Source organism: Proteus sp. TSJ240517, from assembly GCF_047921575.1.
Lineage (GTDB): Bacteria > Pseudomonadota > Gammaproteobacteria > Enterobacterales > Enterobacteriaceae > Proteus.
The window spans coordinates 1-57,671 of record NZ_JBLRMH010000011.1; the positions used below are offsets into that span (position 1 = coordinate 1).

General features: G+C 38.7%; 64 protein-coding genes (1 of these 64 running past the window's edge). 19 read left to right on the forward strand and 45 right to left on the reverse strand.

The genetic code is table 11. From position 1 onward, the window contains the following. Positions 1–89: 89 nt before the first annotated feature. The 4 genes from ACNARN_RS16420 to ACNARN_RS16435 all read right to left on the reverse strand — a co-directional run bounded on the left by ACNARN_RS16420 (position 90) and on the right by ACNARN_RS16435 (position 1,457). The gene (locus ACNARN_RS16420; protein ID WP_265576272.1) at positions 90–248 is read right to left on the reverse strand and encodes a hypothetical protein; all 159 of its coding nucleotides are present in this window, start codon (positions 246–248) and stop codon (positions 90–92) included. Then, positions 230–700 (reverse strand): lysozyme, encoded by a 471-nt coding sequence (locus ACNARN_RS16425; protein WP_416304710.1) that lies wholly within the window; start codon positions 698–700, stop codon positions 230–232. Before ACNARN_RS16425 ends, ACNARN_RS16420 begins: the two co-directional genes overlap by 19 nt. Beyond that, complete coding sequence (locus ACNARN_RS16430) at positions 700–969, reverse strand: bacteriophage protein (protein WP_046334538.1); 270 nt, start codon at positions 967–969, stop codon at positions 700–702. Before ACNARN_RS16430 ends, ACNARN_RS16425 begins: the two co-directional genes overlap by 1 nt. Positions 970–1,034: 65 nt before the next feature. Continuing rightward, positions 1,035–1,457, reverse strand: a complete 423-nt coding sequence (locus tag ACNARN_RS16435) for a hypothetical protein (RefSeq protein ID WP_416304711.1) — start codon at positions 1,455–1,457, stop codon at positions 1,035–1,037. 670 nt (positions 1,458–2,127) lie between these two features. Between ACNARN_RS16435 and ACNARN_RS16440 the strand changes: the two genes are divergently transcribed. After that, the gene (locus tag ACNARN_RS16440) at positions 2,128–2,544 is read left to right on the forward strand and encodes a hypothetical protein (protein ID WP_109023980.1); all 417 of its coding nucleotides are present in this window, start codon (positions 2,128–2,130) and stop codon (positions 2,542–2,544) included. 256 nt (positions 2,545–2,800) lie between these two features. Beyond that, positions 2,801–3,292 (forward strand): GNAT family N-acetyltransferase, encoded by a 492-nt coding sequence (locus ACNARN_RS16445; protein WP_196726983.1) that lies wholly within the window; start codon positions 2,801–2,803, stop codon positions 3,290–3,292. 205 nt (positions 3,293–3,497) lie between these two features. Here ACNARN_RS16445 and ACNARN_RS16450 read toward each other — a convergent pair whose 3' ends face one another. The 11 genes from ACNARN_RS16450 to ACNARN_RS16500 form a co-directional block, all read right to left on the reverse strand. Then, a complete protein-coding gene (locus tag ACNARN_RS16450) occupies positions 3,498–4,139 on the reverse strand; it encodes a hypothetical protein (protein ID WP_109023979.1) in 642 nt (213 codons plus the stop codon). A 347-nt stretch (positions 4,140–4,486) separates the two neighbouring features. Further along, the gene (locus ACNARN_RS16455; RefSeq protein ID WP_023582443.1) at positions 4,487–4,945 is read right to left on the reverse strand and encodes an Hsp20 family protein; all 459 of its coding nucleotides are present in this window, start codon (positions 4,943–4,945) and stop codon (positions 4,487–4,489) included. Positions 4,946–5,128: 183 nt separating this feature from the next. After that, the gene (locus tag ACNARN_RS16460; RefSeq protein WP_416304712.1) at positions 5,129–5,293 is read right to left on the reverse strand and encodes a cold-shock protein; all 165 of its coding nucleotides are present in this window, start codon (positions 5,291–5,293) and stop codon (positions 5,129–5,131) included. Further along, on the reverse strand, positions 5,277–5,489 hold the full coding sequence (cspA, locus tag ACNARN_RS16465; RefSeq protein ID WP_004244726.1) for an RNA chaperone/antiterminator CspA: 213 nt from the start codon (positions 5,487–5,489) through the stop codon (positions 5,277–5,279). The genes ACNARN_RS16460 and cspA overlap by 17 nt, the downstream gene beginning before the upstream one ends. Before the next feature lie 339 nt (positions 5,490–5,828). After that, entirely contained in the window at positions 5,829–6,227 is a 399-nt protein-coding gene (locus ACNARN_RS16470; protein ID WP_049219743.1) for an antiterminator Q family protein, read from the reverse strand. Between the two features lie 27 nt (positions 6,228–6,254). Further along, positions 6,255–7,280: a DUF968 domain-containing protein gene (locus ACNARN_RS16475; protein ID WP_109023977.1), complete on the reverse strand. Its 1,026-nt coding sequence runs from the start codon at positions 7,278–7,280 to the stop codon at positions 6,255–6,257. Further along, positions 7,277–8,083, reverse strand: a complete 807-nt coding sequence (locus ACNARN_RS16480) for a KilA-N domain-containing protein (RefSeq protein ID WP_036937661.1) — start codon at positions 8,081–8,083, stop codon at positions 7,277–7,279. The genes ACNARN_RS16475 and ACNARN_RS16480 overlap by 4 nt, the downstream gene beginning before the upstream one ends. Before the next feature lie 21 nt (positions 8,084–8,104). Then, on the reverse strand, positions 8,105–9,169 hold the full coding sequence (locus tag ACNARN_RS16485) for a helix-turn-helix domain-containing protein (RefSeq protein WP_250250720.1): 1,065 nt from the start codon (positions 9,167–9,169) through the stop codon (positions 8,105–8,107). A gap of 8 nt (positions 9,170–9,177) precedes the next feature. Continuing rightward, the gene (locus ACNARN_RS16490; RefSeq protein WP_017628377.1) at positions 9,178–9,357 is read right to left on the reverse strand and encodes a DUF4222 domain-containing protein; all 180 of its coding nucleotides are present in this window, start codon (positions 9,355–9,357) and stop codon (positions 9,178–9,180) included. A 261-nt stretch (positions 9,358–9,618) separates the two neighbouring features. Then, positions 9,619–10,095: a YmfL family putative regulatory protein gene (locus tag ACNARN_RS16495; protein ID WP_036908083.1), complete on the reverse strand. Its 477-nt coding sequence runs from the start codon at positions 10,093–10,095 to the stop codon at positions 9,619–9,621. Positions 10,096–10,132: 37 nt separating this feature from the next. Then, complete coding sequence (locus ACNARN_RS16500; protein WP_006537203.1) at positions 10,133–10,339, reverse strand: Cro/CI family transcriptional regulator; 207 nt, start codon at positions 10,337–10,339, stop codon at positions 10,133–10,135. A 100-nt stretch (positions 10,340–10,439) separates the two neighbouring features. Between ACNARN_RS16500 and ACNARN_RS16505 the strand changes: the two genes are divergently transcribed. The 4 genes from ACNARN_RS16505 to ACNARN_RS16520 all read left to right on the forward strand — a co-directional run bounded on the left by ACNARN_RS16505 (position 10,440) and on the right by ACNARN_RS16520 (position 13,326). Then, complete coding sequence (locus tag ACNARN_RS16505; RefSeq protein WP_017628378.1) at positions 10,440–11,072, forward strand: LexA family protein; 633 nt, start codon at positions 10,440–10,442, stop codon at positions 11,070–11,072. Between the two features lie 284 nt (positions 11,073–11,356). Beyond that, on the forward strand, positions 11,357–11,881 hold the full coding sequence (locus ACNARN_RS16510; RefSeq protein WP_036908086.1) for a hypothetical protein: 525 nt from the start codon (positions 11,357–11,359) through the stop codon (positions 11,879–11,881). 85 nt (positions 11,882–11,966) lie between these two features. Beyond that, on the forward strand, positions 11,967–12,218 hold the full coding sequence (locus ACNARN_RS16515) for an excisionase (protein WP_017628380.1): 252 nt from the start codon (positions 11,967–11,969) through the stop codon (positions 12,216–12,218). Then, complete coding sequence (locus tag ACNARN_RS16520; protein WP_252447155.1) at positions 12,193–13,326, forward strand: site-specific integrase; 1,134 nt, start codon at positions 12,193–12,195, stop codon at positions 13,324–13,326. The genes ACNARN_RS16515 and ACNARN_RS16520 overlap by 26 nt, the downstream gene beginning before the upstream one ends. Positions 13,327–13,435: 109 nt before the next feature. Here the strand turns inward: ACNARN_RS16520 and icd are convergent, their stop codons facing one another. Continuing rightward, on the reverse strand, positions 13,436–14,689 hold the full coding sequence (gene icd / locus ACNARN_RS16525) for an NADP-dependent isocitrate dehydrogenase (RefSeq protein ID WP_023582546.1): 1,254 nt from the start codon (positions 14,687–14,689) through the stop codon (positions 13,436–13,438). A gap of 138 nt (positions 14,690–14,827) precedes the next feature. Here icd and rluE point away from each other — a divergent pair, with 138 nt between their 5' ends. The 8 genes from rluE to ACNARN_RS16565 all read left to right on the forward strand — a co-directional run bounded on the left by rluE (position 14,828) and on the right by ACNARN_RS16565 (position 22,803). Then, the gene (rluE, locus tag ACNARN_RS16530; protein ID WP_196533145.1) at positions 14,828–15,457 is read left to right on the forward strand and encodes a 23S rRNA pseudouridine(2457) synthase RluE; all 630 of its coding nucleotides are present in this window, start codon (positions 14,828–14,830) and stop codon (positions 15,455–15,457) included. Beyond that, entirely contained in the window at positions 15,450–15,899 is a 450-nt protein-coding gene (locus ACNARN_RS16535) for an NUDIX hydrolase (protein ID WP_349443366.1), read from the forward strand. Before rluE ends, ACNARN_RS16535 begins: the two co-directional genes overlap by 8 nt. 108 nt (positions 15,900–16,007) lie before the next feature. Further along, positions 16,008–17,111, forward strand: coding sequence for a tRNA 2-thiouridine(34) synthase MnmA (gene mnmA, locus ACNARN_RS16540; RefSeq protein WP_349443365.1), 1,104 nt, complete (start codon positions 16,008–16,010; stop codon positions 17,109–17,111). 2 nt (positions 17,112–17,113) lie between these two features. Beyond that, positions 17,114–17,743: a high frequency lysogenization protein HflD gene (gene hflD, locus ACNARN_RS16545; protein WP_198620636.1), complete on the forward strand. Its 630-nt coding sequence runs from the start codon at positions 17,114–17,116 to the stop codon at positions 17,741–17,743. A 31-nt stretch (positions 17,744–17,774) separates the two neighbouring features. Then, positions 17,775–19,145, forward strand: a complete 1,371-nt coding sequence (gene purB / locus ACNARN_RS16550; protein WP_109372904.1) for an adenylosuccinate lyase — start codon at positions 17,775–17,777, stop codon at positions 19,143–19,145. 213 nt (positions 19,146–19,358) lie between these two features. Next, a complete protein-coding gene (gene phoP / locus ACNARN_RS16555) occupies positions 19,359–20,033 on the forward strand; it encodes a two-component system response regulator PhoP (RefSeq protein ID WP_416304713.1) in 675 nt (224 codons plus the stop codon). Position 20,034: 1 nt separating this feature from the next. Then, positions 20,035–21,498 (forward strand): two-component system sensor histidine kinase PhoQ, encoded by a 1,464-nt coding sequence (phoQ, locus tag ACNARN_RS16560; RefSeq protein ID WP_198620638.1) that lies wholly within the window; start codon positions 20,035–20,037, stop codon positions 21,496–21,498. Positions 21,499–21,681: 183 nt separating this feature from the next. After that, positions 21,682–22,803 (forward strand): cupin domain-containing protein, encoded by a 1,122-nt coding sequence (locus tag ACNARN_RS16565; protein WP_198620639.1) that lies wholly within the window; start codon positions 21,682–21,684, stop codon positions 22,801–22,803. An 87-nt stretch (positions 22,804–22,890) separates the two neighbouring features. Here the strand turns inward: ACNARN_RS16565 and ACNARN_RS16570 are convergent, their stop codons facing one another. Next, positions 22,891–23,169: a hypothetical protein gene (locus ACNARN_RS16570; RefSeq protein WP_198620640.1), complete on the reverse strand. Its 279-nt coding sequence runs from the start codon at positions 23,167–23,169 to the stop codon at positions 22,891–22,893. Positions 23,170–23,430: 261 nt separating this feature from the next. Between ACNARN_RS16570 and ACNARN_RS16575 the strand changes: the two genes are divergently transcribed. Beyond that, entirely contained in the window at positions 23,431–24,153 is a 723-nt protein-coding gene (locus ACNARN_RS16575) for a vWA domain-containing protein (RefSeq protein WP_269812697.1), read from the forward strand. Positions 24,154–24,236: 83 nt separating this feature from the next. Here the strand turns inward: ACNARN_RS16575 and pepT are convergent, their stop codons facing one another. The 5 genes from pepT to lolC all read right to left on the reverse strand — a co-directional run bounded on the left by pepT (position 24,237) and on the right by lolC (position 29,677). Next, complete coding sequence (gene pepT, locus ACNARN_RS16580) at positions 24,237–25,481, reverse strand: peptidase T (protein ID WP_109372899.1); 1,245 nt, start codon at positions 25,479–25,481, stop codon at positions 24,237–24,239. Between the two features lie 52 nt (positions 25,482–25,533). Continuing rightward, positions 25,534–26,391 carry a Sir2 family NAD+-dependent deacetylase gene (gene cobB / locus ACNARN_RS16585; RefSeq protein ID WP_196736451.1) on the reverse strand — a complete coding sequence of 286 codons (858 nt, stop codon included), beginning with the start codon at positions 26,389–26,391 and terminating at the stop codon, positions 25,534–25,536. Between the two features lie 85 nt (positions 26,392–26,476). Beyond that, the gene (gene lolE, locus ACNARN_RS16590; RefSeq protein ID WP_198626535.1) at positions 26,477–27,724 is read right to left on the reverse strand and encodes a lipoprotein-releasing ABC transporter permease subunit LolE; all 1,248 of its coding nucleotides are present in this window, start codon (positions 27,722–27,724) and stop codon (positions 26,477–26,479) included. Further along, positions 27,724–28,452 (reverse strand): lipoprotein-releasing ABC transporter ATP-binding protein LolD, encoded by a 729-nt coding sequence (gene lolD, locus ACNARN_RS16595; protein ID WP_416304767.1) that lies wholly within the window; start codon positions 28,450–28,452, stop codon positions 27,724–27,726. The genes lolE and lolD overlap by 1 nt, the downstream gene beginning before the upstream one ends. A gap of 22 nt (positions 28,453–28,474) precedes the next feature. Then, on the reverse strand, positions 28,475–29,677 hold the full coding sequence (gene lolC, locus ACNARN_RS16600) for a lipoprotein-releasing ABC transporter permease subunit LolC (RefSeq protein WP_198626534.1): 1,203 nt from the start codon (positions 29,675–29,677) through the stop codon (positions 28,475–28,477). Positions 29,678–29,871: 194 nt separating this feature from the next. Between lolC and mfd the strand changes: the two genes are divergently transcribed. After that, complete coding sequence (gene mfd, locus ACNARN_RS16605) at positions 29,872–33,315, forward strand: transcription-repair coupling factor (protein ID WP_198632308.1); 3,444 nt, start codon at positions 29,872–29,874, stop codon at positions 33,313–33,315. Positions 33,316–33,401: 86 nt separating this feature from the next. Here the strand turns inward: mfd and umoD are convergent, their stop codons facing one another. From umoD to yceD, 21 genes are all read right to left on the reverse strand, one after another. After that, a complete protein-coding gene (umoD, locus tag ACNARN_RS16610) occupies positions 33,402–33,902 on the reverse strand; it encodes a flagellar biogenesis regulator UmoD (RefSeq protein ID WP_109372894.1) in 501 nt (166 codons plus the stop codon). A gap of 849 nt (positions 33,903–34,751) precedes the next feature. Then, positions 34,752–36,059 (reverse strand): NAD(P)/FAD-dependent oxidoreductase, encoded by a 1,308-nt coding sequence (locus ACNARN_RS16615; RefSeq protein WP_416304714.1) that lies wholly within the window; start codon positions 36,057–36,059, stop codon positions 34,752–34,754. A gap of 451 nt (positions 36,060–36,510) precedes the next feature. Next, entirely contained in the window at positions 36,511–37,050 is a 540-nt protein-coding gene (gene ycfP / locus ACNARN_RS16620; RefSeq protein WP_109372892.1) for an alpha/beta hydrolase YcfP, read from the reverse strand. Then, complete coding sequence (gene nagZ, locus ACNARN_RS16625; protein ID WP_416304715.1) at positions 37,047–38,066, reverse strand: beta-N-acetylhexosaminidase; 1,020 nt, start codon at positions 38,064–38,066, stop codon at positions 37,047–37,049. Before nagZ ends, ycfP begins: the two co-directional genes overlap by 4 nt. A 38-nt stretch (positions 38,067–38,104) precedes the next feature. After that, positions 38,105–38,989, reverse strand: coding sequence for a phosphotransferase (locus tag ACNARN_RS16630; protein ID WP_198620644.1), 885 nt, complete (start codon positions 38,987–38,989; stop codon positions 38,105–38,107). After that, positions 38,982–39,563: a penicillin-binding protein activator LpoB gene (locus ACNARN_RS16635; protein ID WP_109372889.1), complete on the reverse strand. Its 582-nt coding sequence runs from the start codon at positions 39,561–39,563 to the stop codon at positions 38,982–38,984. Before ACNARN_RS16635 ends, ACNARN_RS16630 begins: the two co-directional genes overlap by 8 nt. A 17-nt stretch (positions 39,564–39,580) precedes the next feature. Further along, positions 39,581–39,982, reverse strand: a complete 402-nt coding sequence (locus tag ACNARN_RS16640; RefSeq protein WP_109372888.1) for a YcfL family protein — start codon at positions 39,980–39,982, stop codon at positions 39,581–39,583. 39 nt (positions 39,983–40,021) lie between these two features. Continuing rightward, positions 40,022–40,372 carry a purine nucleoside phosphoramidase gene (hinT, locus tag ACNARN_RS16645; protein ID WP_036913377.1) on the reverse strand — a complete coding sequence of 117 codons (351 nt, stop codon included), beginning with the start codon at positions 40,370–40,372 and terminating at the stop codon, positions 40,022–40,024. Positions 40,373–40,414: 42 nt separating this feature from the next. Beyond that, positions 40,415–41,200 (reverse strand): metal-dependent hydrolase, encoded by a 786-nt coding sequence (locus ACNARN_RS16650; protein ID WP_196533132.1) that lies wholly within the window; start codon positions 41,198–41,200, stop codon positions 40,415–40,417. A gap of 200 nt (positions 41,201–41,400) precedes the next feature. After that, the gene (holB, locus tag ACNARN_RS16655; RefSeq protein WP_198629773.1) at positions 41,401–42,384 is read right to left on the reverse strand and encodes a DNA polymerase III subunit delta'; all 984 of its coding nucleotides are present in this window, start codon (positions 42,382–42,384) and stop codon (positions 41,401–41,403) included. Beyond that, entirely contained in the window at positions 42,381–43,028 is a 648-nt protein-coding gene (gene tmk, locus ACNARN_RS16660; protein WP_349443360.1) for a dTMP kinase, read from the reverse strand. The genes holB and tmk overlap by 4 nt, the downstream gene beginning before the upstream one ends. 2 nt (positions 43,029–43,030) lie before the next feature. Next, on the reverse strand, positions 43,031–44,053 hold the full coding sequence (gene mltG, locus ACNARN_RS16665) for an endolytic transglycosylase MltG (RefSeq protein WP_198620646.1): 1,023 nt from the start codon (positions 44,051–44,053) through the stop codon (positions 43,031–43,033). A 17-nt stretch (positions 44,054–44,070) separates the two neighbouring features. Continuing rightward, positions 44,071–44,898: an aminodeoxychorismate lyase gene (gene pabC, locus ACNARN_RS16670; RefSeq protein WP_416304716.1), complete on the reverse strand. Its 828-nt coding sequence runs from the start codon at positions 44,896–44,898 to the stop codon at positions 44,071–44,073. 133 nt (positions 44,899–45,031) lie between these two features. Further along, positions 45,032–46,273 (reverse strand): beta-ketoacyl-ACP synthase II, encoded by a 1,242-nt coding sequence (fabF, locus tag ACNARN_RS16675; RefSeq protein WP_099076186.1) that lies wholly within the window; start codon positions 46,271–46,273, stop codon positions 45,032–45,034. A gap of 74 nt (positions 46,274–46,347) precedes the next feature. After that, positions 46,348–46,584 (reverse strand): acyl carrier protein, encoded by a 237-nt coding sequence (acpP, locus tag ACNARN_RS16680; protein ID WP_004247087.1) that lies wholly within the window; start codon positions 46,582–46,584, stop codon positions 46,348–46,350. Positions 46,585–46,741: 157 nt separating this feature from the next. After that, complete coding sequence (gene fabG / locus ACNARN_RS16685; protein ID WP_196533127.1) at positions 46,742–47,476, reverse strand: 3-oxoacyl-ACP reductase FabG; 735 nt, start codon at positions 47,474–47,476, stop codon at positions 46,742–46,744. A gap of 8 nt (positions 47,477–47,484) precedes the next feature. Beyond that, complete coding sequence (fabD, locus tag ACNARN_RS16690; RefSeq protein WP_151434798.1) at positions 47,485–48,417, reverse strand: ACP S-malonyltransferase; 933 nt, start codon at positions 48,415–48,417, stop codon at positions 47,485–47,487. Between the two features lie 19 nt (positions 48,418–48,436). Continuing rightward, entirely contained in the window at positions 48,437–49,390 is a 954-nt protein-coding gene (locus ACNARN_RS16695) for a beta-ketoacyl-ACP synthase III (protein ID WP_198620648.1), read from the reverse strand. A 4-nt stretch (positions 49,391–49,394) separates the two neighbouring features. Then, complete coding sequence (gene plsX / locus ACNARN_RS16700) at positions 49,395–50,432, reverse strand: phosphate acyltransferase PlsX (RefSeq protein ID WP_088493193.1); 1,038 nt, start codon at positions 50,430–50,432, stop codon at positions 49,395–49,397. Positions 50,433–50,456: 24 nt separating this feature from the next. Further along, on the reverse strand, positions 50,457–50,627 hold the full coding sequence (rpmF, locus tag ACNARN_RS16705; RefSeq protein ID WP_006537252.1) for a 50S ribosomal protein L32: 171 nt from the start codon (positions 50,625–50,627) through the stop codon (positions 50,457–50,459). Between the two features lie 5 nt (positions 50,628–50,632). Then, positions 50,633–51,166: a 23S rRNA accumulation protein YceD gene (gene yceD / locus ACNARN_RS16710; RefSeq protein WP_023582576.1), complete on the reverse strand. Its 534-nt coding sequence runs from the start codon at positions 51,164–51,166 to the stop codon at positions 50,633–50,635. Positions 51,167–51,307: 141 nt separating this feature from the next. Here yceD and ACNARN_RS16715 point away from each other — a divergent pair, with 141 nt between their 5' ends. Continuing rightward, a complete protein-coding gene (locus ACNARN_RS16715) occupies positions 51,308–51,907 on the forward strand; it encodes a Maf family protein (RefSeq protein ID WP_196533125.1) in 600 nt (199 codons plus the stop codon). Between the two features lie 46 nt (positions 51,908–51,953). After that, positions 51,954–52,355, forward strand: coding sequence for a hypothetical protein (locus tag ACNARN_RS16720; RefSeq protein ID WP_198620649.1), 402 nt, complete (start codon positions 51,954–51,956; stop codon positions 52,353–52,355). Between the two features lie 104 nt (positions 52,356–52,459). Here ACNARN_RS16720 and rluC read toward each other — a convergent pair whose 3' ends face one another. Continuing rightward, positions 52,460–53,413, reverse strand: coding sequence for a 23S rRNA pseudouridine(955/2504/2580) synthase RluC (rluC, locus tag ACNARN_RS16725; protein ID WP_099076193.1), 954 nt, complete (start codon positions 53,411–53,413; stop codon positions 52,460–52,462). Between the two features lie 531 nt (positions 53,414–53,944). On the opposite strand from rluC, the gene rne reads away from it, so the two are divergent. After that, positions 53,945–57,403, forward strand: a complete 3,459-nt coding sequence (gene rne / locus ACNARN_RS16730) for a ribonuclease E (protein ID WP_416304717.1) — start codon at positions 53,945–53,947, stop codon at positions 57,401–57,403. Positions 57,404–57,581: 178 nt separating this feature from the next. Here the strand turns inward: rne and tmaR are convergent, their stop codons facing one another. After that, positions 57,582–57,671: the 3' end of a PTS system regulator TmaR gene (gene tmaR, locus ACNARN_RS16735; RefSeq protein ID WP_036937771.1), read on the reverse strand. Its footprint extends 249 nt past the window's final position; only the last 90 of its 339 coding nucleotides appear in the window; the start codon falls outside the window, past its right edge; it ends in the stop codon at positions 57,582–57,584.

Here is a 57,671-nt window from a genome sequence, read left to right on the forward strand (position 1 = left end):
TCTGTTAGCTTGCCAATTAATCACCCAATAGCCACCCACAATAATGCCTACCATCGCGATGACGGCATAGAGTTTCCCGTATTTCATGATTAGTACCGATGATGTGAGAGTGCAATCTGACAACGTTTTTCTAAACTAACTTGGTCTTTAGTACATGAGTTATCAATCAAGAGATAAATACCACCAGCGACTGTAATGAGTAATGCAAGAATAAAGCCGATAATGATGATTAAAGGTTTCCATAACATAGTGCTGACTCCGCTTCTCGACGACTGACAAGCCCTCGCCAAACCTTTCCACCTGCATATACCCAACGTTTCATTTCTTCACAGGCACCCGCTCTATCACCCGCATTTAATTTCTTGAGTAATGTTGAGCTAGCAAATGCGGTTGTACCCACATTAAAAGCAAAGGAATATAAAGCGGCTTTGGTGTAGTCATCTAGTGGTACTTTGATTAATGCATCGACTTGCTGTTGTGTCTTAATAAAATCGCTTTGTAATAACGCATCACATTCTTGTTGTGTGTATCTCTTACCTTGAATAATGTCTTTACCTGTATGCCCATAACAAACCGTTAGAACGCCTGCCACATCACGATAAGGCTCATAACGCACACCTTCAAAATGGGCAATGACAACTAACGCGATTGCTGTGGCTCCCGCTGTTGTTAGCGCAGCTATTTTCTGTTTGAGAGACATTAAATATCCTTTGGCGCTTTCACCATTAATTCAGCAAGCCTTTTTAACGTTTCGGTCGGGTTTTGTGGATCAACATGACGAACAAGCTCTTCAAATAATTGAGTACGTTTTCGTTGTTCTCGACGAGTCATAAAATAAGTAGCTAAACCGAGAACCATGCTAAACGCCATCCCGATAACAAATCCCCATTCATATAATGAGAGACTGGCAAAAAATGCCGTTAGGCCTGCGGTTCCGTAAGTAACATTGGTTAATTTTTCCATACGCATAGTCACCCCCAGAGGAGTGTCCGTTGATGATTAGTGTGAGAGAGTTAAAAGTGAAACGATAAAAATTAGGCGGGTATTGATACTTTAAGTGCCTTTAATAAAGCTTCAGGCAACTGCTCTTCCAGTGACGCATTAGAAACAATCACAAGACCATACATAGATACCCATGTATTCGTTTGTTGTAAATGTCCTTGAATAAATTGCTTCGCTTTCTCTAACAAATAAACACAACTCTCTTGTGTGTTTTTGCGCCAATAAGATTCAATCGCCACCAGCAATGGGTCACCTGCATCATTAATCTTTTGTGTGCCGATTCGATATTGCTTTTTACCTGCGGGAGACGTTGTGCAAATTAGTTGTGTGAGTTGTTGAGTTTCACCATCAGCCGTATGGATATTCGCCGTTAAAATGACGGAGGTATTCTTTTCACTGCCTGTTTCTGAGGCATAGTGAAGACTAAACTGTAATTCGCTTATCTCTTTTGACATAACATTTACCGATTTATTTAGTTAATAAGGTGCCGACTCACAGCTCTTGTGTGAACGGTATAAATGGGTGTTGATTCTGTGGTCGGCGTAGATGAAAAGGCTACAAAGTAACCTTATTTAATTTAGGGTTGAATACATTAATGATAATAATTATCATTACATATGTATCAAATTGACAGGTTTGGTACGAATTAGTACGACATGACTTACATTGCTTCTTGCGTTTATTTTATATGCCGATATGACTCCTAGCGTATCGGCATTTTTTATACCGTATTAGGTAGTCCTTTTATACTTACAATTTAGATGTATATGAGCATATTCGATCTAATACTGCTATAATTTAAAGCTAAATAGAATCGAACAGTTCTCTCAGTTCCAATAGTGGAGATAGGTAGAGATCATTAGGTATCAAAGTTACCGATTTTAGTCGGAGTGAGCTCCCCCACGACAATACATTCACAGGCATTAGGTGGACTGGATGTTGTATTCACTTTTCTAATTAATATTTATACCATTATCTCGTCATGACGTCGCAACTTCCCTCAATGTTATAGGTGGTAACTTCAAAAAGATGTTAATTTGATAGGTTACACCTTATTCAACATTGAACGAATTAATTCTGAACGGATGGTTGTGTATAATGCATAATTCAATTATAGAGAATAATATGAAACCTGCTTTTATTGTTTTTATAGTGACTACACTTTTGGCTGGTTGTGCCAGTATCTCTACTCCTGTAGTAACTGAAAAAAGGAACGATAATTTCTCGAAATATTCAGATCTTCAATTATGTAAAACGAAAAAGCATTATGAAATGGACGAATTGAATGTTAATCCATCATCCCATCCAGAATACAATGAAAATCTGAGGCGCTATAAAGCTATTTCAAATGAAATTGATAATAGAAATACACAAAGAATCGTAAATTACTGCTATAAATTAATTAACAAAGACCTATTGGATAATTTAACTCCAGAACAAAAGGAAAAATTAGAACTAACCCCACGACAGAAAAGAGCAAGAGCATTAGCCACTTGCCAAGCATTAGGTGGCACTAACTGCAATCCTAATTATGAATATTAGTTGTATCAGCTAGGACTCGACCTGACACAACTACAGAACATAGCTAAACCTAATCTGAAAGGTAGCTCTGTGCCAAAAGCAGATATTACAGACTTCATAACAACTGCTAATGAATCATGGGATACAATTAGCCCTTTAAAACTTATAAAAATAAAATCGTTTACTCATTGTTGCTTTTCTATATTTTAAATTGATATAAAAAAACTTAGTATTTGTGTTTAAAATCAATCAATTATATCTAAAAAGAGTTATGAAAATGAAAATAATAGCCAAGAGCCCTAAAAATTGCGATATAAAGGAATTAAAAACCTTTGAAAAATTAGTAATCGAGGGAGGTGAAGTAGCTCCTGAAGGGCTAAGTAAAAGGATATTGGATTCTGAGTGTCTGTTCTTTATCTACGCCAAGGAACAATGCATTGGTATTGGTGCAATCAAACGTCCAGTAGCAGGATATAAATTAAAATCTTTTGAAAAAGCTGGTGTTTCTGAGCAAGAAAAATACGATTATGAGTTAGGATGGATCTACATCAAAGAAAAAATGAGAGGACAACAATTAGGGAATAAATTAATGGAATCAATATGTTGTTACATTTCTGAGAATTTATCAGACAAAAAATGTTTTGCCACAGTCCGTCAAGATAACAATAGTATGCAGTATTTATTCGTAAAGTATAATTTTTCGAAATCAGGTCATTCATACAAAAGTAGAAGGGGTAATTATTTATTGGAGCTATATATAAAGGCATAATCAGCTCAAATATTCCTATTTATCTACTGACATACATCTTTAACGAAATAAAATTGAGTGGGAAGCTAAGTATTCTAAATTCTACTTTTCGCCCATCTCTGTCTATGTTTTTTGGACGGCTAGGGACAGAAGCGGACTTAATAAAAAAATATAATGAGAATACCTTGTTTCCCGTTATTACACATAATGTTTGTTAGGTAAGTAATTAATCTGATTTTAATTTTCCGGCTTTTATGAATATTTTACAGAGTTCTGTTGGGATTATTACACCACCATCGAAGCCGCCATTATTTTGTCCAAGTCCCGCATTAACAAATGCAAGCAAAAGAGATTGTTCCATTCTTGCAGATTCATAAATATCACACATCGAAAATGCAGCCAATGCAGGAATATCAAACGCAGGAATACGTTCCAAAGCGACAAGCACACGACGAAATTCAGAAAAATTAATCTCCGCACTGGCGAATGCCTTAAAAAACTTTGCTGCCAACTCTGGCTTATTTTCACTCTCCATTCGGTCTATTATTTCAATTATTCTTGCGCCAGCCTTCCCGCTAAATTTATCGTCTTCATTCAACTTATCGACCATTGCTACTCGATCTGATATTGAAAGATCAGAAAATTGTGTCAAGAAGCGAATAAGTTTTTCAGTGAATATATAGTCTCTCGCAGAACCTACAGCACTAAATATCCCAACAGCAGTATTAATAAAAGGAATCTCTTTCAAAACATCTGAGTCAATTAACATATCCAGTCCGCACTCAGCGTACTCCTTGCTGAGATCGATGATTGATGTTGATTTGATAGCATTTATCAATGCGGAACCGCGTTTGGAATCTTTTTCCATGCCCCCTCCGATGAGAATCAAGACTGTCATTTTGGAAACCTAACGTGGTCAACGTTTAGGTATCGAACATGCGATAGACTATATTTTACCTTATTAAGCATCGACTTTAAATCAACAAAGGGGTTATACAAAGTACTATCCGAATGAACGCGACACGTGACCACGTTTTTGAGCCGTTCTGAACCCTGTTAATTCATATACCTCGACACCAGATAGGAGGATATGTCAGCTCCTCTCTCAAACCATATCGTAATCTCTAACTGTGTTCTATCTACCCTAGCCTGACAAAAATAATTAAGGCTACACATAATGTGTAGCCTTAATCTTATTCACGTTATCTAACTCAATTATTTTTTATCTTTATTTTCTATCGCTATTGTTTGCCGTTTTTCTTCTTCAGGTAATTCATACTCAATAGCAATGGTCAGAAGTCCACTTGATAAATCAGCTTTTTCTATTTTAACATTTTTACCGAGGTCAAACTGCAATGTAAATTGCCCTTGAGATATGCCTCGGTGGATCCATTTATCATTGTCTTCTTCTGATTTTTCTTCTTTTTTCCCTTCAATCAATAAACGACTACCTTTCAATGAAACCGATAAGTCATTTTCTTGATATCCAGGCACACTCACTGTCAGTTCATAGTGGTTATCATCAATCTGTTTCAGGTTATAAGTCTGTACAGGTGATGCTATTGGCTTACTGCCTGTTAACTGACTAAACAGGCGATCTATTTGATCAAAACGGTTTGAAAGTAAGTTATCAGATAATGTTGGGAATAATGAAAAAGGTTTAATGTTAGGCATATAACTCCTCCTTCAGTATTTAGTGAATTATGGGCGGTATCTTATTTACCCAAAATATAAATATGAACGAGCAAGTGTTTTTCAAGCCCTAAAACCTAAATTTTTTATCTTTAGCCAATATGAGATTGTAGATAGCAAAAAACCCCGCCGAAGCGAGGTTTTATATATTCAACTATTTAATGCTTAACTCATTTGAGCCGTCATCACACTTTTGCAAAAGATACATTTTGCGCCGTGCGGATTGTTCACTGTGACATCAAATTGTGATGTTCTATATTGTGAACCGCTACAACTTGGGCATTTAAAATAGAGGCGAATAGTAATAGCGCCTTTAGAGAGCCACCACATTGCCTGCTGCTGGGCCTTTCATACCATTTTCCATGGTGAATGAAACTTGTTGGCCTTCCGCTAATGTTTTGAAGCTATCACTTTGGATTGCAGAGAAATGTACGAAGACATCTTTGCTGCCATCAGCTGGAGTAATAAAACCAAAACCTTTACCTTCATCGAACCATTTTACTGTACCAGTCATTGTATTAGACATAGAATTTCCTTTAATTTATTTAATTTGCCATAAGGCATATGCGGTTTGTTTTGTATTTTTACTTATGGGTATTAATTAGAAGGAATTCACAATGAAGAGGTATCGAGGATAACGCTAAACGGGAACAACTTTAAACTTACTAACATAAATAGGTCTGTACTTCCAAACCAGTGACGCTATTAAGCCATAGAAAAATGCAGATAGCAAACTTTATTTTTTAGCAGTAAATCAGCTTAAGTAGACCTATAAAAAACACAACCCCGCTACACTCACGAGGTTTTTAATAGATAATCATGTAACATTGAAATCATTATTAATACAATATATTGTGTTTTGTAATTACGCAAGACTATAAATGTGGTGTTTTCTAATTATTTTATCCATGTCTAATTTTACGTTATCAACCGATAGACATCCCTCAATAAAGCCTTCCGCAGTCTGCAATCGCTTAGCCACTTCGTTATGAGAAATACCGAGTTTTGAAGCCATTGAACGCAAAGGATAATTCTTCACATAGTACATAATAACCAACTGAAACAAGTAACTATTATTTACCTTTAAATGTAATACCGCTTTATTGATTTTTAAGCCATCATCATCTGAACATTGCTCTCGGCTTCGTCTTGAGCTTGGAATTAATCCTTTAAAACCTGCGGCAATTGATGAGTAATCGATACTATTTCCCTCATTAGCTGACCACGCTCCCCAACGCGATAAAACTTCCTGCATATCTCTCATACTTAGACTCCCCGTGCCGTACACACGTTAAACCAATGCCCCCATTCCTAATGAACGGCTTAAAAAAGAAAATAACAATTCGATTTGGTTACCATAAGTGGCTTCCCACAACTTGGGATCACGATGTAACTCATCATGATGTTGCCGACATAATGGAATAGTGAATAAGTCATGAGCTTTCGTTCCCATGCCTCCCATACCATGGCCGATGATATGATGTGGATCATCAGCTTGTTGTCCGCAAACACAACAAGGCTGTGTTTTTACCCATTGAAGCCATTGGGTATTCTCCCAACGGCGCATTTTAGGTTTAAGAAGAAATGAGGCTGGAGGTTCCGGATCGACAGTCACATTAATAACGGGTTTTATGGCATCTAAACGCGCATTCATTACTGATAGTGCTGTCACTTCATTTGGAACAATATCAGCTTCAGGAAAACCGCCATGCACCCTACGCTCTTTAGGTTTATCAGACCAATTTAGAATACGACGCAATATGGCATCAGGTAATTCATCAACCAGTTTATGCATCACGGCAAAAGCAAAAAAATCAGGTATCGTCAGCGAATGGTTATCATCTAATCTCAAACGACTGCGAATAGTGTCTATCATCCAAGCAATACGATTTTTATACGCTAATTCAGCAACCCACCCCGCCGATGAATTACGAATATGATTATCATGGTACCAACAAGTCCGTATCACACCGTCTTTATGCCATGTGGTTGTTAATTCATGATGATGATAACTGTCATGCTCATCGTTGATCTGGCAGCAATGGATATTTCTGCCTATCCACATATTCATCGATGCCAGCTCGCCCATAGCTTGGATCACTTTTTCATTATTCAAAAAGCCAATAATGTCCTTGTTATTCAATAATGGTTGTTCATTCCCTGTTAATGCACCAGAAGGCCATTTATCTAAACTCTTTGGTACATCACTAATAATCACACGAGAATGTTGTTTAAGTTGCTCAAGCAACTCCGCTTCAGGCTTCAATAAAACGACACCAAGATCAGGCTGAATATAAGGGGTTAATAATAATTTCATGCACTCACCCGCTTATTCAGCATCACCATACGGATCAATTCATCCGTTTTACTTTCAAAAAAATGGGGTTGGGTTTCACGAGGATTATTAGGGCTGGTCATGTTCTTCCCAAACTGACAACCTCGAGCAGTCACAGACCAGAACTCTTTCACTTTGTTTGCTGTTTTCGTACTTGGGCGAGATAAACGTTCAACAATGCCGAGATCGGCCAACCGTTTATAAGCTTGTTGCGCTGAAATAGGTAATTGATGTTTTCTAATCAGTGTTGATAAAGCTACTGTTGGACGACTTGAACCATCCATTGATCCGCTTGGCGCATCAATCGCATACACAGGGGCTAATTCGGGTAAGCCTGCCATGGCTTGTAATTTTTGATACGCCCCTAATTTTGAAGAGTTTGAGAAATTCAGGCTTTTAGCCATCGATTCAAGCAATATGACTCCAGCTTGAACTTTATCGGCTAACTTTTCGCCGTGTTGCTGTGTTATCAATGCATCAAAAGTACGGATCACTTTTAAATGAAATGATGGGCTTATCCACATTGCATAGGCATACACTAATTCTTTGCAAACATATGTTCCTTGGTTAAGCCCACCAACAATAGTCACAATGGGAACCGCTCCTGTGATCTCAGGAGCGGTTGAAATTTCATCAACCAACTCTTTAGTTTGAGTCAAAGCACTCCAATTCGACGGTTGATGCCGTTTTTCACCACCTGAGACTCGATGAAGATCATTTAAACAATAACGCCCTGCGGTATCTCGACGAATTTGAACACCATCAATAACAATTAGTCCATTCATGTTATTTTTCTCCACTCTCGTTTATAGCAAAACTTCCTGAGCAACTTGTTCTGCGACTTGTTGCCAAATACCTCGCCACGCAGCTAAACCTGCAACCTCATTCATTCGGCCTAGACCATTTTTCTTAGCCTGAATAGCGGCTAATTCTTGGATTTTATTTTTAGGTTTCCAACCTGTACCCCAGATAAGCCGGAATGTTTCATCACGCTCTACGGAATCGATGGTGATTTTTTTCTTACCCGCCAAACGTAAGGTTAAATCATCCCATTGAGCCCTGAGTGTACGAGGACACTGAACATTCTTTTTCCAAAAATTATCTTGCGTAATTCGTTTATAGAACTGACAAATTTCTTTGTGAGTATGCCCATCAATCGTTGTCATTAAGCGAATATCATTAGCCCAATCAGTGAAATTGGGCTCTTTAGGCGTTTTTAATCCCATCTCTTGAAACACTTCGCATTTACGACTGAATAGCCATTTAGCGCACTTCAAATCGTCAGCGGAGCCCCATTTTTGAAAATTGGCGCTGTAAATCACAGCTTCAGGACAACGTGTTAAAAAATCCATTTTCGGCTGGTCGCTGAATGCGCCAGAATTCTGCGACGAAGAATGATTTATTGATGGATCATATTTTGAAGTTACTGATGGATCGCCCTCAGGAGCTGGCGGGTCAAAATCCCTATTTTTGCTCAATTTTGAGGGAACAGAATTTGATGCAACAAATTTTGATGGGTCAACTCCTGATGCATCAGGTTTTGACACGTCAGATTTTGTTGGTTGAGAAAGCGCTTTCTTTGCTGATTGGTATAGTTTCTCTACATTCAGCTGGTAAATATTGCTTGCGTTACGATTGCCTTTTCTGCGCTTTTCGCTGGTTAACCACCCTTCTTTTTCTAACTGTTTTATTGCCGTGCGCACCGTGCTTTCACCCGCACCAATTTGACGAGCAATCGTCACAACAGAAGGCCAACAAATACCTTCATCATTAGAAAAATCAGCTAATCTTGCCATGATAGCGACTGATGTGAGTTTTAAACCTGCATGGGCGCAACCATCCCAAACATAACTAGATAATTTAACACTCATAGGAGGCCTCACTTAACTCGGGTATATCTCTCTTTAAATCTTTGAACCGGCTCGCATTGTTCGTATTCACAACCATCAATCATAAAAATAACGCGCTGTTTTTCTCGATCATAACGAATGACATGAACAAGGAGCCCTCGAGGGTTTCTGTAATAGCGATCAAGACGATTGGGATCTTCATTTCGCATTGCATTTTCCTCCACTCAAGAAATAGAAATCAGCCCATGACTTTTTCAGTGTCCTCTTATCTACCAAATCGATATTTTTTCGGTAGTTGTGTGATCGATTGTCACTCGGTATGCTTTCTACATAGCGAAATGTTCCCTCTTTAGTTAAGGGTAAACAGCGAAATTGCTTTTTAGGTATTAGATACGCTAATCTACTCATGCTTATTTCTCTTCACATCATTGAAATTGGCAACCGAAGCCAGAGGCCGTATACCTTTGGCTTCACCCTTTCTTAGTCGCTTCCTGTTTTTCACCGTATAACACTTTCAGTGAATCCAAGAAACCAATTGCATACGCAAAAACTTTCCCTGCTTTTCGATAAATACGCCCTATTTCTTCATCCGTTAAAACGCCATCAACAAGGCTTTCTTGAATTAAAACGGCGAGTGATCCTTGCATAGCCGCCAATGTCATTCGCATATCAAATAGCTCTACTTGATCTATCTTTTCTGCTTCTATTTTTGGTAATGCACTCATGCCATGGCGATCTAGATGATATTCCACCAGCAACTTAGTGCCCGAAATGTCTTCCATGGCTTCTTGTTCATCGATATCAAAGAAACGACAGCCATTTTTTTCGTATAACTTGTTATTAAACGTCTCGAGTGACATACCTAGAGCCCCTGCCATAGCAGAACGTCCACCCGGCAGTGCTTTGCACATTTCTTTGATAACTTCTTTAATTGAATGTTTGCTCATATCTACCTACTCTATCTTTTATTGGTAGTTAATTGCCTTATGCTGTTTTGGTATTTTTTCTATAAAGTTCAGGGTTATATTTAAGTTTTCCCTCAGTTAGTAAGTCAGCTTCAATTGCTCGATTTTTAGGTATTAATTGACCTGGTCTTTTCTTCCATTGATAAAAGGCTTCTGGCGTAATTTTAAAAAAACTAGCGACTTTGCTAGCATCACCAAAGTAAACTTCAACTTCATTAGTTGTCATAAGCACCTCCAATATAAGTTTTATTAGATATTAAAATATAAGTTTTCTTTTATCAATAAAAACTAAGATAACTTAGTTAAAAACTAACCTCGGAATGAAAATGGATACTGTTGGAAGCAGAATAAAAAAGCTTCGTAAGACAACCAAGACGACACAAAATGAACTAGGGAAATACTGTGGCGTATCGGGTGTTGCGGTTGGCTATTGGGAAAAAGATCTTAATTTGCCAAATGGTGATGCTCTAATAAAGCTTGCTCAATTTTTTAATACAACTGAGTCTTACATCCTTTACGGCATATCATCGAAGGAAAATATTTCTGTGATTACAACAATGAGAAAACTTCCCGTTTTGTCATATGTACAAGCAGGTAAATTCACTGAATACCTAGCAACAGAGATTTATGATGAAACGTTGGAATATCTAGAAACTTCTTTAAAGGTATCACCTTCAAGCTTTGCCCTTACAGTAAGAGGTGATTCGATGACTAATCCTTCGGGTATGCCTTCTATTCCAGAAGGTGCGAAAGTTATTGTTGATCCAGCAGCAGAGGCAATTAGTGGCAAAATTGTAGTCGCTCGCCTTACAGGAAGTGACGAGGTAACAATAAAAAAATTAATTATTGATGGCCCTAATAAATACCTATCTCCACTCAATCCCCGCTATCCAAACATCCCGATCAATGGCAATTGTGAAATTGTTGGTGTTGTAAAGGGTGTTCAGTACGAATTGTAATCTCACCATCACACAAATCTAAATTTACTTAGATTTGTGTTGACATAAAATATAAGTTTTATTAGATTTAATTCTAACAAAACTTAGTATTAGATGAAGAGTCTTTCCCACTTCATAGAAAACAGCAGAAACCGCCACAACTTGAGGTAAGCAATAATCAAGTTCAATAATTGAAACATAAAAAATAAGTTTTTATTTAAATTTACCATTAATCAACATCAGGGAAATTTAATCTCGATTAATTCGAAAGGGATCTTTATTACTTAAATTATGTGGAGAGAATAATGTCTTATATTGCAACTGCAACGAATAAGCACTTCTATTACCTCGATGTACGGATCGAGGATATAGATATTCAAGACATTGCGACGGGTTTAGCTAATGAATGTCGCTTTAATGGACAGATTGATAATTTCTACTCTGTTGCTCAGCACTCGGTATATGTCAGCTATTTAGTTGCTCCTGAATATGCTTTAGAAGCCTTACTTCATGATGCCAGTGAGGCCTATGTAAAAGATCTGCCATCACCGCTTAAAAAGCTATTACCTGAATATAAGGAAATAGAAAAAAGCATTGATGCTGTTATTCGTCAAAAATATAACTTGCCACCCGTTATATCGGACGCTGTTCATTTAGCCGACTTAATGATGTTAGCAACTGAAAAACGAGATTTAGAAATTGATGTGGGTAGTAATTGGCTAATGCTTGAAGGTATTCCTACAAGTGATTTTATTGTTAATCCATTAACCCCACTACAAGCCAAAGTTTTATTTTTACGTAGATTCAATGAATTAAGTAAAAGGAGCTAAATAAACAGTTCTAAAAAGTTTAAATAAATACCACCAGCATTATTAACGTCTATTTAAACTGTATACGGCAGTATGGAGAGAAAATATGTCAAGAATGGTGACTCTTGAAGCGTGGGCAAGATTGGAATTTGGAGATGCCTCTCCTTGCATGACGGTATTACAAAAATACGCAAAGAATAACCTTATTGCACCACCTGCAATGAAAGTGGGCCGCAAGTGGATGGTTGATAGAGAAGCTCGTTATGTGGGCTATCTGTCTCTCCCTCAAATTCCTACTAAATCAACGGAACGACTTAAGAGGATAATTACAGATGGCTGCCCGACCACGAATCCATAATATTATTATCCCTAATCTATATCGAAAGCTAGATAAACGTAACGGCAAGATTTATTGGCAATATAAACATCCCATCACCGGTAAATTTCATAGCTTAGGCACCGACGAGCAAGAAGCGAGAGAAACTGCCATTCAAGCCAATACAATTATTGCTGAACAACATACTCGACAGTTATTAAGTATTAATGAACGGTTATCAAAAATTAAGACAAACAAGTCTGAAATATCTGTCGATATATGGATGGATAAATATTTAGATATTCAAAAAGAAAGATTAGATATCGGTGAATTAAAAATTAATTCTTATCGACAAAAAATGAAACCTATTAATTTATTCCGTCAGTATTGTGGTACGAAAATATTAAAAGAGATAACCGCATTAGATATCGCTGAAATAATAGATTCCGTCAAAGTATTAGGACATTCAAGAATGGCTCAGGTCGTTCGCATGGTGCTTATTGATGTATTTAAAGAAGCTCAACATGCTGGCTATGTTCCTCCTGGTTACAATCCTGCGAAAGCAACTAAACAACCACGGAACAGAGTGAAAAGAGAACGCATGACATTGGAAGAATGGCGGACTATTTACCAGCAAGCTAAAAATCACCCTCCTTACTTGCAATGTGGCATGTTGTTGGCTTTAACCACAGGTCAGCGGATCGGTGATATCTGTAAAATGAAATTCTCTGATATTTGGGATGACATGTTACATATACAGCAAGAGAAAACAGGCAGTAAGTTGGCCATCCCTCTCTCGCTAAAATGTGAGGCTATCAATCTCTCCTTAAGGGAGGTTGTTGCTCAATGTCGTGACGCGGTTGTGAGTAAATATCTCGTGCATTATCGACATACCACCGCACAAGCAAAACGAGGCGAACAAGTCACACCAAATACGTTAACCACAACGTTTAAAAAAGCGCGAGATAAATGTGGGTTAACTTGGGAAAAAGGTACGGCACCAACTTTCCATGAGCAGCGATCTTTATCTGAACGACTTTATCGTGAACAAGGAATTAATACACAAAAATTATTGGGTCATAAAACACAAAATATGACTGATAAATACCACGATGATAGAGGCAAAGAATGGCAAATTATTGCTGTTTAATTGAACAGTTTTGGGGAAGAGTTTTGGGGATATTTTGGGGAAGAATTTTATAGTACAAAAAATAAACGGGAACTAATAAGCTCCCGTTAACTATTTATCAAATCAACAATTACATATGTTTGATAATCGCGTCACCAAACTCGCTACATTTCAGCAGTTTAGCACCTTCTAACTGACGTTCGAAATCATAAGTTACGGTCTTAGCGGCAATCGCACCTTCCATACCTTTAATGATTAAGTCAGCGGCTTCTGTCCAACCCATGTGGCGTAGCATCATTTCTGCGGAAAGAATGATCGAACCTGGGTTAACTTTGTCTTGGCCTGCATATTTTGGTGCTGTGCCGTGTGTTGCTTCAAACAATGCACACTCATCACCAATATTTGCACCTGGTGCGATACCAATACCACCTACTTGAGCTGCTAATGCATCAGAAATATAGTCGCCATTTAGGTTCATACATGCGATAACATCATACTCTGCTGGGCGTAACAGAATTTGTTGTAAAAATGCGTCAGCGATAACGTCTTTAACGATAATCTCTTTACCTGATTTTGGATTCTTGATTTTGACCCAAGGACCGCCATCTAATAATTCACCACCGAACTCCTCGCGAGCTAACTCATAACCCCAGTCTTTAAAGGCACCTTCGGTAAATTTCATAATATTACCTTTGTGTACCAATGTGACTGAATCGCGATCATTATCAATAGCATATTCAATTGCGGCACGAACTAAACGCTTAGTACCTTCTTCTGAACAAGGCTTAATACCAATACCGCAATCTTGTGGGAAGCGGATTTTAGTAACACCCATTTCAGTTTGCAGGAATTTAATCACTTTATCTGCTTCTGCTGAGCCCGCTTTCCACTCAATACCAGCATAAATATCTTCTGAGTTTTCACGGAAGATAACCATATCGGTTAGTTCTGGCTGTTTAACAGGGCTTGGAGTGCCTTTGTAATAACGTACTGGGCGTAGGCAAATATAGAGGTCAAGTTGTTGGCGTAATGCAACATTTAATGAACGGATACCACCGCCAACTGGCGTAGTAAGAGGACCTTTAATAGAAACTCGATATTCACGGATAAGATCTAAGGTTTCTTCTGGTAACCAAACATCTTTACCATATACCTGCGTTGATTTTTCACCGGTGTAAACTTCCATCCACTCAATCTTACGTTCTTTGCCGTAAGCTTTCTCAACTGCTGCATCAACAACTTTTAACATTGCTGGCGTAACATCGATACCGATACCATCCCCTTCGATATAAGGGATAACCGGATTATTTGGAACAACAAGCTTACCTTTAGCATCTAGTGTAATTTTAGCGCCATTAGCCGGAACAACTACTTTGCTTTCCATTTACCTCTCCTTTCATGTAAGCGCACGCTTTGTTAATTTTTTGTAAGAGACCTGTCAATACTACTTGATTATTCAGCTAACGCCAATCGCTTCTCTTTTAAGGTATAATCAATCTCCCATTTTTTACAAAAATTAACTATGGCAAATCAACTTAAAAATAGCGCTAAATCGAGAAAACATCACACGCCACTCGCACAAAGAAAGCCAGTGCGCCCAAGAGGTGAGCGTAAAGTCGTTATCTTCAACAAGCCCTTCGATGTTCTTGTGCAATTTACAGACGAAAATGGCAGAAAAACACTAAAAGATTTTATTCCTATTCGTGATATTTATGCGGCAGGACGTTTAGATAGAGATAGTGAAGGACTTTTAGTCTTAACAAATGATGGGAAGCTACAAGCACAATTAACACAACCGGGTAAAAAAACAGGAAAAATCTACTATGCTCAGGTTGAAGGCATTCCAAGTGCTGCCTCATTACAACAATTTAGAAATGGATTAGAGCTTAAAGATGGCAAAACATTACCTGCACAAGTCGAAATAGTTGAACAACCCGAATGGCTATGGGAGAGAAATCCGCCTATTAGAGAACGTCAAACTATCCCGACAACTTGGTTAAAAATAACGTTATTTGAAGGTAAAAACCGTCAAGTGAGACGAATGACGGCGCATATCGGTTATCCAACATTGCGTTTGATCCGCTTTAGTATGGGAAATATTACATTGGATAATTTATTACCCGGTGAATGGAAGGAGATTGATTTTGTTTAAACCTAATGTGACTGTCGCATGTATCGTTCATGCAAAAAATAAGTTTCTCGTTGTTGAAGAAATGGTCAATGGAAAAGCGACGTGGAATCAACCCGCTGGACACCTTGAAGCCAATGAAACACTTATTCAGGCGGTTCAACGTGAATTATGGGAAGAAACAGGGTTAACACTTCCTGTTCAACATTTTCTAAAATTACACCAATGGATTGCGCCTGATAAAACACCTTTTCTACGTTTTCTTTTTCTTATTGAAGCGCAAGAGCAATATGAAACTCATCCTCATGATAGTGATATTGATTGTTGTCACTGGGTCAGTGCCGATGAAATTATTCATAGCCAACAATTACGTTCACCTTTAGTCAGAGAAAGCCTGCTATGTTATCAACAAGGTGAACGTTATCCCCTATCTCTATTAAGCAGTTTTGGTGTTCCTTTTAATTAAATAATATTAAAGAAAAAACAAAGCATCAAAAACAGAGTAAGACATGATGCACCTGTGTCAGTGATATGGTAAAGTATGGCGCTTATTTTTCCGCAGTGAGATCCAGTCATGTCAGATAACAGCCAAAAAAAAGTCATCGTAGGAATGTCCGGTGGCGTAGATTCATCCGTCTCAGCCTATCTTCTTAAGGAACAGGGATATCAGGTCGTTGGTCTGTTTATGAAGAACTGGGAAGAAGACGACGATACAGAATATTGCTCAGCATCTACCGATCTTGCCGATGCGCAAGCTGTGTGCGATAAACTTGGCATTGAGCTTTATACCATCAATTTTGCTGCTGAATATTGGGATAATGTTTTCGAACATTTTTTATCTGAATATAAAGCAGGTCGTACCCCTAACCCCGATATTCTTTGCAATAAAGAAATAAAATTTAAAGCATTTTTAGAATATGCAGCGGAAGATTTGGGTGCTGACTATATCGCAACAGGTCACTATGTTCGTCGTCGTGATGTTGATGGCAAAAGCCAATTGCTTCGCGGTGTTGATAACAACAAAGACCAAAGCTACTTTTTATATACGTTAAGTCACGAGCAAATTGCACAAAGCCTTTTCCCTGTGGGTGAAATGGAAAAACCTGAAGTGAGAAAAATTGCTGAAAAACTTGATTTAGCGACAGCAAAGAAAAAAGACTCAACTGGTATTTGTTTTATTGGTGAACGTAAATTTACCGATTTCTTATCGCGTTATTTACCTGCTAAACCTGGTCCTATCATCACGGTTGATGGAGAAACCATTGGTGAACACCAAGGGTTGATGTATCACACATTAGGTCAACGTAAAGGGTTAGGTATTGGTGGAACGAAAGACGGTGGCGATGCCCCTTGGTATGTTGTTGATAAAGATGTTGAAAACAATATTCTTATCGTTGCTCAAGGTCATGAACACCCAAGATTGATGTCTGTAGGTTTGATTGCTCAACAATTACATTGGGTATCAAGGGAACCTATTACTGAGGCTTTCCGCTGTACTGTTAAAACACGATATCGCCAACCTGATATTGCGTGTACAGTAACACCATTAGGTGAAGACAAAATTGAAGTCCGCTTTGATTATCCTGTTGCAGCAGTTACCCCGGGACAATCAGCCGTCTTTTATCAAGACGAAGTCTGTTTAGGTGGCGGTATTATTGAAACCCGTATTCAGGAGTAGACGTGGCTAAAGATTTTCGTGATATAACACTTGCATTGGCAGGCATCTGCCAAGCAAGTCGTCTTGTTCAACAAGTTGCTTACCAAGGCAATGCGAACGAGAATGATGTTGAAGTGATGGTTAACAGTGTTTTTAACCTCAATCCGACTTCAACACTTGATGTTTATGGTAATCAAATCAGTCACCTAAAATTAGGCTTTCAAACATTGAAAGCCATTCATCAAGCGGTAAGAAGAGAAAAGTTAACGCTTGAGTTAATGACTTACCAACAAGGTTTAATCAACCTAGAGCGTATTATCAGCAGAAATGATAATTACAGCTCACATTTATCGCAAAAAATTTCTCAATTAGAGCGTCAAAAAAGTTATTTTGAACCCATGTCCGAAGGTGTATTTAATGCCCTTGCTGGCGTTTATGTTGATGCAGTTAGCCCTGTTGGCCCTCGCATTCAGGTTCATGGCTCGATTGATCTATTAAATACCCCTATTATTCAAGCTAAAGTTAGAGCGTTATTACTGACTGGCATTCGAAGTGCTGTGCTCTGGCGTCAAGTCGGTGGTCGTCGTTTTGATTTTTTACTGCATCAAAAGGCTATCCTACGACAAGCTGATGATTTTCTCGCTCAATGTTAATACTTTAAATTCAACCTGGGAGTTGCCAACAATGGAATTATCTTCGCTGACAGCGATTTCACCGATTGACGGTCGTTACGGAAGTAAAACCTCGTCGTTACGTTCTATTTTTAGTGAATTCGGTCTTCTGAAATTCCGTGTACAGGTAGAAGTTCGCTGGCTACAAAAGCTGGCATCTTGCGCCGACATTAAAGAAGTTCCAGCCTTTGAAAAAAACGCAAACGATTACCTTGATGCGATTGTTGCTAACTTCAATGAAGAAGATGCAGCACGTATTAAAACTATCGAACGTACCACTAACCATGATGTAAAAGCCGTAGAATATTTCTTAAAAGAAAAAGTGGCGACTATCCCTGCTTTACATCAGGTTTCTGAATTTATTCACTTCGCTTGTACTTCTGAAGACATTAATAACCTGTCTCATGCCATTATGCTGGAAACAGCACGCCAAGAGATCTTACTGCCTGCATGGCGTGAAATTATTGATACCATTAGCAAAATGGCTCAAGAATACCGTGATTTGCCATTACTTTCTCGCACACATGGTCAACCAGCAACACCATCTACAATTGGCAAAGAGTTTGCTAACGTTGCCTACCGTATGGAGCGCCAATATCGTCAACTAACACAAGTTGAGATCTTAGGTAAAATCAATGGTGCAGTAGGTAACTACAATGCACACTTAGCTGCATATCCTGAAGTAAACTGGCATCAATTTAGTGAAGAATTTGTAACTTCATTGGGTATTACATGGAACCCATACACAACTCAAATTGAACCACACGATTATATTGCGGAGCTTTTTGATTGCATTAGTCGCTTCAACACTATCTTGATCGATTTCGACCGCGATATTTGGGGTTACGTAGCACTGAACCACTTCAAGCAAAAAACAATTGCAGGTGAAATTGGTTCATCAACCATGCCTCATAAAGTGAATCCAATTGACTTTGAAAACTCTGAAGGCAACTTAGGGTTAGCAAATGCAGTAATGGGACACCTTTCTAGCAAGCTACCCGTTTCACGTTGGCAACGTGACTTAACAGACTCAACGGTACTGCGTAATTTAGGTGTTGGGATGGGTTATGCGCTGATTGCTTATCAATCAACCATGAAAGGTCTTAATAAACTTGAAGTGAATGAAAACCACCTTCGTGAAGAATTAGACTGTAACTGGGAAGTATTAGCCGAGCCAATTCAGACTGTAATGCGTCGTTATGGCATTGAAAAACCTTACGAAAAGCTAAAAGAGCTTACTCGCGGCAAACGAATCACTGAACAAGATATGGCAGTTTTCATTGATGGTTTAGAACTACCAGAAGATGAAAAAACGCGCTTAAAAGCAATGAAACCTGAAAGCTATATTGGTTTTGCCACTCAACTTGTTGATAAATTAAACTAATTTATCTTTCTAAAAAGGCAGATAATCTCTGCCTTTTTTTATATCAAAAAATTAGAAAACTCTCTGTAACTTAAACACTTTACCCGCTACGGTATTTTTTAAGTGATAGATTGACTATGATAACAATATATTTTTTATCTTATAGGATGACATTCATTTCCTATATTTATTTTACAACAGTGAATTTTTGCTGATTGTACTCAAGGTGGAATAATGCGGATCTTAATTATTGAAGATAATATTTTACTTCGCCATCACTTATCTGTGCAATTTCGTGACGCAGGACATCAGGTTAATGCCGCAGAAGATGCCAAAGAAGCAGATAATTTTATTGCAGAAGGTACACCTGATGTTGCCATTGTGGACTTAGGATTGCCAGATGAAGATGGCATTAGCCTTATTCGCAGATGGCGAGAGAATAATATTACCCTGCCAATAATGGTATTAACTGCGCGCGAAAGTTGGCAAGAAAAAGTTTCAGCGTTAAATGCGGGCGCTGATGATTATGTGACAAAACCCTTTCATTTTGAGGAAATTGTCGCACGTATTCAGGCATTAATGCGAAGAAACATGGGAATTGCGTCACAAACACTCGTCATTGAACCTTTTGAGTTGGATTTGTCACGTAAAGAGTTCATGATTTCAGGAGAACAAATTAAGTTAACTGCATTTGAATATACGATTTTAGAAACATTAATGCGCAATCAAAACAAAGTCGTTAGCAAAGATGCATTAATGCGCCAGCTATATCCTGATGCTGAACTCAAAGAAAGCCATACTATTGATGTACTTATGGGACGACTACGTAAAAAAATCTTAGAAAAATATCCTGATGATGTGGTGGTTACCGTACGTGGACAAGGCTATCGTTTCGATATGAAACCTTAATATGCAAAAAAAACAGCGCTCCCCATTCTCATTACGAACACGCTTTTTACTTGCTACCAGTGCCATTATTTTGGCACTCACACTCTCATATGGGTTAGTGGCAATTGTTGGTTCGATTGTGAGTATAGATAAAACCACATTTATGCTAATGCGTAGCCAAAGCAATCTTTATTACAGCTTAGCGCAGTGGAATAAGGGAAAGCTGAACATTGAATTTCCAACTAATCTCAATAACAACAATACCTCGCTGGTGATCATTTTTGATGATAAAGGCGGTGTATTGTGGATGCCTCCCGATCTCCCCAAAGCCATTCCCGATAGCATTAAACATAAATGGCGTCATGAAGAAGGCTTATTTGAGATCTCAGTTGATATCAAAACAACACGGTTAATGTTAAAGCAGTTACCGCAATATCGTGTTTATCTCAAACGTCTTGAGGAATACTCTAGTAATGAGTTTTTGACTCACTCAGTTGTGATTAATCATTATCCTGCGGCTGACAATATGCCTTATATGGCGATCGCGGTTATCGATCCTATTCCTCAGCGTATGCAAAAAGTCAGTCAAGTTTGGGATTGGTTCTTATATATCATTCTTGCAAATCTATTTTTGGTTATACCCTTAATTTGGTTAGCTGCACATTGGAGTTTAAGACCGATAAAACAAGTTATTGAACAAATTAGTGCATTAGAAAAAGGGACTCGCAATGATTTGGATGAAAACCCGCCAACCGAGCTAAAAGGCTTAGTCCGAAATTTAAATGTGTTATTGCGTAATGAACGCAGTCGTTATAGTAAATATCGCACAAGTTTATCTGATCTTACCCACAGCCTAAAAACACCACTTGCCGTGTTGCAATCAACATTACGCTCTTTACGTTCGGGCAAACAGATGACGATAGAGCAAGCTGAACCTATCATGCTCGATCAAATAGAACGAATTTCGCAACAAGTCGGTTATTATCTGCACCGAGCATCCATCCATGGTGATCACGATATTACCACGCGAAAACTTCATTCACTGTCAGGACTGCTAGATAATCTTTGTAGTGCATTGAGTAAAGTTTATCAGTCAAAAGGGGTTGATTTAACACTCAATGTTTCACCTGAAATCATGTGGTTAGGTGAGAAAAATGATTTTATGGAAGTGATGGGTAATATTCTTGATAACGCCTGTAAATACTGCTTAGAATTTGTTGAAATCAATGTTAGCAATAATGAAAGTAGTGTAATGATTATTGTTGATGATGACGGCCCAGGCGTCAGCCCTGAAAAAAGAGAGGCCATTTTCCAACGAGGAACAAGAGCAGATACTCTGCGTCCTGGGCAAGGCTTAGGATTATCTATCGCGGTAGATATTATTGAACAATACAGTGGTGAAATTACTATTACCGATAGCCCGTTAGGAGGCGCTCGTATCACTGTGACATTTGCTGAGCAACAACTCACTACAGAACGCGAATAACCCTTATTTATAAAAAAACCTCTCTTTTTAAAGTTATCGCCAAATATACGGCGTTATGTATGATATCTGTTCAGTTGTTATCGAGTTACTCGCTATTACTCACATTGCTCAAAGGAATGTTTAGCAGGAAGTTAGAATTCATTATACTATGGCTTCAGGCTTCCCGAATTCAGGATATACACAATGGACTATAAACTTAATTTAGATTGGCAATCATTCCTCGAAAGCCATTGGCAAAAACGCCCTTTATTAATTAAAAACGGCTTCTCTCGTTTTGTTGATCCTTTATCTCCTGACGAACTTGCTGGTCTTGCAATGGAAGATGAAGTAGATAGCCGTCTTGTTAGCTGTCAAGACGGACAATGGGGAGTCAAACACGGGCCTTTCGAGCACTTTGAAGGACTTGGTGATAAAGATTGGTCTTTACTTGTACAAGCCGTCGATCACTGGCATTTTCCTAGTGCGGCATTAATGAAGCCATTTCGTGTGTTACCCGATTGGCGCATTGATGATTTAATGATCTCTTATTCTGTTCCTGGTGGTGGTGTAGGTCCACATCTTGATCAATATGATGTCTTTATTATTCAGGGACAAGGTCGTCGTCGTTGGCGTGTGGGTGAAAAAATCCCAATGAAACAACACTGCCCTCACCCTGATCTGCTTCAAGTTGATCCTTTTGACGCAATTATTGATGAAGAATTAGAACCGGGTGATATTCTTTATATCCCACCTGGATTCCCACATGAAGGATATGCGATTGAAGAATCGCTAAACTACTCTGTTGGTTTCAGATCACCTAATGCTCGTGAACTTTTCAGTGGTTTCGCTGACTATGTGTTAGCAAATGATTTAGGCAGCTATCGTTATAGCGATCCTGATCTAACTCCGCGTGAAAACCCAGCATTAGTGCAACATCAAGAGTTAAATAAACTTCATGACATGATGGAAGATCTACTTGCTCAACCAGAAGTATTCCGTCATTGGTTTGGTGAGTTTATTTCTCAATCTCGTCATGAGCTTGATCTTGCAGTGCCAGAACCTTTATACGAAAACGCAGAAATTCATGATTTGCTGCAACAAGGTGAACAACTTCACCGCTTAAATGGTCTTCGTGCGCTACGTGTTGGTGATAGCTGTTTTGTTAATGGCGAGTTGATAGATACTGATTATATCGAAGCTGCTGATGCGCTTTGTCAATATGATTATATTGATAAACAACACTTAGGTGATGCATTAACCGATCCCAAATTTGTACGTTTATTAACACACTTGGTAAACCAAGGTTATTGGTATTTTGAAGATTAATTATCAATGATAATTTATAAAGCCCTGACATATTATTGCAGGGCTTTTTTATTACTAGAAATATTAAAATAAGTCTTATTTTAAAATCTAACGAATTAAATAAATTATCGACTCTTTTAAAAGTACTCTTGTATTACGAAAGAAAAAAGGAATCACAACAAAAAATGTACTTTGTAAGAAAAAAAGTAATAATGTATGTTTGCTATTTGTCACATAAAGAGAAAATGAGATTAAATAAGTGATTAGAAAATAACTAAAAATAATAATAAATGATTGTTGCTCAGATTTTTTAATCACTTTCTTTTTATGAGAGCTTAGTTGCTCTTCTATTACAGGTTTTAATAATTTTCCTGTTATGGTTTCCATTCAATATCCTTATATTATATTTATTTCTCTTTAATTATAAGGGAAATTCAGGAAACTCAATTTATCAAAGAGTTATTAATATTAAGCCTATATTAAAAGCTTAATAATAAACAATATGTTAGCCCATTATTATAAAATCACTCTATTTTTAATTAAGTAAATTTTTTCATTAATATCTCGTTTATTTTTCAGCCGTTTCTCCTATTTTATTTGATCAATTGCCCCTAAGATAAAATTAGATTTTTACTTCTTTTTTCGACAATGGAGTCGTCTATGAAAAAATTTATTGTTTTAATCGCTGCTTTTATTTTACCGACCGTGGTATTTGCAAAAACAGTAGAAACAGCAAATATGAAGGCACCACCAGCACAAACGGATATCATTTTTGTGTTAGATAAAAGTGGCTCAATGCAAGGGTATGAAAAAGATACTATTGGTGGATTTAATACTATTTTAGCAGAAAATAAAAATCGCCCTGAAAAAGTCTATATCACCACTATTTTATTTGATAGTCAGGCTAAAAAGTTACATAACCGTATTGATATTAATAAGATAGAGAATTTAACGACTAACGATTATTTTGCATCGGGTAATACCGCACTGTTAGATGCTGTGGGAAATGCGATCACTGAAGGAAATAAACCAAATTCACCCTATAAGAATGTCATGATGGTGATCATCACCGATGGCGAAGAAAATAGTAGCCGTGAATATTCGCTAGAAAAAGTAAAATCATTAATTAATTCAGCAGAAAAAGAGAAAGGTTGGGAATTTATCTTTTTAGGTGCCAACATTGATGCAATAAGTGCGGCTGAAAGTATTGGCATTAAATCATCCAACTCAACTCAATATATCCAAGATGCTAAAGGCTATGAAAATGCCTATGAGTCTGTTAATAAAGCCGTTCAATCTAAAATTGAAGGAAAAGAGTTAAATCAAGATTGGAAATCTTCTGTTGAACAAGATTACGAAAAGCGTAAATAAACAAACTTAATATATTCTTTTTACTAAAAAAATAATAGCCGATATTTCGGCTATTATTTTTCATTTCGAAGCTCAATAAACGATTAGCTAACTACTTTAGCCTTTTCTCTTTCAGCCGTTATTTCAGCAATGCGCATAATGACACTCACCGCCGCTTCCATGCCTTCTAAAGAGATAAATTCATGCTTACCATGGAAATTATAACCGCCTGTGAAAATATTAGGGCAAGGTAATCCACGGTAAGAAAGTTGAGCACCGTCTGTACCACCACGAATAGGCTTGATATTTGGCTCAATATCACAATCAATCATGGCTTGTTTGGCTATTTCAATGATGTGAGGGAATTGAACAACTTTATCATGCATATTGTAATAGCTATCATCAATCGTTAGCTCAATATAACAATCAGGATGCAGGCCTTTACCCACTCTCTCTGCAATCGCAATCATATTCTGTTTGCGTTTTTCAAATAAGTTACGATTAAAATCACGGATAATATAATGCATTTCCGCTCTTTCTACCGAGCCTTTGATACTTTGCAGATGGTAAAAACCTTCATAACCATCGGTATTTTCTGGTGTTTCGTCAACAGGTAATTCTTGATGAATACGTGTTGCTAATCCTAATGCATTAACCATCACCCCTTTTGCACTGCCTGGGTGAACATTGTTACCTACAATTTTGATATTCACGGATGCGGCATTGAAGTTTTCATATTCCAGTTCGCCAACACCACCACCATCAACGGTATAAGCCCAGCTTGCACCGAATGCTTTTAAGTCTACATAATGCGCGCCACGCCCGATTTCTTCATCAGGAGTGAAAGCAATGCGAATATCCCCATGAGGTCGATTCGTTTCTTTTAAGCGCACCATCGCAGTAATAATTTCAGCAATACCTGCTTTGTCGTCCGCACCCAGTAATGTTTTGCCATCAGTAGTAATTAATGTCTTACCAATCATTGAATGTAAGATTGGGAACATAACTGGCGATAACACTTCATCACCAATACCTAAAGCAATATCACCACCACGATAATCTTCAAGCACTTGTGGTTTTACATGTTTTCCTGAAAAGTCAGGAGATGTATCAAGATGCGAAATAAAGCCAATAACTGGCACTGGCCAAGATACATTGGATGGTAAACTTGCCATTACACATCCCTTGTCACTGAGCATTACATCGGAAAAGCCCAGCTTTTTTAATTCTTGAGCCAATGCCTTGGCAAGTTTTAATTGTCCATCACTGCTTGGTGACATTTTTGAAGATGGTTTTGATTGTGTATCAAAATTAATATATTCAAAAAAACGTTCTAATAATTTATCCATTTTGCCCCCTAAGATCTCTCTAAGAACAATAATAGGGAACTCTATAAAATAATTATTGCGTCAAATCAGCTTTAGGATCATTAATTAATTCAAACAATTTATGAACATATTCATCAACTACCTGACTTGCAGGGCCATAATGTTTCTCTTCAAACTGACTTTCAACCAAACTGGGTTCAAGATTTAACTCAACAGTATGAGCGCCTGTTAATCGAGCTTCATGGACAAAACCAGCTGCTGGGTAAACATTTCCAGATGTACCGATAGAGATAAAAATATCAGCCTCAGCCAAAGCGTGATAAATCTCTTCCATACCAATTGGCATTTCACCAAACCAGACAATATGTGGGCGTAGTGGCGATGGGAATTGGCAGCAATGACAACGATCGGTTGTTTCTAAGTCCCCTTTCCACTCAAATACTTGACGAGATTGAGGGCAACGCACTTTTAGCAATTCACCATGCATATGCAAAATATGTTTACTACCTGCTTTTTCATGCAGATTATCAATATTTTGCGTAACGAGTAAAAAATTGTCTTTACCTAAACGTTGCTCTAGTTTCGCTAATGCATAATGCGCTTCATTAGGTTGAATAGAAGGTTGTTGCAATTGGCGGCGACGTTCATTGTAAAACTGCTGAACCAATTGGGGATTGCGTTGATAACCTTCAGGTGTTGCAACATCTTCAACGCGATGTTCTTCCCACAATCCATCTTCTGATCGGAATGTTTTAATTCCTGATTCAGCAGAAATGCCAGCCCCTGTTAATACGACAACTTTGGGTAAATTCATTTCATGTTCCGTTTTATGGGTGAGATGAAAATAACGACAACGTGAATGCTGCCTACGTAAATTTTTGATCTTACGAAACTTCCTAAGCCGACGATGACGAAGTTTAAGTTTCATCATTACAATCCTTGGTTTTCAAATTTAAATATCGCGTTTCTTATCTTCACTAGTTTAAGCGTTTTTTCTTCTTTGTATGTCAATAAACTTATTGTCCACTTAAAATTCTTGCAGGATCTAGTTTAGTGGCTCGGCGTGCAGGATACCAACTTGCAATCAGGCTTAAGATCACAGTGGTAATAAATACAGAGAAAACGTCAATTAAATGAACTTCTGAAGGTAGAAAGTCGACGAAATAAACATCGCCTGACAACACACTGTGTCCCGTTAATGATTCAATAACAGACACTAATGGCGTTAAATTATAAGCAACCAATACACCAAATATCACACCAGCGACACAACCAATCATGCCTGATAATAAACCGTACCATAAAAAGATATTACGAATATGGCTATCTCGTGCACCTAACGTTCGTAAAATAGCAATATCACTACTTTTATCTCTTACCGCCATAATCAGCGTTGAGACAATATTAAAACAAGCGACACCAATCACTAAGATCATCGATAAATACATAATGCTACGGATCATCTGAATATCGCTATACATATAGCCATAGTCACTTATCCAGCTTTTCGCATAAACATATTCTTTACTGTTTAAACCCGCATTATGAATAATTTCATTCGCGAAAAAAGGATCTACTGTTTTCACTTCAATCCCTGTAATGCCTTGCCCATAATCCATATATTGTTGCGCATCTGATAAAGGAATTAACGCTAATTGGTGATCAAGCATTCCACTGAGTTTAAAGATACCACTCACTTGTAAGCGAATACGTTTAGGCTGTAAAAGCTTAGTAGGATCATCATTATTAGGAATTAATACCGTCAGCCAATCACCTTGTTTTATTTTCAACGCATTGGCAACACCTTGTCCTATAATAATTTGTTGTTTACCTGCCTTAAAATTTTGCCATGCATTGTTTTGTACATATCGAGGCAACAGGCTGATATCACCTTGTTTTTCAGGTGAGACCCCCATCACTTGCACTGCCTTTAACTCTGTTCCTTTTTCTAACAATCCAGTGAGTAAAATATAAGGAGCAGCAGCGACAACACCTTGGGTATTTTCAATACGAGGTAATGCTGATTGCCATTGTACAAATGGCTGTTCTACTGAATAAATTTGTCCGTGAGGCACAACTGATAAAATACGGTTTTTTAATTCACGCTCAAAGCCATTCATGGCACTTAAGCCAATAATTAAGACAGCAACACCCAGCATAATGCCCAGTGTTGAAATAACTGAAATTAAAGAAACCATTCCCGCACGTTTTCGCCCTCTTGAAAAACGTAATGCGGTCACTAATGCAAGTGGCAATTGCGCCATTATTTCACTCCTGAAATTGCGTTTTGTGACTGTAGTTGACCATCTTTCATTTCAAGTTGGCGCTGAAAACGAGCCGCCAGTGACAAATCATGCGTTACGACCAGAAAAGCGGTTTGTTTTTCTTTGTTTAACTTAATCAACAATTCAAAAATCCCTTCTGCATTTTTCTGGTCAAGATTACCCGTTGGTTCATCAGCAAGGACTAATGCAGGATCGTTCACTAATGCTCTCGCAATCGCAACGCGTTGTCTCTCACCACCAGAAAGCTCTGAAGGACGGTGATGAGCGCGATCTTTTAACCCAACAGCTTCAAGTAAAGACATCGCTTTTTCTTTTGCAACTGAAGCGCTCGTGCCGCCAATCATCAGTGGCATAGCAACATTTTCAAGTGCGGTGAAATCAGGTAATAGATGATGAAATTGATAAATAAAACCCAATTGGCTATTACGTAGATCAGCCTTTTCAGAAGAGGATAATTTATTAAGTGATTGCCCTTTAAAAAAGACTTCACCTGATGTGGGAGAATCTAATCCACCCAGTAAATGTAATAAAGTACTTTTTCCTGAGCCGGAACTCCCCACGATGGCAAGAAAATCGCCCTTATCCATTTTAAAAGAGACTGATTTCAGCACTTGTGTGGAAATAGAACCATCTTGGTATTGTTTACATAGGGCGTGGCAATCCAATAAACCATCTTTATTAATGTGTATTTGTTTTTCTGATGCCATTGGTTGTTTATTCAAAGAAGAATTACTCATAACGTAGCGCCTCTGCTGGCTGAATAGCCGCGGCCCGCCAAGACGGGTATAAAGTGGATAAAAGGGAAATGATAATAGCGGAGAAACCAATCATAAAGACGCGTCCCCAATCAAGTGTTGCGGGCAATTCCACACCTTGAGGGATAAGTCCTACCGCTGGCATAATAACGTTTAATTGGCTTGAGAGTAATGCGCCTAACAGACCACCAGCTACCGCCCCTAAAATACCCGCACCTGCACCTTGTAGCATAAAAATGGACATAATCTGAGAGCGTTTTAAACCCATAGTTTGCAAAATAGCAACTTCACCTTGTTTTTCCATGACCAACAAAGAAAGTGAGGTAATAATATTAAAAGCTGCCACTGCTATAATTAAGCTTAATAATAATCCCATCATATTTTTTTCCATTTTTACAGCTTGGAAAAATTCACCTTTACGTTCGCGCCAATCTCTCCAACTTAGATTTTTATCTAAAGATTGTGCACTGTATTTTTCAATATTGAGAGGATCAGTAAAGAAAAGACGCCATCCTGTAATATTACCCGGCTGATAACGCATTAAACGTGCCGCATCTTGCTGATTAACTAAGATTTGTGAGGCATCTGCATCGCCACCACTTTGGAAAATACCTTTAACGGTAAATAACCGTTGGCTAGGTAATCTTCCCATTGGTGTTAATTGGCTTACGCTTGGCACAATAAGGCGGATGTTATCGCCTTCTTTTGCTTTTAACTGTTTAGCAAGGCCACTTCCTAAAATCACACCATAATCACCCGCTTTCAGCATAGAAAAATCGCCATAACGAATATGTTTCGTTAAAGGTTCATCTTGCTCTTTTTCTATACCCAACATAACACCAACGCTGATATTGTCTTTACTTTGCAAAACAACATCGCCTTCTACTAAAGGGGTAACGTTTATGATACCTTCACGCGTCAGTAATCTTTCAGCTATATTTGAATCTCGGGGTAATTGCCCGTTAGGTGATGTCACGATGGCTTGTGGAATATAAGCAAGAATGCTTTCTTGCAACGAACGTTCAAAACCATTCATGACAGAAGTCACTGTAATCAGTGCCGCGACACCTAACATAATCCCTAAAGCGGATAGCCATGAGACGAAGCGACCGAATTTATCGACCGCACGACCCCGCATATAACGGAGCCCTATATAAAATGAGACAGAATTGTACATGAAATCTGTGCTGTTCCTGTTGCTAATGCGAAGTGTTCAGGGATAATAAAGGGTAGTCTTACTGAATGGAACCACTCTATTCCCAAACTGTGGTTTTTTCTTTTATCTTAACCTGCCCGCCAGTTTAAGCTTTAGCCATTAAGCTAAAGATGTGTTGGGAGTTAACTACAACAAAGAGTTCACATTACACGCTTATGTCCTCAGAATATCGTTATCAACTTCCTATAAAACAAGGGGATACTCGTCAGCTAGGTCAATTGACTGGTGCCGCTTGTGCTCTAGAATGTGCCGAGATCATCAAACGTCACTCTGGATTAGTCGTTCTTGTTACTCGTGATATGCAAAATGCATTGCGTTTACAAGATGAAATCCGTCAGTTTTGTGATTATCCAGTAGAGACATTATCGGATTGGGAAACGCTGCCATACGACAGTTTTTCACCTCACCAAGAAATCATCTCAAACCGCCTTTCTACGCTATACCGTATTCCATCACTTCTCAAGGGAATTTTAATCTTACCTGTCAATACGTTAATGCAGAAAGTCTGCCCAACGGATTATCTCGCAAGTCATGCGTTGGTAATGCAAAAAGGAGAGATACTTTCTCGTGATAATTTACGTAAAACATTAGATGAAGCGGGATATCGCCATGTCGAACAAGTATTAGAACATGGGGAATACGCAACGCGTGGTGCATTATTAGATTTATTTCCTATGGGAAGTGAATTTCCTTATCGTATTGATTTTTTCGATGACGAAATAGATAGCCTGCGTACTTTTGATGTCGATACACAACGGACATTAGCTGAAGTTGATCAAATTAATTTACTGCCTGCACATGAATTCCCAACAGATGCAAATGCGATAGAAACTTTCCGTAGCCAATGGCGTGAACGGTTTGATGTAAGACGTGATCCTGAACATATTTATCAGCAAGTAAGTAAACACATATTGCCAACGGGAATTGAATATTGGCAATCCCTGTTTTTTGAACAGCCTTTATCTAACTTATTTGCTTATTTCCCTAAAAACACATTGATAGTGACGCAAGATCTACAAGATTTTGCAGAAAAATTTTGGCAAGACATTAATCAACGTTTTGAAAGCCGTCGCGTTGATCCTATGCGACCACTGTTACCACCAGATGATATTTGGCTGAATGTTGATAAATTTAATAAAGAGTTAAAACAGTGGCCTCGTATTCAACTTAAAACAGAAACGTTGCCAGAAAAAGCGGGACAGACCAATTTAGGCTATCAACCTCTTCCTGATTTATCGATTAACGCTCAAAGCAAATCACCTTTAGATAACTTACGCCGATTCCAAGAACAATTTTCAGGTAGTGTTATTTTCTCTGTTGAAAGTGAAGGACGACGCGAAACCGTACAAGAGCTTTTATCGCGGATAAAAATAGCACCTAAGCAAATCATTGAATTATCTGATGCTCAAGAGAAAGGTTTTTACTTTATCATTGGTGCTGCTGAACATGGATTTATTGATAACCATCGTCAATTAGCCATGATCTGTGAAAGTGATATGTTAGGTGAACGCGTTAATCGTCGTCGCCAAGACAATCGTCGTGCTATTAATACAGATACCTTAATTCGCAACCTTGCTGAATTAAGCATAGGACAGCCCGTTGTTCATCTTCAACATGGTGTTGGTCGCTATCAAGGAATGACAACACTAGAAGCTGGTGGCGTTAAAGCTGAATATTTGATGTTAAGCTACGCGGGTAATGACAAGCTTTATGTTCCTGTTTCATCACTGCATTTAATCAGTCGTTATTCTGGTGGCGCAGATGAAAATGCCCCACTACATAAATTGGGTGGCGATGCATGGGTAAGAGCTCGCCAAAAAGCTGCTGAAAAAGTGCGAGATGTCGCAGCAGAGTTATTAGATGTTTATGCTCAACGCGAAGTAAAAACAGGCTTCGCCTTTAAAATGGATAAAGAGCAATACCAATCATTCCGCCAAAGCTTTCCTTTTGAAACAACACCTGATCAAGAAATGGCTATCAATGCTGTGCTTAGCGATATGTGCCAAGCCATTTCAATGGATAGACTCGTCTGTGGCGATGTCGGATTTGGTAAAACAGAAGTGGCGATGCGCGCTGCATTTCTTGCCGTTAACAACAATAAACAAGTCGCTATTTTAGTACCAACCACCCTATTGGCTCAGCAACATTTTGATAATTTCCGTGATCGTTTTGCTAATTGGCCCGTTAACATTGAGATGATCTCACGTTTTCGTAGCGCAAAAGAGCAACAGCAAATCACAGAAAAACTGGCCGAAGGTACAGTTGATATTGTCATTGGCACACATAAATTGCTTCAACCAAATATTCAGTGGAAAGATTTGGGGCTATTAATTGTCGATGAAGAGCACCGCTTTGGTGTTCGCCATAAAGAGCGAATAAAAGCCATGCGTGCTAATGTCGATATATTAACGCTAACAGCAACGCCTATTCCTCGTACGTTGAATATGGCAATGAGCGGTATGCGTGATCTTTCTATTATTGCAACACCACCAGCACGTCGCTTATCGGTGAAAACCTTTGTGCGAGAATATGATGACTTAGTGGTGCGCGAAGCTATCTTGCGTGAAACATTGCGTGGCGGACAAGTTTATTACTTGTATAACGATGTTGAGAATATCGAAAAAGCCCGTGAGAGACTGGCTGCACTCGTTCCTGAAGCACGTATTGGTATTGGTCACGGACAAATGCGTGAGCGTGAACTTGAACGTGTGATGAATGATTTCCATCACCAACGTTTTAATGTGTTACTTTGCACCACAATTATTGAAACAGGTATCGATATACCAACCGCGAACACCATTATTATTGAACGTGCAGATCACTTTGGTTTAGCGCAATTGCATCAGTTACGTGGTCGCGTAGGTCGTTCTCATCATCAAGCTTATGCTTATTTGTTGACACCTCATCCTAAAGCAATGACAAAGGATGCTCATAAACGTTTAGAAGCGATTGCTTCACTGGAAGATCTGGGTGCTGGTTTTGCATTAGCCACCCATGATTTAGAAATTCGGGGTGCGGGTGAGCTATTAGGTGAAGAGCAGAGCGGTCAAATGAATACCGTCGGCTTCTCTCTTTATATGGAATTGCTAGAAAGTGCAGTAGAAGCACTTAAAGAGGGTAGAGAGCCATCACTTGAAGATCTCACCAATCAACAAACTGAAATTGAATTAAGAATGCCTGTCTTGTTGCCTGATGATTACATTCCTGATGTAAATGTCAGACTTTCATTCTATAAACGAATTGCCAGTGCGATCGACTTAACAGAGCTTAATGATCTAAGAGCAGAGTTAATTGATAGATTTGGTAAGCTGCCTGATGCAGGGCGTTATCTACTGCGTAATGCTGCTATTCGCTTAAGTGCAATGAGCTTGGGTATCACTCGAATTGAAGCTCATGATAAAGGCGGATTTATTGAGTTTGGTGAAAAGAATAAGGTTGAACCAGGATATTTAATCAGCCTACTTCAAGAACAACCTGCTATTTTCCGTTTAGATGGTCCATCAAAACTGAAATTTATTACAGATCTCACTGAGCGTGAGAAACGACTCACCTTTATTGATGATATGTTAAGTGCGTTCAATGATCATAAGATCAAATAACCACATATTTATGATTTTTTGAATCAGTAAAAAGGCGTAATTGAAGTGGTTTCACTCCTTCATTACGCCTTTTTTATTCTTTAGATTTAATCTTTACGGCAAGGTACTTTTTCATTCATAGAACAATAAGGTTCTTGTTCTAAAATCAGCCTACCATCAGAATCTAATGCGATAATTTCACCAGGTTTAAACGTGGTACGTACTTTGCCCGGTGTTCCATCGATAGTATAAAGCACATCATAACCAACAATTCTACGCTCTTGACGATAAATCGGGATGCACTCTTTAAATTGAGGATAAGGGAAATTAGCAATATTGCTGTTATTGAGTGCTTCAATCATATAAAACACTCGACACTCTTGCTCTGCGGGATGAAATCGTGACAATTTTTCTGGTGTAAAAGGTGTAGGTAAGCCAATTCGATGACAATACTCTTCTGTCACAAAAACAGTTGATTTAATAGGTGTAGCTGAAACGACATGAGCGTATTGAGGCTGGGGAAATACCCACCTCCATGCAATAAATGAAAGAATAGCTAATACAATGATTAGTCCTATTAGTGTGTACTTTCTGACATTAACACCCACTTTTACCCCTTTTTATTTGTTTTATCCTTAATTGCCACAGATACGTAATAAAAGCCACGGTTTCACTCTAACTGGCTAATATATTTACTATTCAATAAATGAATTCTCTAATCTGATAGCTTAATTCAACATCCATGCTGATTAACATAATAAGTAAACCACGTATTTATGACATGTTAAATACACCACTTATTTCTGTTTTAATTACTTAATTAAATACTAACTACATTCTTAGGACTTACACATTATATTAAGATAGATCTTAATTTATTAAGCTGAAAAAATAAAAATCGTCATGCTACTTATGATACATCATTATGATAACACTAAGTTAACAAATGTCGCCTAAAAATAGGCGATATTCCATATTTAACGCATATTATAAAATTTACTTTTAAGATTTGTAAAATTATTTTACCCATTTAAATACGAGTAAAAATAACAAGTTAAGCTTATTTCTAATAATTTTAACTTATTATCTTTCTAATACAAATCTACGAAACACCATAACATTTTATTTGATGAATTAATGAATTAAACATCATTTTTTATTTAAGAAAAGTCTTAAATAATTTAGCGTAATAAATAAAATAAATGTTATCTTTAATATTACAAGTTTAACCTTAATAATAAAATTATATTTATCATTACTCTATTGAGCTTTAGCGTTATCGGTTATTTCTGATATAGGCAGACAAATCATCTAGTGCTTTATGCTATGTTTATTTATTTTATTTGGATATTCTCATTTAATTATTTAATTTAAAATAAAAAATAGATAAAAAACCCTCATAAAATATGAGGGTTTAAAAAAGTAACTTTTGTCTTATCTGTAAAGCAAAAGATAAATTAATGAAGTTTTAGTTTAGGTCTAATTACTCGGTTGATTGATCCGACTAACATCATAAGTCCAGTTTTGATATAACCATGCAACGCTATTTGATGCATTCGATATAAAGAGATATAAACAATCCGCGCTATGCGCCCTTCGATCATCATGTCCCCCTTCATTAAATTCCCCATCAAACTCCCCACGGTACTAAATTTAGAGAGTGAAACTAATGAGCCGTGATCGGTAAACACATAATCTTTTAGCGGTTTATCTTTTAACATTGCTAAAATATTGCTGTAACAACGACTTGCCATTTGATGTGCGGATTGTGCTCTTGGTGGAACAAAACCGCCTTCTTTTCTTGGACAAGAAGAACAGTCACCAATTGCAAAGATAGACTCATCTAAGGTTGTTTGTAAGGTAGGTTTAACGACCAACTGATTAATACGGTTAGTTTCTAGGCCAGCAATCTCTTTCATAAAATCAGGCGCTTTAATACCTGCTGCCCACACCATTAAGTCAGCATCAATATGCTCACCATCTTTGGTGTTTAATCCACCTTCATCTGCGCTTGTGACCATGGTTTTGGTCATCACTCGCACACCTAATTTGGTTAATTCCTGATGTGCAGCACTAGATATACGCACTGGTAATGCAGGTAAGATATGCTCTCCAGCTTCAACCAAAGTAATATTTAATGCTGAAGGTGCTAATTTTTTTAATCCATAACTATTAAGCTGACGTACTGCATTATGCAATTCAGCTGAAAGTTCAACACCCGTTGCACCACCACCCACAATCGCAATATTTACCTTACGATTTTCTTCTTGTGCATTGGTATCTGCTGAGTATTTTAAAAATAAATTTAACATTTCGTTATGGAAACGATGTGCTTGTTGAGGACTGTCCAAGAAAATACAGTTCTCTTTAATACCTGGTGTGCCAAAATCGTTTGATTTACTGCCTAACGCCATCACTAAAATATCGTAGTCTAATGTACGTTCAGGTACGAGCAATTCTTGCTCTTCATTATAAATAGCAGCCAATGTGATATTTTTTTGCTCACGATCAAGCCCTGTTAATGAGCCTAATTGGAAATTAAAATGATGGTTATAGCCGTGTGCTAGATAACTTAAAGCATCAACACCATCATCTAAAGAGCCCGTTGCTACTTCATGTAAAAGGGGTTTCCATAGATGACTGTTGTTGCGATCCACTAAGGTGATCTCTGCTTTTTTGCTGCGTCCTAATTTATTGCCTAATTTGGTCGCCAGTTCTAAACCACCAGCGCCGCCACCGACAATAACAATTTTTTTTAATGACATTTAACGTCACTCCATAAAGATATTTACTGTTGTTATTTAAATAGCCTTAGTGAAATCTACTTAAATAATGACAGTTAAATCGTTTCTGCTGTTATTTTTGTTCTTAAGCAAGTTAATTGGAAAGATGGTCATACCAAAGTTGATTTATATCAAAAATATTTGAATATTCATATCTATTTTTTGAAGAAAATAGTTGTTTTTGCCTTTTAGTGACAAATAAATCACCATTTAAAACATAGGGATATTGGTTTTATCAATTAATACAATGAACTAGAAAAATAAGCATAAAAGGATTGTTAAAATCAGTCGTGATCATTGAGGTGATAAAAATAAGGGGGCGGAAAAATGTTGAAAAGAGATAGATAGAGAGGACGGTATGAACGTTTTAGCTACGTTAGATAAAAAAATGGATGGAACAAACACCATCCATTTTAAACACATGACTTTAGTCTTACTCTTTACGATTAAATGCTTTAATTTTAAATAGATGCTCAGAGAGGCTCTTAAATTTATGCGTTTGCACTTCATCCCAAATTACGGAGTAATAAGGTGATAATTCATCAGCAGAACGCTGATTATCTAAAACCTCATCATTACGAGATAAAATCACTAAAGCGTTATCTTTGTTTTTAGAACGAAAATCTTTAATACATTTCGTTGAGATATCTAAATATTCTTCAGGTCTGTCGATTTTGTCTGTCATGTTTTCGTAAGGAAAAAGATTAGGATTAATCATTACCTGACGAATATTACATAAGAAACCAATACGCTCTGCCCAATATCCACCTAATCCTACGCCGCAAATTAATACTGGCTCTTTCGTGGATTTAATCACTTTATCCGTTTCTTTCAGTAAGTGTTGCATGTCATGACGAGGATGCAACGTACTGTAGCTTAAAAAGCGGACATCAGGATCAATAAACTGTAGCTGTAAAACTTTCTCATGATTTCCAGGACTTGTGGAATCAAAACCATGTAAATATATAATCATGCTCGCTCCTGCCATTGCTCCTGTAATTGGGTCAGCAACTGATTCGCTTTTTTCCAACGATCAGAGGTTTGTAGCTCACTCAATGTGTAACGACCTCGGTGATGGTACAATGTGGAAATGCGTTCTGCTTTGACAGAGGACAGGTTATCTAACACACTCACCGCCCCTTTTCGGTTATTACACACTAAAAGCATATCACAACCAGCATCTAGCGAACGTTGTGCTCTTTCTGCGTAACTTCCCATAATAGCAGCACCTTCCATCGATAAATCATCAGAGAAAATAACGCCTTGGAAGCCTAATTGTTCACGTAAAATGGATTTCAGCCAGTACGATGAGCCACTTGCAGGACGCTCATCAACCTGAGAATAAATGACATGAGCTGGCATAATGGCATCTAATAACTGGCGTTGAATAAAATCTTTAAAAATGGACATATCATGTTGGCGAATATCATTTAAAGAGCGATCATCACGAGGCGTTTCTTTATGAGAATCAGCCCTTACAGCACCATGACCAGGGAAGTGTTTGCCTGTTGATTTCATGCCCGCAGAGCGCATACCTTTGATAAAGCTCTCAGCCATTGTCATGGCAATTTCAGGGGAATCATGGAAAGAACGCTCGCCAATGGCAATACAGTTATGACCTAGGTCGAGCACAGGTGCAAAACTGATATCAATATCCAAGGCAATCATTTCTGATGCCATTAACCATCCCGCTTCTTGTGCTAAATGACTCGCTTGATAACCTTCATTTAGTGCCGCATAAGATTGAGCCGCAGGCAATCGTGTAAAACCATCACGGAAGCGCTGTACACGTCCCCCTTCTTGGTCTACTGCAATCACAAGGCGCTCATGAGATGCATCACGAATTTGGCGAACTAATTCATTTAATTGTTCAGCATCGTGGAAGTTGCGGGTAAAAAGGATTAATCCACCGACAAGAGGATGCTTTAAAATTTCACGCTCTTCACTATCGAGTTCATATCCTTCAACATCAAGCATTACCGGACCCATAACATTCCTCTCTTTGTAATTGTGACAAGATAATGTCTTTAATTCGTCAGACTGAAATAGCGACGTAAAGGTTCAGACATTATTAAAAATGATCCATCTTTTGTTTGTTGCCAACGGACTTCATACCACATTAGCATCATATAAAAAATGAATGGCTCTCTTGATAGAATACGCTTTCTCAATTCCTTCACAGAATAAACATCCGTCTCTTTGGATTGAGCATAATGACAATGATACGAATAATAATAATCCAAAAACGTATTTTGTTGCGCTTCATTGAGTTGGTTTGTTGCAAAGAACGTCATCAATGAATCCGCTGTATCAATATCTGCTGCATATTCCCAATCAATAAATTTTATACCTGAATCACTAAGAAGAATATTCTCAACATGTAAATCCATGTGAGCAGGCGCGTATTTTATGAAATTGCATCGCGGTTGGCGTAAAAAATGTTGTTGTAAGCGTAACCATTTAGCAGATAAGCGTTTTCTATCAATACTCTGCCAATAAATTAATAATTCATGATTTAGGTTAAGAGGAAAACCTAACGGTGTGTGTTGATGAAGTATGGCTATTTTTTCAGCCAACGGTTTTAAATAAGTACTAAAAAGTGATTGGTGAGTAAGATGTTCGCCCTGTAACCAATAAAGAAAAAACCACTCTTTATAACGTGTGGCAACTTTAGGTGATAAATTAGATCCTGATAGCTGTTTTAAAATGGCGTATTCTTTTCTTCCATGTACATAAAGCGCTTTTTTTTCATCGCCATAATAGCGAGCAACCCAGTCAATATCTGCACATTGCACGCGAAAAGCACCACCGCCAGCGCCTTCTAACGCTGTGATTTTCCATTTGCTTAATGCCGTTGCAGGGAAAAGCGCTTGCAAGGCATTAAGCAAACTTGAGTAATGCAGATCACTCAACCTTATGGCGCCCGTTCCAAAGAATTTCACCAGAAGAAACCGACATTAACTGCATACTGATCACACGGTTATCTTTTTTACCATCAACGGTTGAGAATAAAATATAATCAGCTTTCAAATAGCGGGCCAAGCCAATCGCTGCACTACGAAGACCTAGGCTATCTTCACCAGATAAACCAAGGGCTTTTCGTGCTGACATCATTTGCGTGTAAGGCACGGTTTGTAACGCACTAATACTATTAACTGATTCGATAATCGTATTGGTTGCATTTACCGCTTGGATGTTTCCACCCGAATTATTTTTAACATTATCAACAACGATAAGCTTACCTGCCTCTAAATCACCAGTAACCGCCATTTCTCTAATTAAAGGAGTGACAGCAGCATTCCAATTAATACTCGTGATTTTAGGTGGCGTTGGCACAACTTCAATTGGTGGCTCTATCGGTTTAGGTGGCTCTACTGGCTCTGTAGGTGTCACAGGCTCCACAGGTACAGGCGGTTGTTGTGGCAACATAGATGGACAACCCGCTAATAAAAATACAGACATCGCCACAAATAGAACTCTTTTCATGCTCGTGTTACCTTATCCTAAGTAAAGAGATAAACTCTGACATAACTAATGGTTTTATCTGGTATATCACCACTAATTTCGGCATCACCATCACCAAGAATAGTCACATCATTTACATTCCCAGCAGGAGAAACTTCAAGTCCTTGTTCGTTATACCAATAAAAACGATAGCGAATAGAAACAGGGTAAGATTGTGTATTTGATAACATGACTGTCGCTTTTGTGCCATTAGCATGGTGTTCAATGGTTGGCTGACCAGCAACAACGCCTACAACTAATACCGAAGGCTCCATAATAATAGCCTGCTGACGATTGAAATAGAGTTTATTATCTGAATGAGATGATAAACATCCTGAAAGCAATGTCGTCATAAATACAGCGATAAGTAATGAACAAATGGCCTTACCTTGTCTTATCATGTATTACTTCCTGTTATCCTGCTGTTAGCATCACATCCATTACTGGCTTAATAATGGCCCTAATGGTTTTCCGCCAAGCAAATGCATATGAATATGGAAAACTTCTTGTCCACCATGTTTATTACAGTTCATCACTAAGCGGTAACCGTCTTCAGCAATGCCTTCTTGTTGTGCAATTTTTGCCGCAACTACAAAAAGGTGTCCTAATACCTGCTCATCTTCCGCAGTAACATCATTTACAGTAGGAATAAGTTTATTAGGAATAATTAAAATATGAGTGGGTGCTTGAGGTGAAATATCACGAAATGCAGTCACTGTATCATCTTGAAAAACGATATTGGCTGGGATTTCACCACGAATAATTTTACTGAAAATTGTTTCTTCTGCCATTTCCATCACCTTATTATTTATTTTAATTCCTGATTAATTCTATTAAGCAGGTAAGTTTTGAATATGAAAGAGCTTAGCAAAATTGCGTGTTGTTTGTTGCGCTAACTCTTCAACACTGACGCCTTTTAAGACAGCCATATATTCTGCAACATCACGGACATAAGCTGGTTGGTTTTCTTTTCCGCGATGAGGAACTGGCGCTAAATAAGGGGAGTCTGTTTCAACTAAAATTCTATCAAGAGGAACAATGCGAGCAGCTTCTCTAATTTGTTCAGCATTTCTAAATGTTACGATGCCAGAAAAAGAAATATACATTCCAAGATCAAGTAATGCTGTTGCAGTTTCTTTATCTTCAGTAAAGCAATGCAGAACACCGCCACAATCTTGAACTTTCTCTTCTTTTAAAATGGATAAAGTATCTTCTCGAGCACTGCGTGTATGCACAATAACGGGTTTATTAACTTGGCGTCCAATACGAATATGCTCACGGAAAATTTCACGCTGTAAAGCCGCATTTTCTTGTTGGTAATAGTAATCTAGCCCTGTTTCACCTAAAGCCACAACATCAGGGGCAGCGGCTAAACGTGCTAATTCTTCAATATCATGACCTTCATCTAAATTTAAAGGATGGATCCCACAAGAAAAGGCGATATTGTCACGTTTACCGATTAGCTCACGCATACTCTTAAAGCCCGGTAATGTGGTTGCCACTGCTAACATATATTGAACATCACGCTGCTGTGCTTTTTCGACAACATCATCAATATTTTCATGTAATTTTTCATAATCTAAGCAGTCGAGATGGCAGTGTGAATCAACTAAAAACATAACTTACTCTCATTTATCTGGTACGACTTATATACTCGTCATCCTTCAAGTTGCAGGGGTGTTGGCTACGCTCAGCTACCCGAATCACACACATGAGTATGCTCATCGGGATATCTTTGCTTGCCCCCTACCTACAACTCGAATGATTTAGAATATAGGTGTTTTTTATTACAGCTAAATCATAATTAATATATAGCTAATTAATTTTTTGTGGCTAGCTGATTTTCCCAATCTAGCAGTTGCTCTGCCAGTAATAATTCTTTATTTAAGGCTGGAATAGTCATTAACTGATAGCGACACTGTTTCCATCCATCAATAGTGGATAATAAAATATCCGAAGGCCATTGTGATAACGCCATAATCAATGCTTGCTGGTCTTGATTCACACAATACACTTGTGCATTGGTTTGGTATTTTAATGCATCAAGCAGTAGTGATAATAACCAATACAAACGGCGTTCTGCATTATCTTGATTTAATTGTGGTAAAAATGCATATAAATCACGTTGTTGGATGCTTGCATATAAAGCTTGGCAAAAAACCTCTCTTTCTTTCCACTCATCTTTCAATAATGAAAGCGCTAAAACGGGGGCATTCTGAGATAAATTTAATGCTGTCACACTATTTGCATAAGGTATGTTTGGTAATTGTTGCTGTAACCAGTGCGTTGCGTGTTGGAGATCTGGCGTTGCCAAATGGTAATAAAAACAACGGCTACGCAATGTCGCTAATAAAACCTCTGGTTGCTGACAATTCAGTAAAAAATAGGTGTTTTTAGGCGGCTCTTCTAACGTTTTAAGCAATGCATTGGCTGCCGCTTCAGTTAATGCTTCAACGTCTTTTATCCAAACAACCCTAAAACCACTTTGCTGAGCATGATGCTCCAGCTTTTCAGTCACTTTTCTTACTGCTTCAATACCAATCGAGGACTTACCCTTTTCACTCTGCAAAACATGCCAATCAGGATGTGTTTCAGCAAGCATCAATCGACAGCTATGGCATTCATTACAACTTTTTAATCCCTGTTTATTCTGGCACATTAACCAACGACTTAACCCATAAGAGAGTGCTTCTCCTCCCATGCCTTCTATCGCATGTAAAAGCAAAGCATGATGACCTCGCCCTTCTTGATACATGCTAATAAGTTGTCGATATGCCTGATTTAGCCAAGGATACCAATTCATAGTGATTTATTTTCCTGCTGAACTAGCCACGTTGTTAATGTTTGACGGATATCTGCTTGTACTTTTTCAATAGCTTGAGATGCATCTATTGTGATAATAGAGTCATCACCTTTGGCTAAGGCCTGATAACGTTCACGAGTACGATAAAAGAAATCCATTGATTCTTTTTCAATTCTGTCTAATTCGCCTCTAGCTCGCGCTCTGGCAAGACCAATAGCCGGATCTAAATCAAGATATAAGGTTAAATCAGGGCGAAAATCACCAAGAACCGTATTACGAAGTGACAACATAAGATCTTTATCTAAGCCGCGTCCACCACCTTGATAAGCTTGTGAAGAGAGATCGTGTCTATCCCCAATCACCCATTTACCTTCTGCAAGCGCAGGCTTTATCACGTTCTCAACAAGCTGAACACGCGCTGCATATAGCATTAAAAGCTCTGCTTTATCTGTCACTTTTTCGCCATCAATACCTTGCTTGATGAGTTCACGTAGTTTTTCAGCAAGCGGTGTGCCACCCGGTTCACGGGTAAAAGCCAGATTGGTGATACTTTGTTCTTTTAATGTATCAATAACCGTTTGAATTGCGCTGGTTTTTCCAGCGCCTTCTAATCCTTCAATTACAATAAATTTGCTGTTGTTCATAATTATCTTTGTTGTAAGCGTCGGTATTGCGCGACGGCCTTATTGTGTTCATTGAGTGTGGTTGAAAATTTATGACCACCCGTTCCATCCGCAACAAAATAGAGATAACGTGTATCCGCTGGATGTGCAGCAGCTCTAATTGAAGCAACACCAGGCATTGCTATTGGTGTTGGTGGTAAGCCATCAATTTGATACGTGTTATAAGGTGTATAGCCATTTAAATCACTACGGTAAATCGTGCCTCTATATTTATCACCTAAACCATAGATGACTGTTGGATCAGTCTGTAATCGCATATTAGTTTTTAATCGATTGACAAAAACAGACGCAACCTTTGTTCTTTCAGCATCAATACCCGTCTCTTTTTCAATAATTGATGCCATGATAAGCATTTCATAAGCCGATTTATACGGTAAGTCACTATCGCGTTTAATCCACTCTTCTTCTAATGTTTTTTCCATTTGTTGGTAGGCACGCTTTAAAATTGCGACATCAGTCGTACCTGCGGTGTAATGGTATGTATCTGGCGCGAACCAACCTTCTAGATTAGTAATTTCAGGTTTTATTCCTATTTCTTGGCGTAATTTATCAGCGTCCAGAGTATGTGCAACGGTTGTTAGTTGAGGCGCTTGCTCAAAAATAGATTGCCAATCTTTTAAACGGCTTCCTTCAATAAAACGGATTGTAAACTGCGCCTCTTTACCACTTTTGATAAGCAGTAAAACATCACGTAACGTCATACCCTTTGTTAAGCGATAAGTCCCCGCTTTAAATTGGCTTAGCTCTGGCTTTGCTTTTAGCAAAATTTGGAAATAATCTCCTTCATTAAGCAGATTATTTTTTATTAGCAGTTGCTCCATGGCAACACGCCCCGTTCCTGCTGGAACAGTAAGTAACATTTCATCTTGTTTTACAATAACATTTTCTTCTAAGCCTCGAATATGCTGCATCACATACAACGCCATTGCACCAAGGCTAATTAATAAGGCAAAAAAAACTATCCATACTATTTTTTTTATCTTCATTTATAACTCATTAAATTCTATTTAAGTGACAAACTGTGTTGTAAAACAACATGATAATAATCCCTACTAGGATATTGATAGCACTTATCATCTGAAAAAGTGATTTGTGAAACGGGGATCACTGGCATCAACGCATTTGTTAACCATATTTCATCAGCTTGATAAAGTGTTTCAGGTTTTTCTCTCACAATATCAATTTCCCAATGATTTTTTTGAGCTAATTGAAAAATGGATTGACGCATAATGCCATTTACCCCTGAATTAGTCAGATTTGGTGTAAAAAGCCTATTTCCTTTGCGCCAAAAAAGATTTGCTGCATTAGCTTCAACTAAATATCCTTCATTATCACACACTAAAACATCATCAAATTCTGTTTTTTCTAAATGATATTTGATAAGGACTTGTTCTAAGCGATTGAGATGTTTTATCCCTGCCAACAAAGGATTTTGCCCTAAGGTAACAGGACTTATACCAAGCGATACACCTTCACTTTGCTGGTGGAGATAATGGGTAGGATAAGATGATAGTGATATTATTACTGTCGGCGTTATAAATCTATTGGAGGAATATCCTCGTCCACCATAGCCACGACTAATGATAACCTTAATAACACCTTTCGTTTGAGTGTCTGAGGCAATATCTATAATGTGCCTTTCTAAGTCAGACCAATTTGGATGTGGTAGAAAAAGCGCATCACAACCTTGTTTTAAGCGATTGATGTGGGCAGGTAACAAAATAGGGTTGCCATACTCAACGGCAAGCGTAGTAAAACAACCATCACCAAACTGTATTGCGCGGTCGCTTGCATCGACATTTTGTTGCTGTTGTCCATTTACCCAATACATCTAACACACCCTACATCTATGTTATTGATATCAATCTGTACATGATAAAACAACTGGCAGTAAAAGGACAAAATAAAAGACCCAGAATAATCCTAGGCCTTTAGGTATTTTTCAGTTTTCTACAAAAAACGGGTTATACGCGCTTAAAGAGAATTGAACCGTTGGTACCACCAAAGCCGAATGAGTTACACAGAGCATATTCCATGTTCTCAACTTTACGTGCTTTATGTGGAACGAAATCAAGATGGCAGTTTTCGTCTTGATTATCTAGGTTTATTGTTGGAGGTACAATTTGGTCACGTAACGAAAGGATTGTAAAGATAGACTCAATTGCACCCGCAGCACCTAATAAGTGACCTGTCATAGATTTTGTTGAGCTAACTAATACATCAGTGCCTTTGCCAAATACGTTTTCCACTGCTTGTGCTTCAGCAACATCGCCTGCATTTGTTGATGTACCGTGTGCGTTGATATAACCCACTTCTGATGAGGCAATACCCGCATCTTTCAGTGCATTTGTCATAGCCAGCGCACCGCCTTCGCCATTTTCTGCCGGTGAAGTCATGTGATAAGCATCACTGCTCATACCAAAACCAACCACTTCAGCATAAATTTTAGCGCCACGGTTTTTAGCGTGTTCGTACTCTTCAAGAACAAGAACACCCGCACCATCACCTAATACAAAACCATCACGATCTTTATCCCATGGGCGACTAGCCGCTTGAGGATTATCGTTACGTGTTGATAATGCACGAACAGCACCAAAGCCACCCAAACCTAATGGTGTGGTTGCTTTTTCGGCACCACCTGCCAGCATTGCATCTGCATCACCATAAGCGATAATACGAGCAGCATGTCCAATATTATGAACACCTGAAGTACACGCTGTTGCAATAGAGATTGTAGGGCCACGAAGACCATACATAATGCTTAAATGCCCTGCAACCATGTTAATGATGGTTGAAGGTACAAAGAATGGGCTAATTTTACGAGGACCACCATTCATCATAGATGTATGGTTTTCTTCGATAAGGCCTAAGCCACCAATACCAGAACCAATAGCAGCTCCGATACGACTTGCATTGGCTTCTGTTACTTCAAGACCTGAATCCGCAATGGCCTGCACACCTGCTGCAATACCATATTGAATGAAAAGATCCATCTTACGCGCGTCTTTACGCGAAAGATTATAATCTTCGTGATTGAAATCTTTTACCAATCCAGCGAATTTAGTCGCATGATGACTGGTGTCAAAATCTTCGATAAGGCCGATACCACTCTGTCCGGCACACACTGCTTCCCAAGAAGCTTCTGCGTTATTACCGACAGGAGATAACATGCCTAGTCCGGTCACAACTACACGACGCTTAGACACGCTTATCCTCCAAGGAGGGAAAAAGTTTAGGATTAAAAATATAGGCGGTCGAGTGACCGCCTAGATTAGCAAGCTTATTTACCTGCGTTTTCAACGTAATCAATAGCAGCTTGAACTGTAGTAATTTTTTCTGCTTCTTCGTCTGGGATTTCGATATCGAATTCTTCTTCCAGAGCCATTACCAGCTCAACTGTGTCAAGAGAATCAGCGCCTAAGTCATCAACAAATGAAGCTGAATTTACAACTTCTTCCTCTTTAACACCCAGTTGTTCAACAATGATTTTCTTAACGCGTTCGTCGATAGTGCTCATACTATTAAATTTCCTATCAAAACTCGCTTGCGCGATGATTTTCTTAGTTTATAAATACAGGAAAAGATCTAACCAATCCCGACTGTGTGGACTACTTTATTTGCTATATTTTGCATTATATTGTACGCAAAAAGCAAATATAAAGACGTCCCCATAATTAGATCATGTACATGCCACCATTGACATGCAATGTTTCACCCGTGATATAGCTTGCTTCATCAGAAGCTAAGAAAGCTACAGCACTGGCAATCTCTTTGGCATCACCTAAACGGTTAGCAGGGACTTGAGATAAAATACCTGCTCTTTGGTCGTCTGTTAATGCTCTAGTCATATCAGTTTCGATAAAACCTGGAGCAACAACATTCACCGTAATGCCACGGGAAGCAACTTCGCGTGCTAATGATTTACTAAAACCAATCACACCCGCTTTCGCCGCCGCGTAGTTTGCCTGTCCTGCGTTACCCATGGTTCCAACAACAGAACCAATCGTAATTATACGACCATAACGTTTTTTCATCATAGCACGCATAACTGCTTTAGACAGACGGAAGACTGATGAAAGATTAGTGTCAATGATATCTTGCCACTCATCATCTTTCATGCGCATCAACAGGTTATCACGAGTAATACCTGCATTATTGACCAAAATATCAATTTCGCCAAATTCAGCGCGCACATCGGCTAAAAATTTTTCGATAGAGTCGTTTTCTGTGACATTTAACACAAAACCCTTACCCTTACCGTTTAAATATTCGCTGATAGCTTTCGCACCGTTTTCACTCGTTGCTGTACCAATTACTGTCGCACCGCGTGCAACTAAATCTTCTGCAATCGCACGGCCAATACCACGGCTTGCACCAGTAACTAGCGCTATTTTTCCGTCAAATCCCATGAGATCCCTCAGTCATTTCCTAATGCAACATCTAATGATGCAATATCATTAACTGCTGCAGCGTTCATTTCTTTAGAAATACGTTTTGTTAAGCCAGTTAATACTTTTCCTGGCCCGATTTCTAATAATTGTGTGATACCTTTTTCAGCAATAAGTTCAACCGTTTCAGTCCAGCGAACTGGATTATAAAGCTGGCGAACTAATGCATCACGGATTGCATTTGCATCAGTTTGTGCTATCACATCAACGTTATTAACGACCTGAATTTCAGGTTGTTTAAATTCGATTTCTTGTAATGCAACCGCTAGCTTATCAGCAGCCGGTTTCATTAAAGCACAGTGAGAAGGCACGCTTACTGCTAGTGGTAAAGCACGTTTAGCACCCGCTTCTTTACATAACACACCAGCACGTTCTACGGCTTCTTTGTTACCCGCAATAACAACTTGACCCGGTGAGTTAAAGTTTACAGGTGAGACAACTTGTCCTTGCGCTGCTTCTTCACAGGCTTTTGCAATAGCGTCATTATCTAAGCCGATAATCGCATACATTGCCCCCGTACCCGCAGGTACGGCTTCTTGCATCAGTTGACCACGTAATTCTACTAATTTAATTGCCGCAGCGAAATCAATAACTCCCGCACACACTAAAGCAGAATACTCGCCAAGACTGTGACCTGCCATCATTTGTGGCATTTTGCCTTGTTTTTCTTGCCATACACGCCAGATAGCAACAGAAGCTGCTAATAATGCTGGCTGTGTTTTCCATGTTTTGTTTAGCTCTTCTTCTGGGCCATTCTGAACTAAGTCCCAAAGAGAGTAACCCAATACATCAGATGCTTGAGCAAATGTTTCAGTCACGATTGGATATTGCTCTGCAAGTTCTGCAAGCATTCCAACAGATTGTGATCCCTGTCCGGGAAAAACCATTGCAAAATCAGTCATGTTTATTTTCCTGATAATATTAAAAACGGATAAGTGCAGAACCCCAAGTAAAACCGCCACCAAACGCTTCCAGTAAGATTAACTGACCACGTTGAATGCGATTATCTCTTACAGCTTCATCTAATGCTGTTGGGACTGATGCTGCTGACGTATTGCCGTGGCGATCTAATGTCACCACTACTTTATCCATTGTCATATCCAGCTTTTTCGCTGTCGCTGAAATAATTCTTAAATTTGCCTGATGAGGCACAAGCCAGTCCAGTTCAGATTTATCAATTTTGTTAGCTTCAAGTGTCTCATCCACAATGTGGGCAAGCTCACGAACTGCGACTTTAAAAACTTCATTTCCTGCCATAGTCACGTAAGCAGGTAAATCGTCATTTTCTCTACTCTGATAAGGTAGTGCTAATAGATCACCAAAACGGCCATCAGAATGTAAATGGGTAGAGATAATGCCTTCTTCTTCTGATGCGCCAACAACCACAGCACCTGCCGCATCACCAAATAGGATAATCGTGCCACGATCTTCTGGATCTAAAGCGTGAGATAATCTGTCAGCACCAATAACCAGTGCTTTTTTAACAGTGCCCGCTTTAATAAATTGATCCGCAATACTTAATGCATAAACAAAACCTGAACATGCAGCCGCAACATCAAAAGCAATACAATCACTAATACCTAATGCATTTTGAATTTGGCAAGCCGCACTTGGAAATGCATGAGAGCCAGATGTAGTTGCAACAATAATCAATCCAATGTCTTGCTTATCAATACCTGACATTTCTAATGCTTTTTCGCCAGCACCCGCACCCATCACGGCAACAGTTTCTTCTTCTGCTGCAATTCGACGTTCATGGATACCCGTTCTGGTAACAATCCACTCGTCAGATGTTTCAACCATTTTTTCTAAATCGGCATTAGTTCGCACTTGTACAGGCAAGTAACTACCAGTACCTAAGATTTTTGTATACATTCTATCAATCGCTCTTGGGTAATACTGTTGTCAGTCGTGAAGCAATTCGCTCTGGAATTTTTCGCTCAACGGCATGAACAGCCTGTTCTATTGCTGCTGTAAACGCGCTTTCATTTGCGCCACCATGGCTTTTAATGACGATACCGCGTAATCCTAACAGAGAAGCACCGTTATACTGGTCGGGGTTCATATGTCCAAAACGCTTAATTAGCCGCTTTTGTAACCACTTCTTCAATATTTTCATCCACCACGACGTTTTTTTATTTTCGGTAGTAGAAGATTTAATCAATGAAAGGAAAACTCTAATAACCCCTTCCATCGTTTTAAGGGAGACATTACCTGCGAAGCCGTCACACACCAATACATCAGTTTTGCCTGTCAGTAATTCATTACCTTCAACATAACCAATATAATTAATATTCGGTGTCGATTTTAATACCGTAGCAGCTTCGCGGATATTATCTAATCCTTTGCTCTCTTCTTCACCAATATTTAAAAGCGCCACTTTCGGTGAATCAATCTCTGCTATCTCTTCGGCCATAACTGCGCCCATTACCGCAAACTGCACCAGCATTTTGCTATCACAGTTAACGTTAGCGCCTAAATCAAGAACAACCGTCTTGCCTTTTTTCTGATTAGGTAATACCGAAACCAGTGCAGGACGTTCAATTCCATCAATCGCATTAAGTCGAAGTTTTGCTAATCCCATTAATACGCCAGTATTCCCTGCACTTACACAAGCCTGTGCTTCCCCTGTTTTCACGAGATCAAGTGCCACTCGCATTGATGTACCTTTACTTGCTCTAATAGCTTGTGAAGGTTTGGCATCATTGGCGACAATATGTTCTGCGGGTATAACTTGTAAACGGGAGATTAGCTCAGCATTTTGATTTGCAAGCAGAGGAGATATAGAGTCTGGTTGACCTACCAGCAATATTTTTAAATGAGGATTAGATGCCAGCGCCCGCAAACAAGCAGGCACTGTGATGCGAGGACCGAAGTCCCCGCCCATCGCATCTAACGCTATGGTTAGATTTGTCAAGGTATCAACGAGCTATAAAGCTAATTACTTGTTGATAACCTTGCGGCCACGGTAGTAACCGTCAGCAGTTACATGGTGACGCAGGTGAGTTTCACCAGAAGTTTTGTCAACAGAAACTTGAGTTACTGTCAGCGCGTCATGAGAGCGACGCATACCGCGTTTAGAACGAGTTGGTTTGTTTTGTTGTACGGCCATTGACCTTACTCCTTAGTACTTTTCTTTAAACTGGCTAATACGGCAAATGGATTTGGCTTCTCTGATAATTCTTCAGGGAGTTCACCAAACACCATATCCGCGTCGGACACTTCACAGTGTTCAAAATCATGTACCGGAACCACCGGCAAGTTGAGGATTATTTCATCTTCAATCATTGCCAGCAAATCTATTTCACCAAATTCGTTTACATAAACTGGTTCATATTCTTCCGGTAATGTCTCGGCCCGTTCATCACTGACAACAGGGCTAAAACAATATGTTGCGTGAACATGATACGGAAAATGGCCACCACAACGTTGACATTCTAAAGTCACATCCACATCGGAATGCCCTTTAATCACGGCAAGACGTTGATGGTCAATATCAAATGATAAAGCCACGTCAATATTACTGTCCACACTGACCACCGATTCAGCTAAGCGGCTTACTTGCTCTGGAGAATAATGACCGTCATAGTCTAAATTCTTTTGAGCTGCTCGCAGCGCATCAATGGTCAGGGGTAATTTTACCTTTTGCATAAGGCGCGCATATTATCTTTGTAATGGAATATAGTCAAAGAAAAAGGCGGGTTATCTACACCTTTCCACCAAAATTCGCTTTATCAGCGGCGCATAGTTTAGAATGTCAGGCATCATTTTGCTACGGATTTTAAAAAAAATATGTTGCCACTCGTCCTTGCGTCTACTTCACCCTTTCGAGCTCAGTTGCTGAAAAAGCTTGGAATGCCCTTTATACAGGCATCTCCAGAGATTGACGAAACCCCGATGCCCACAGAGTACGCTCAAGATCTTGTCAGTCGCTTATCCTATGAAAAAGCCAGCGCTTTACAAGCAAAATTTCCACATCACCTTATAATTGGCTCTGATCAAGTTTGTGTACTGAATAAAAAGATCACGGGAAAACCCCATAATTTTGATAATGCCTTTGCACAATTAAAACAAGCTTCAGGACAATGTGTCTCGTTTTACACCGGATTAACTGTATATAATAGTCTAACGTTAGAACATCAAACTCATTGTGAATTATTTCAAGTTTACTTTCGTCATTTAACTGATGAAGAAATTATCAGTTATTTAAATAAAGAAATGCCTTTCAATTGTGCTGGAAGTTTTAAATCTGAGGGACTAGGCATCACTCTATTTGATAAACTTGTCGGCGATGATCCAAATTCTTTAATTGGTTTACCACTTATCCGATTGAATAAAATGTTACTCTCACAAAGAATAAACCCATTATTTTTCTCTGATGATCACAAATGAATCTGGTCATCTTATTTTTTAATCTTATGTAGCGATAAAGCGTATTATGAATAAATTAGCATCAGTCTTAACAGCTTTAGTGATGGCAACAGCATTAGTGGGTTGTTCTGATGAAAAAGACACTGAAATTTCAACAACAAAAGCAACTAACACGACAAATACTATCCAAGACGGTGTGATTTCAGACAAAAAAGATGACAGCAAATCCTTATTTAAAAAGAATTTCGTCAGTAGCTGCATATTAGGTTCGGGCATTACTGATGATGCGCTAATTCCTCAAATTGCCGAAGTGTGTGAATGTACTTACGACGGCATTATTAAAAATTACGGAATTAACGAATTTATCCGTGTAGATATGGAAATGCGCAAAAACGGTTCAATATCACTGCCTAAAGAGTGGGATATTGATAAAATTGTTGAGCAATGCATGACAAAAGTGGAAGGTTAATTCTATTTTCCACTCACTTTCTTAGTGGTTTAAGAAAAGCAATACGCCCAACAAACTGGGCGTATTGAGTATTCGGATTTTCTGTTGAAATAAAAATTTTCGACTTAAGATTTTTGACTACGTAATACTTGCAAACAATGGCGTAACTGATTATCCATTGGCGCTTCAATTCGCATTTGTTCACCCGTTGAAGGATGAGTAAATGTCAAAGAACTAGCATGTAAAAATAGGCGATTAAGTTTAGTTCCTACCAATTGTGAATCAAAATCACGATCACCATAACGATCATCAAATGCAATAGGATGACCTGCATGTAATGTATGCACACGAATTTGGTGTGTTCTTCCTGTCACAGGGCTTGCTTTCACTAATGTGGCAAATTCAAAGCGCTCTTCCACTTTAAAACGCGTTTCAGAAGGCTTTCCTTCATTGCTTACTTTAACCACTCGCTCACCACTTTGAAGAATATTTTTCAACAACGGTGCCTGAACAACTTTAGTGTGAGATTGCCATTGACCACGCACTAAGGCTAAATAATCTTTTTGCATCTGTTTTAAGCGTAATTGCTCATGCAAAGCACGTAATGCTGAACGTTTTTTTGCAATTAGTAAAACACCCGATGTATCTCTATCAAGACGATGTACAAGCTCTAAAAAACGCGCTTCTGGGCGCAATGCACGTAAACCTTCAATCACACCAAAACTTAACCCACTTCCCCCATGTACAGCCGTACCAGAAGGTTTATTGATGAGCATTAAATGGTCGTCTTCATATAAAATACAATTTGACAATGCAGCGACTTTATCAAGCTTTGGTGATACCGCGACTTCTTCTTTTTCCGATACTCGCACAGGAGGTATACGGATGCTGTCACCCGCATTGAGTTTGTATTCAGGTTTAATTCGCCCTTTGTTAACTCGAACTTCCCCTTTACGGATAATTCGGTAAATCATACTTTTTGGTACACCTTTTAAGCGTGCCAGTAAAAAATTATCGATACGCTGGCCTGCTTCATCGCCATCAATGGTGACGAACTGAACTTGATTAAATGATTTCATAGTGGCGATTCTTTGGCTCTCTTAAAATAAAAATAACAAACAACTTTGTGGTGTACAAAATAACATCAAATCTGTCGTCTATTTTAACCTGAATAATGGGAAAAAGACGAAACATTAGCTAATCTCTCATATTTATACAGAAAAAGTCACCAAAGCAGAAAAGTCATCTTGCTATAACCCTAACACCAATGGAATAATGCAGACTCTCCTGATTATGTTTATCAGGTATATTTATGAAAATTTTGTTTGTTTGATTTTCAAAATGCAGCAATGGCGTAAGACATAGTCGAAAATCAAACAATTTAGTATGCCATAAATACATCGCTTATTGAGTTGAAACATCGTGTTCAATTAAAGAGTGCTGAATTTTTGAACTAAAAATCAGACTCACCGACATATTGCACCTCTATACAATCGACAACCGTGAGGTTGACGCATTTGTAAAAGACACGAGGTCATCGGTTATCAATAGTGTAATTACGTATGTTAGTGGCACATTATAAAACGTGAAAATAACGAGTAAGTCACAATATGAAAAGAATGTTAATTAACGCAACTCAGCAGGAAGAGTTGCGTGTTGCCCTTGTCGATGGGCAACGCTTGTACGATCTGGATATCGAAAGCCCCGGTCATGAACAGAAAAAAGCGAATATCTATAAAGGTAAAATCACTAGAATTGAACCCAGCTTAGAAGCCGCTTTTGTTGATTATGGTGCGGAACGCCACGGTTTCCTTCCTATCAAAGAAATAGCCCGCGAATACTTTCCTAGTAATTATCACTCCCATGGTCGTCCTAACATCAAAGATGTCTTAAAAGAAGGCCAGGAAGTTATTGTTCAAGTTGATAAAGAAGAGCGTGGTAATAAAGGTGCAGCATTAACCACTTTTATCAGCCTTGCAGGAAGTTATTTGGTATTAATGCCAAATAATCCTCGTGCAGGTGGTATTTCTCGCCGTATTGAAGGTGAAGACCGTACTGAACTCAAAGAAGCTTTATCAAGCCTTGAAATCCCAGATGGTATGGGTCTGATTGTACGTACAGCAGGTGTTGGTAAATCTGCCGAAGCACTACAACAAGACTTAAGCTATCGTTTAAGACACTGGGATGCTATTAAGAAAGCGGCTGAGAATCGCCCTGCGCCATTCTTAATTCATCAGGAAAGTAACGTAATTGTTCGCGCATTCCGCGACTACTTACGTCCTGATATTGGCGAAATTTTAATTGATAACGCAAAAGTCGTTGAAATGGCGCGTAGCCATATTGAAGCGATTGGTCGTGGTGATTTTGCTAGCAAAATTCGCCATTATACAGGTGCAGTACCTCTATTTAGCCATTACCAGATTGAATCACAGATTGAATCTGCTTTTCAGCGTGAAGTTCGCCTTCCTTCTGGTGGTGCTTTAGTTATTGATACAACTGAAGCATTAACAGCGATTGATATCAACTCTTCACGCTCAACTCGTGGCGGTGATATCGAAGAAACTGCGTTCAATACTAACTTAGAAGCGGCTGACGAAATCGCACGCCAATTACGTTTACGCGACTTAGGTGGTTTAATTGTTATCGACTTTATCGACATGACGCCTGTGCGCCATCAGCGTGAAGTTGAAAACAGAATGCGCGAAGCTGTTCGCCAAGATCGTGCTCGCATTCAAATTGGACGCATCTCTCGCTTTGGTTTATTAGAGATGTCTCGTCAACGTTTAAGCCCTTCATTAGGTGAATCTAGCCATCACGTTTGTCCGCGTTGCTTAGGTACAGGTACTATTCGTGATAACGAATCACTGTCACTTTCTGTGTTACGTCTTATCGAAGAAGAAGCACTTAAAGAAAACACACATGAAGTACATGCGATTGTACCTGTTCAAATCGCCTCTTATTTGCTTAATGAAAAACGTAAAGCAGTGACTGACATTGAATTACGTCAATCTAATGTCAAAGTGGTTATTGTTCCTAATGACCAAATGCAAACGCCTCATTTCTCTGTTATTCGTGTGCGTAAAGGCGAAGAAATTACCTCTCTGAGCTACAACTTAGCGCAATTCCATGAGAGCCAGCTAAATGAAGCTGAGGACGATGTTGTTACAGAGCGTAAAGCGCCTGAACAACCCGCTATTTCAGCCTTTGGATTGCAAGAAGAAGAGCCGATTGAAGCGACGAAAAGCAAAAAAGCACCTCAGCCTCAAGCTAAACCTGTTAAATCAGAACAAGCTCAAGGTACAGGTTTCTTTGCCTCTATCGCAAAATTCTTCTCTAACTTATTTAGTAGTGAACCAGAGCCTGTGGTAACACCAGAAAAACCACAGGAAAATAAGAAAGAGAATAACGACAATCGTCGTGATCGTCGTAATAACAATAATCGACGTAACAACAATAATCGCCGTGACCGTGATAACGATCGTAATCGTGATAACGCAAATAGCGAAGACAATCGCAAAAATCGCAATCAAAAACCACAAACAACGCCAACAACTGAAGTTAGTAGTGAGCAAGAGATTGCAGAACGCGAAGCTCGTCGCCAACAGCGTCGTGAACAACGTGCGGAACAGCGTCGTCGTCAAGAAGAAAAACGTCAACAGCAACAAGAAGCGGCTAAAGCACAAGCGGCTCTTGCTGAAAATGATACCGTTGCAAAAGATAGTGCTGATGAGAAGAAAGAAGAACCTCGTCGCCCTGCTATGCAACGCCGTAATCGTCGTCAATTAGCACAATCTGTACGCGTAACTGACAATGATAATGCATTGGCTGTTGTACCCGTTGTGACTGAAAAAGCCGTTTCTGAGCCTCCTGTTGCAACAACACAAACTAAAGTTGCGCCAACAGAAAAATCAGCACCTAAAACAGTCGCTGTTGCGAAAGTTGAAGCGAATGAAGCACAAGCTGTAAAAGCATTACCTGATGCAACTAAATCACAAGATGACAATAAAAACGAAGATAATAACGGGCAAGATAATGTTATGCCACGTCGTTCTCGCCGTTCACCTCGTCATTTACGTGTAAGTGGTCAACGTCGTCGTCGCTATCGTGATGAGCGTACCTTAACAGTATCACCAATGCCTCTGGCAATGGCGGTGGCTTCTCCTGAACTTGCTTCAGGTAAAGTTTTCATTCGCTATCCAATCACACCAATAAGTGATGCACCATTTATTGAGAATAATGCTGAAAACAACAATGACGTTTCTGTTGAAAACCGCATTATTACTCATCAAGATCCACAAATGGTCGCTATCGCACCAGAGGTTTCAGAAACCATTGTTGCTGATATTGCACAGGTAAGATCGACTGAATCAACTTATTCTGTCACGGTTAGTACTGAATCAACCACAGAGGCTGTTGCTGAAATTATTGCAGTAGAGCCACAGGCTGTGCCTGTTGAAACTAACGACATTATTGAAAACAACGTTATCAGTGATGTCATTAATGAAGTGAATACAGAAGAGCATGTTACTCGTAAAGAGAACATTTCAGCGGTATTAAATACCACTGAAGCTTATATGCATGAAACTTCACAACAGGCTGAAACAAACATCGCGCCAGAAGAAGTTGCACAAGATACAGTTGCACCAGTAGAGAGTGAAATATCAACGCCTGAGCCTCAGCCTGTTGAAGCAGTAATAGTAGCTACAGAAGAAACTGTTGAACAACACAAAGAAATTACGACTGAAACCGTTGTTGAAGCTGTTATTGAAACGGTTATTGAAGACCAGCCAAAAGAAAGCGCAATCTCTGCGGTGGAAATTGAAACGGTAACAGAAAGCAAACCAACTGAAGTCGTTATTCGTCAAGAGCCTGTTGCAGTTGCACGCCAACTACATGCAAGCTCACCAATGACAAAAGCGCCAGCCGCTGATGAAACACCTGTGGCAATTGAAATCAAAGCATGGGAAACACGTCCAGCTTTTGATAAGAAAGGCCGCACAGGTGCGGGTGGACATTGTTCTACTAATCACGCTTCTTCAGAAATGACTAAAGCTGAAAGTCAAAACTGATAATAAGGTGTTATTAAGAATATCTTGATAATACTTCTAAATTAAGAGCCCACTTTTTAGTGGGTTCTTTTTTTTGGGTAACTATTAGCAAATTAACTGAGTATTTATTAAGCCAACATAAAAAAGCCCCTGAATATTCAATTCAGAGGCCTTCGATTTCTTATTCTTAGTAAAACAATCAGTCTTTTAGATCAGGAAGATTTTTAATTTCACCCATAGCTTTTAACTGCTTAGATAATTCACGGCGCTCTTTAGACAGATCGGCATT

What these genes read in the sequence shown, in the direction of transcription:
- ACNARN_RS16490 (WP_017628377.1), bottom strand. Translation starts at nt 9,357, where the DNA reads ATGCGAAATGAAGATCCCAATCGTCTTGATCGCTATTACAGAAACCCT.
- phoP (WP_416304713.1), top strand. Translation starts at nt 19,359, where the DNA reads ATGCGGATCTTAATTATTGAAGATAATATTTTACTTCGCCATCACTTA.
- mltG (WP_198620646.1), bottom strand. Translation starts at nt 44,053, where the DNA reads ATGAAGATAAAAAAAATAGTATGGATAGTTTTTTTTGCCTTATTAATT.
- fabD (WP_151434798.1), bottom strand. Translation starts at nt 48,417, where the DNA reads ATGACTGATTTTGCAATGGTTTTTCCCGGACAGGGATCACAATCTGTT.
- ACNARN_RS16650 (WP_196533132.1), bottom strand. Translation starts at nt 41,200, where the DNA reads ATGTTTTTAGTTGATTCACACTGCCATCTCGACTGCTTAGATTATGAA.
- cspA (WP_004244726.1), bottom strand. Translation starts at nt 5,489, where the DNA reads ATGTCTAATACAATGACTGGTACAGTAAAATGGTTCGATGAAGGTAAA.
- ACNARN_RS16450 (WP_109023979.1), bottom strand. Translation starts at nt 4,139, where the DNA reads ATGGAAAAAGATTCCAAACGCGGTTCCGCATTGATAAATGCTATCAAA.
- phoQ (WP_198620638.1), top strand. Translation starts at nt 20,035, where the DNA reads ATGCAAAAAAAACAGCGCTCCCCATTCTCATTACGAACACGCTTTTTA.
- rne (WP_416304717.1), top strand. Translation starts at nt 53,945, where the DNA reads ATGAAAAGAATGTTAATTAACGCAACTCAGCAGGAAGAGTTGCGTGTT.
- ACNARN_RS16635 (WP_109372889.1), bottom strand. Translation starts at nt 39,563, where the DNA reads ATGAAAAGAGTTCTATTTGTGGCGATGTCTGTATTTTTATTAGCGGGT.
- ACNARN_RS16440 (WP_109023980.1), top strand. Translation starts at nt 2,128, where the DNA reads ATGAAACCTGCTTTTATTGTTTTTATAGTGACTACACTTTTGGCTGGT.
- mnmA (WP_349443365.1), top strand. Translation starts at nt 16,008, where the DNA reads ATGTCAGATAACAGCCAAAAAAAAGTCATCGTAGGAATGTCCGGTGGC.
- ACNARN_RS16430 (WP_046334538.1), bottom strand. Translation starts at nt 969, where the DNA reads ATGCGTATGGAAAAATTAACCAATGTTACTTACGGAACCGCAGGCCTA.
- nagZ (WP_416304715.1), bottom strand. Translation starts at nt 38,066, where the DNA reads ATGGGTCCGGTAATGCTTGATGTTGAAGGATATGAACTCGATAGTGAA.
- ACNARN_RS16570 (WP_198620640.1), bottom strand. Translation starts at nt 23,169, where the DNA reads ATGGAAACCATAACAGGAAAATTATTAAAACCTGTAATAGAAGAGCAA.
- ACNARN_RS16460 (WP_416304712.1), bottom strand. Translation starts at nt 5,293, where the DNA reads ATGTGGTGGCTCTCTAAAGGCGCTATTACTATTCGCCTCTATTTTAAA.
- ACNARN_RS16510 (WP_036908086.1), top strand. Translation starts at nt 11,357, where the DNA reads ATGTCTTATATTGCAACTGCAACGAATAAGCACTTCTATTACCTCGAT.
- pepT (WP_109372899.1), bottom strand. Translation starts at nt 25,481, where the DNA reads ATGGATAAATTATTAGAACGTTTTTTTGAATATATTAATTTTGATACA.
- rpmF (WP_006537252.1), bottom strand. Translation starts at nt 50,627, where the DNA reads ATGGCCGTACAACAAAACAAACCAACTCGTTCTAAACGCGGTATGCGT.
- pabC (WP_416304716.1), bottom strand. Translation starts at nt 44,898, where the DNA reads ATGTATTGGGTAAATGGACAACAGCAACAAAATGTCGATGCAAGCGAC.
- ACNARN_RS16455 (WP_023582443.1), bottom strand. Translation starts at nt 4,945, where the DNA reads ATGCCTAACATTAAACCTTTTTCATTATTCCCAACATTATCTGATAAC.
- ACNARN_RS16495 (WP_036908083.1), bottom strand. Translation starts at nt 10,095, where the DNA reads ATGAGCAAACATTCAATTAAAGAAGTTATCAAAGAAATGTGCAAAGCA.
- ACNARN_RS16485 (WP_250250720.1), bottom strand. Translation starts at nt 9,169, where the DNA reads ATGAGTGTTAAATTATCTAGTTATGTTTGGGATGGTTGCGCCCATGCA.
- ACNARN_RS16475 (WP_109023977.1), bottom strand. Translation starts at nt 7,280, where the DNA reads ATGAAATTATTATTAACCCCTTATATTCAGCCTGATCTTGGTGTCGTT.
- ACNARN_RS16470 (WP_049219743.1), bottom strand. Translation starts at nt 6,227, where the DNA reads ATGAGAGATATGCAGGAAGTTTTATCGCGTTGGGGAGCGTGGTCAGCT.
- fabG (WP_196533127.1), bottom strand. Translation starts at nt 47,476, where the DNA reads ATGGGATTTGACGGAAAAATAGCGCTAGTTACTGGTGCAAGCCGTGGT.
- ACNARN_RS16615 (WP_416304714.1), bottom strand. Translation starts at nt 36,059, where the DNA reads ATGTCATTAAAAAAAATTGTTATTGTCGGTGGCGGCGCTGGTGGTTTA.
- tmk (WP_349443360.1), bottom strand. Translation starts at nt 43,028, where the DNA reads ATGAACAACAGCAAATTTATTGTAATTGAAGGATTAGAAGGCGCTGGA.
- ACNARN_RS16500 (WP_006537203.1), bottom strand. Translation starts at nt 10,339, where the DNA reads ATGACAACTAATGAAGTTGAAGTTTACTTTGGTGATGCTAGCAAAGTC.
- rluC (WP_099076193.1), bottom strand. Translation starts at nt 53,413, where the DNA reads ATGAAATCATTTAATCAAGTTCAGTTCGTCACCATTGATGGCGATGAA.
- ACNARN_RS16565 (WP_198620639.1), top strand. Translation starts at nt 21,682, where the DNA reads ATGGACTATAAACTTAATTTAGATTGGCAATCATTCCTCGAAAGCCAT.
- mfd (WP_198632308.1), top strand. Translation starts at nt 29,872, where the DNA reads ATGTCCTCAGAATATCGTTATCAACTTCCTATAAAACAAGGGGATACT.
- lolC (WP_198626534.1), bottom strand. Translation starts at nt 29,677, where the DNA reads ATGTACAATTCTGTCTCATTTTATATAGGGCTCCGTTATATGCGGGGT.
- purB (WP_109372904.1), top strand. Translation starts at nt 17,775, where the DNA reads ATGGAATTATCTTCGCTGACAGCGATTTCACCGATTGACGGTCGTTAC.
- ACNARN_RS16640 (WP_109372888.1), bottom strand. Translation starts at nt 39,982, where the DNA reads ATGATAAGACAAGGTAAGGCCATTTGTTCATTACTTATCGCTGTATTT.
- ACNARN_RS16720 (WP_198620649.1), top strand. Translation starts at nt 51,954, where the DNA reads ATGAATAAATTAGCATCAGTCTTAACAGCTTTAGTGATGGCAACAGCA.
- yceD (WP_023582576.1), bottom strand. Translation starts at nt 51,166, where the DNA reads ATGCAAAAGGTAAAATTACCCCTGACCATTGATGCGCTGCGAGCAGCT.
- holB (WP_198629773.1), bottom strand. Translation starts at nt 42,384, where the DNA reads ATGAATTGGTATCCTTGGCTAAATCAGGCATATCGACAACTTATTAGC.
- lolE (WP_198626535.1), bottom strand. Translation starts at nt 27,724, where the DNA reads ATGGCGCAATTGCCACTTGCATTAGTGACCGCATTACGTTTTTCAAGA.
- ACNARN_RS16715 (WP_196533125.1), top strand. Translation starts at nt 51,308, where the DNA reads ATGTTGCCACTCGTCCTTGCGTCTACTTCACCCTTTCGAGCTCAGTTG.
- hinT (WP_036913377.1), bottom strand. Translation starts at nt 40,372, where the DNA reads ATGGCAGAAGAAACAATTTTCAGTAAAATTATTCGTGGTGAAATCCCA.
- ACNARN_RS16520 (WP_252447155.1), top strand. Translation starts at nt 12,193, where the DNA reads ATGGCTGCCCGACCACGAATCCATAATATTATTATCCCTAATCTATAT.
- ACNARN_RS16420 (WP_265576272.1), bottom strand. Translation starts at nt 248, where the DNA reads ATGTTATGGAAACCTTTAATCATCATTATCGGCTTTATTCTTGCATTA.
- rluE (WP_196533145.1), top strand. Translation starts at nt 14,828, where the DNA reads ATGGCAAATCAACTTAAAAATAGCGCTAAATCGAGAAAACATCACACG.
- ACNARN_RS16435 (WP_416304711.1), bottom strand. Translation starts at nt 1,457, where the DNA reads ATGTCAAAAGAGATAAGCGAATTACAGTTTAGTCTTCACTATGCCTCA.
- ACNARN_RS16425 (WP_416304710.1), bottom strand. Translation starts at nt 700, where the DNA reads ATGTCTCTCAAACAGAAAATAGCTGCGCTAACAACAGCGGGAGCCACA.
- lolD (WP_416304767.1), bottom strand. Translation starts at nt 28,452, where the DNA reads ATGGCATCAGAAAAACAAATACACATTAATAAAGATGGTTTATTGGAT.
- ACNARN_RS16695 (WP_198620648.1), bottom strand. Translation starts at nt 49,390, where the DNA reads ATGTATACAAAAATCTTAGGTACTGGTAGTTACTTGCCTGTACAAGTG.
- ACNARN_RS16445 (WP_196726983.1), top strand. Translation starts at nt 2,801, where the DNA reads ATGAAAATAATAGCCAAGAGCCCTAAAAATTGCGATATAAAGGAATTA.
- icd (WP_023582546.1), bottom strand. Translation starts at nt 14,689, where the DNA reads ATGGAAAGCAAAGTAGTTGTTCCGGCTAATGGCGCTAAAATTACACTA.
- ycfP (WP_109372892.1), bottom strand. Translation starts at nt 37,050, where the DNA reads ATGATTATATATTTACATGGTTTTGATTCCACAAGTCCTGGAAATCAT.
- ACNARN_RS16575 (WP_269812697.1), top strand. Translation starts at nt 23,431, where the DNA reads ATGGAGTCGTCTATGAAAAAATTTATTGTTTTAATCGCTGCTTTTATT.
- cobB (WP_196736451.1), bottom strand. Translation starts at nt 26,391, where the DNA reads ATGATGAAACTTAAACTTCGTCATCGTCGGCTTAGGAAGTTTCGTAAG.
- ACNARN_RS16480 (WP_036937661.1), bottom strand. Translation starts at nt 8,083, where the DNA reads ATGAATGGACTAATTGTTATTGATGGTGTTCAAATTCGTCGAGATACC.
- ACNARN_RS16505 (WP_017628378.1), top strand. Translation starts at nt 10,440, where the DNA reads ATGGATACTGTTGGAAGCAGAATAAAAAAGCTTCGTAAGACAACCAAG.
- acpP (WP_004247087.1), bottom strand. Translation starts at nt 46,584, where the DNA reads ATGAGCACTATCGACGAACGCGTTAAGAAAATCATTGTTGAACAACTG.
- ACNARN_RS16515 (WP_017628380.1), top strand. Translation starts at nt 11,967, where the DNA reads ATGTCAAGAATGGTGACTCTTGAAGCGTGGGCAAGATTGGAATTTGGA.